The following is a 57,510-nucleotide window of genomic DNA, read 5'->3' on the forward strand; positions in this document are numbered from 1 at the left end:
CATCAGAGACGTTTATCTACCTTGCCATGATCCGGATCATGGTGAGGCGATTGGCATAAAATTTTACTCCTCAAAACTTTTCAAACACCCTCTAATGCTCAAACTCCGGTAGCTGAAATATCCAAGCTATCTCAAGAAGTTTCTGTGCTTCGGAAACAAGGCCCAAGCGGGTTACAAGTATTTCTCAAATCTCATGCTAATACCCTAAATATAAATTCTTCAAATGCAGTCATACCTTCCCCTACACTACGAATAGCTTTAGATGAACTCTGCCAGCAACGAGATTGTTATGCTTCTCGTCTGTACTGGTATACTGACATAGAACAAGCTAAAGCGGCTGCCAAGACCAGTGGTAAACCTATTTTATCTCTGCGGTTACTGGGTAGGTTAGATCAAGATTTGAGTTGCGCTAATAGTAGGTTCTTTAGGGTAGCACTGTATCCAAATAGTCAAATTTCCAAGCTGCTTCAAGACCACTTCATTTTACACTGGCAATCAGTGCGTCCTGTACCCAAAGTAACTATTGATTTTGGCGACGGACGTAAGTTGGAGCGGACAATTACAGGCAATAGTATTCACTATATATTAGATGCGTCGGGTCGTCCAATCGATGCAATTCCAGGGTTATATAGTCCCAAGGAATTTTTGCGTCAGCTACAGCAGGCTGAAGTCGCGGTAAAAGATTATAGTAAACTGGCCCCAAGCGATCGCGAGGCTTTTTTAAAAAAATACCACAGCGATCGCCTAAATTCTATCCAAGCCCAATGGGTTGCAGATTTATCCCGCCTGGGTATCCAGTCTCCCCCTAAGTTAGTGAAAATTCCCAGCAATCCCAGTCAGCCACCGACAGCAGCAATAGCAAGTTCTCTTGCAGTTTCTAAGATGAGAGTTGAAACGCCAATGCTGAGTGCTTTGCAGTCTGATGCTGAACGGAATCAGAATGCCTTGGCTAAAATTACCGATCGGGAAGTTTGGAACAAAATCGCTCAACTCTATGCCACCGATGTCAAGCTAGACCAAAACAGCATCTCTTTAATCAGAGCTAAAAAGTCTCAGTCTGCCAACACTGAAGAAGATAATTTGCCGATAATAGTGAAAAATTTTGAAACCACAATGGCTTTAGATACAGTCAGAAATGAATATATGCTACACACCCAAATTCATCAATGGTTTATTCAAGATAAGCAAACAAGGAGTGTGGAAGCGCTAAATGAGCAAGTATATACCCAACTATTTTTAACTCCTAGTTCTGACCCTTGGCTAGGGCTTTTTCCCAGCGACAGCTACAGCGCTATTGATAATGATGGCATCCGTTAGTTGAGATGCAATTTAAGCGCAACACTATGTAAACAGGGAATTCAAAATGTACACAAAGTAATGTATATGTGATTTAATGCGGATTGCTAAAATAGGAATGCCTGCGGCGGGCTACGCCTACGCGGTATGTCAAAACACTTATGCACAGCAACACAACTCTATCGTCGGGCTACATCTTAGCGCTGGACTTAGGTACAACAGGCAACCGCGCCTTTGTGTTTAACGCAGACGGCAAGATTGTCGGGCAGGCATATAAAGAATTAACTCAGTATTATCCTCAGCCCGGATGGTTAGAACACGATGCTCAACAAATCTGGGAAGATACGTGTTGGGCGATGCAAACGGCAATTGAGAATGCCCAGATTGTTCCATCTGCGATCGCAGCTTTGGGATTAACTGTACAGCGCGAAACCTGTTTGATTTGGGACAAAACCACTGGTAAACCACTCCACAAAGCGATCGTCTGGCAAGATCGCCGGACTGCTCCCCTTTGTCACCAGTTGCAAGAGCAAGGCTATGCTGATGAAATTTACGATCGCACCGGATTAATTATTGATGCTTATTTTTCTGCTACTAAGCTCCGGTGGCTATTAGACAAGGTTACAGATATTGACCTGAACAATGTCTTAGCAGGTACTATTGATACCTGGATACTGTGGAATCTCACAGGTGGAAAAGTCCATGCTACTGACCACAGCAACGCCAGCCGGACAATGTTGATGAATCTTAAAACCTGTGAGTGGGATGAGAATTTACTTGAACTATTTCAAATTCCGGCTCATATTTTGCCCCAAATTCAGCCTAGTTTAGGAATGTTTGGAGTTACTGATGCTACCTTGTTGGGCGCTGAAATTCCCATTACTGCTATCTTGGGGGATCAACAAGCTGCTTTATTTGGTCACGGCTGCGATCGCCCCGGTTTGATGAAATGTACTTACGGAACTGGTAGTTTTTTGGTAGCTCACACAGGTAATGAAATTGTGCGATCTCATCATCAACTTATTTCCACAGTGGCATGGACACAAGCAAATGCAAGTGGAGCATTGAATGTAGGCTATGCCCTTGAAGGTAGTATGTTTACCAGTGGAGCTTGTATTCAATGGTTGCGCGATCGCCTGAAGCTGATTAAAACTGCTGCTGAAAGTGAAACGATGGCCAATCAGGTAAAAGATAATGGCGGAGTCTACTTTGTCCCTGCATTTAGTGGGCTGGGCGCACCCTACTGGGATATGAGTGCTAGGGGAGCCTTTTTTGGCATTACCGCCAGTGTACAACCAGAGCATCTAGTACGCGCCGTGTTGGAAGCGATCGCTTACCAAGTTCTGGAGGTGGTGCAAGCGATTAATGCAAGCAGTACTCCCGTTAGACGATTAACCGTAGATGGTGGTGCTTGCGCGAATGATTTTTTGATGCAATTCCAAGCTGATGTATTAGGTATTCCAGTTGAACGGCCGATAATGCGCGATACAACCGTTCAGGGTGCAGCATTTGCAGCAGGTTTAGCTGTAGGATTTTGGGAGAGCTATGAAGCATTGGTGCAGCAACGGCAAATTGAGCGTGTGTTTGAGCCGGAGAGCGATCGCCCATTATCCAACTTTGCTACTTGGCAAAAAGCAGTTAAACGCACTTTAGCTTGGACAGAGTAAAGACAAGCAATAACAAACTTTGCTATTTTCGACACATGATTAAACCTAAGATTTTTATTGATGGCGAATCGGGAACCACAGGCTTACAAATTTACTCACGTCTCAATCAACGGGATGATATTGAGTTAGTTAGCATTGAAGAATCTAAACGTAAGGATGCAACTGAACGAGCCAAACTAATTAATGCCGTCGATGTTGTTATTCTCTGCCTACCTGATGATGCAGCCCGCGAAGCTGTTAGCTTAGTAAGTAGTAATACGGTTAAAATCCTTGATGCTAGTAGTGCCTATCGCACAGCTAATGGCTGGGTATATGGCTTCCCGGAACTCAATCCAGGACAGAGAGAAAAAATCGCTAACGCCCAGTTTGTCAGCAATCCAGGCTGTTATCCCACAGGATTTTTAGCCTGTATCCGTCCCTTGATTGCTAAGGGAATTTTAAAAAGTAATTTTCCTATCACCATTAATGCAGTATCGGGTTACTCTGGTGGCGGAAAGAATCTCATCAATCAATACCATACCTTCCACGAACAGCAAGCCGGAGGCGAGTCGCTATATCCATACAGCATCTACGGTTTGCAGTTTGGGCATAAGCACGTCAAGGAAATGCATTATTATTCAGGGTTAGCATCGCCGCCACTGTTTGTACCGTCAGTAGGGGATTTTGAGCAAGGGATGCTAGTTCAAGTGCCTTTGCCACTAGGAATTTTGGATAATCCACCATCTGGTGAGGTAATCTATGAAGCGATCGCTAATTACTACCAAGGTGAAAAATTTGTGCAGGTTGCTCCATACCAAGATTCTACTCTGCTGCGAGATGGAATATTTTTGGATGTGATGTCTACGACGGGCTACACCTACGCAATTAAAGGTACTAATATTGTTCAGGTTTTTGTATTCGCCAATGATACTACCAAAGAAGCATTGCTAGTTGCTCGTCTCGACAACTTAGGCAAAGGCGCATCAGGAGCCGCAATCCAAAACCTAAACATTATGTTGGGCTTTCCAGAAGAATTGGGATTGTTATGAAAAAGCATTAGGGAATTGGGAATTGGGAAGAAGCACTTTTACTCCATGCCCCATGACCAATTCTCCATTCCCAATGCCCAATGCCCAATGCCCAATCCCCAATGCCCAATTCCCATTATTTTGATTCTTTTTTTAGTTCCTCAAGCAATTGAATTACATGATGCTCAAAGCCTCTATTTCGATCTTGAACTGATTCAAGCAAAGGTTTATCAAAAATATTAATGACGTTCTTACCTAATTGAATACCTAAAGGTTTTAAATGTCCACCCTCTAAAGTTGCCAGAAATTCTTGAGGTGGTTTTTTCAGAATTTTAGTAAACCATTCACAGGTTGATTTAGCAATTTTATCAGACCGAAAACAGACTAAACCCATAATATTAAATAGTCCACTATCCTTAATTAAATTCTTGGTTTCTTTAGGGGTTGGTTTCACACCCCAACCAAGATTATCGATGATATCCGCTAAAAATTGAGGACGAATTGCACTAGCTGTATCGCTAATATCAGGTGCTAAGAGGATAGAAACTTGCCCTCTAATAAACACACTATTAATTGTAACTTTACGACCTACGTAAGTGTAAATTAGTTTCTGATCTTCTACAATTTTTCGTTTAAGCTCCTCAACGAGAATATTAATATCTGCAATAACACTTTTTATCTGTGACTCATTGGAAGTAGAAGATAGCAGATTCCGAATAAACTTTTCTCTATCTTGAGGCTCTGGAGGTAAAGCAGTAAATCCTTCTAACAGTGAGATATATTTACAGCCAAGGCTATGTCCAATCCAAGAAAAGTTTTTATCATTTAGATAAGCTTCATAATCATATCCTTCCACACTTGCCATCCTCACAAGCTCTGGCAGAATTTCATACTGCTCTCTCATGAGAAAACCCGCTTCTACATAATGGTCAAATGTAAAATTAAACGGTAGAAGAATAATGGTATATCCCTGCTCAAATAGAGATTGAAGCAAATGGCGATAAAAAAGCATGGGTGCAAATGTACCAAAGAAAGCCCCTGCAACAAATTGAATTACTCCTTTAGGCTGTGGATGCAAAGCAACCCAACTGTGAGAAACGGGTTTAAATCTCAGTTTTAAATTTGTATTAACCATGACGTTAGCAATGAGTCTATCTGATTTGGGTAGGTGTATACTTAATCTCCAAACTGATGTTGCTGCTTTTCGGATTCTTTAGGAGATATTTTTCCAAAACTGAGATGCTCGGTTTAATAACATAGTAAACATCTGTAGCTCTCAAAGCATTTATGAAGAGAGATATTTCGATTATCAAATAAAGTTTGCTTATAGCATTTCCCGATCAAATCAGGTACATCATAGCCCCCTCTCGAAGAACCTACTGTGTATACACAAGTCGTATTACCCCCCTTAATCCCCTTATAAAGGGGGGTAATAATAAATATTGTTCCCTCCCCTTTATAAGGGGAGGGTTAGGGTGGGGTAAGATTTACGCCTAAACCCAAGCGAGTAAACTATTTCAGACTTGTGTGGCAGGCATCTAAATCTATTCTGGTATGAAAAAATTAGTATTCCAGTTAACACGTAATAAAGCTTGATACATGGTTAAATTAAATACTAAAGCCCGGAAAAGCCAGAAATATCTATATTTGGAGATGTAGGCGGATGGTTTTACTTAAGATATATAAGACTTTTCTGATAATAACTACTGTTACGCTCATTACAGTATTGGCAGTTTCAGGGTTTGCTAAGACAAAACCTCAACACAATGTAATAATTTTTATTACAGATGGATTGCGACCTAGTAAAGTTAATGCTCAGGAGACTCCTAATCTTTATAAAATTCGCCAACAGGGTGTAAGTTTTGTCAATAGCCATTCGCTGTTTCCTACTTTTACTACCGCTAATGCTTCTGCGATCGCAACTGGACATTATCTCGGTGATACTGGTGATTTCAGCAATACAATTAATGTTGGCTTTCCTGTCAAAAGTGCCAGTAATAGCCCCGTACCTTTCTTAGAGAATAATGCTGTTTTGGGAGAAATTAGCCAACACTTTGATGGTAATTACTTAAACGAAGAAAGCCTATTAGATGCCGCACGTGAGGCGGGATTTAGTACCGCCGCCGTTGGAAAGGTTGGGCCAGTATTAATTCAAGATGTTACTCAACGAACGGGTAAATCTACAATCATAATTGATGATGCCACGGGTTCTGAAACGGGAATTCCTTTGAGTTCTGAAATAGCTGAACTGTTAACAAAAAATGATATTGCCTTAAAATCTCCAACGCGAGGAGATAATGGTAAATCTGGCAACAGTAAAGCACCAGGCACGAAAGTCGCTAATATATTTCAACAACAATACTTTGCCGATATAACTACAAAAGTGCTATTGCCTCTATTCAAACAACGGCAAAAACCTTTTGTTTTAATTTATTGGTCACGCGATCCAGATGGAACTCAGCATAACCAAGGTGATAGTCTAAACACTCTTACTCCAGGGATTAATGGCCCTACTTCACTTGCAGCCCGTCAAAATGTTGATAACAATCTCGGTCAAATCCGCGCCGTTATCAAACAGCTAAATTTAGAAGCTTCTACAGATATTTTTGTGACAGCAGATCACGGTTTTTCTACAATCAGCAAGGAGAGCAAAACCAGCTACTCAAAGACACTTGATTATCCAGATGTTATGAAAGGATTTTTGCCATCTGGTTTTCTAGCTATTGATATTGCTCATGGTTTAGGATTGCCTTTATTCGATCCAGATAAGCAAAATATTGCTGTCGATCCAACTCAGGGTCAGTTTTCTAAAAATGGTTTGATTGGTAAAGATCCGAATAAACCTGATGTATTAGTGGCTGCTAATGGTGGTTCAGATTTGATTTATTTACCTAATAGTGCAAATAACAAAACACTTGCTAAACAAGTTGTAGATATTCTATTGAAAGAAGATTATGTTAGTGGTTTATTTGTAAATGATACATTAGGCTCGATTCCAGGGACTTTACCCTTGAGCGCGATCGCGCTTAATGGTAAATCTCACCTTCCTACCCCTGCGATCGCAGTAAACTTTCGGACATTCGATACTGGCTGCGGCGACCCAACTGCTTGCGGTGTGGAAGTTGCAGACACTTCTTTGCAGCAAGGACAGGGAATGCATGGCTCTTTTAGCCGTGCTGATACTTACAATTATATGGCTGCGATCGGCCCTGACTTTAAGAAAGCTTTTGTAGACCGAGTACCAGTGAGTAATGCTGATGTACCAATTACCTTGGCTAAGATTTTAAATTTGAAGACTCCCCATCAAGGAAAACTTATAGGTCGTGTTTTAAATGAATCTTTGGTCAAAGGAGCCAAAAAAGTTTCTTTTAAATCTAATACTTTGACATCTCAACCAAGTACTAATGGATTAAAAACAATCTTGAAGTATCAAACTGTTGGCTCAACTCGATATTTTGACGTTGCTGGTTTTGCTGGTCGTACACTCGGTTTAGCAAAATAGTACGCCATTGGTATATTTAAATCTTTGAAACTCTCAAGATTATTTCATTGCTATAAACTAAATAAAATGTAGCAATAAACATCAGTAAGTTTCTTCTTGAGAGTTTCTCAACAACTCCAACTTTCCCTTACATTTGATTCTTCAAAGCTAGTTACAATGTGATTTGAGGTGATTAGCATCACCATTTTTTTGTTCGTACTCTTGACATAGTTGATGACCAAAGGTTATAAAACTTTAAGAAAAATAAATCAGTCTGCCTAATCCACTACATTCCCAACAAAGTTTTCTAAAGGGTAAACCGGAGCGGAGGAACCAAACCTGGGGCGTATTTTGAAGAAAGTTAAGAGTTAATAGTGAGGAGTGAGGAATTAATAGTTAGTAAATTCATAACTCAATAACTCATAACTTTCTTAAAAAGGACATCTCTCAGTCCTAGCCCGTCAGCTAACTTCGTCGGCATTGGGAGGAGATTGAACGAGCAGCATTCTTAATAAGTAATGTCTTGTTCTCGTCAGTGTCCTTTGGCTGGTAGCTTTGCGGTTCGTTGTGCCTGCCCTCGGCCTTGAGAGAGGATAATAATATCTTGATTTCTGGCGTTTGAGGCAGGATTGTTTACCTTGAGGTGAAAATCAGCTATGTTCCAGAATAAGAAACATCGCATTGCCCTAATTTCTGTTGATGGCGACCCTGCGGTTGAAATTGGTCAAGAAGAAGCTGGTGGTCAAAATGTTTATGTGCGTCAAGTGGGTTATGCTTTAGCCCAGCAAGGTTGGCAAGTGGATATGTTCGCTCGTCGTAGTAATCCTGAACAAGCTGCGATCGCTCAACATAGTCCAAACTGTCGTACTATTCGCTTAAAAGCTGGCCCGTCTGAGTTTATCGGGCGAGATAATTTATTCCAGCATCTACCTGAATTTATCGAAGAATTCCAGCAATTCCAGCAGCGCCAACAGTTTCATTACTCCCTCATTCATACCAACTACTGGTTATCATCTTGGGTTGGTATGGAATTGAAAAAGCAGCAACCCCTGATTCAGGTACATACCTATCATTCTTTAGGAGCCGTTAAATACAGAAGTATTGGTGATGTTCCTGTAATTGCAGCCCAGCGATTAGCTGTAGAAAAAGCCTGTTTAGAAACTATAGATTGTGTAGTTGCAACCAGTCCACAAGAACAGCAACACATGCGGGTACTAGTTTCCAGCAAAGGGAACATTGAAATGATTCCCTGTGGCACCGATACTGACAAATTTGGAGGAATTCAGCGAAGTGCAGCGCGAGAAAAGTTGGGAATTGCACCAGATGCGAAAATAGTTCTCTATGTTGGTCGGTTTGACCGCCGTAAAGGAATTGAAACCTTAGTTAGAGCCGTTGGCAAATCTAGATTCAGGAGTGAAGCTAACCTCCAGCTAGTAATTGGTGGTGGTAGCCGTCCAGGTCAGAGTGATGGAATAGAACGCGATCGCATTGCTAGCATCGTTACTGAACTCGGATTGGAAAATTGTACAACCTTTACCGGTCGCCTAGATGAAACTGTTCTGCCCTTCTACTACGCCGCCGCCGATGTCTGCGTAGTTCCCAGCCACTATGAACCTTTTGGTTTAGTTGCTATTGAGGCAATGGCTAGTAAGACACCAGTTGTAGCTAGCGATGTTGGCGGATTGCAGTTCACTGTTGTACCAGAAGTCACAGGATTACTTGCGCCTCCTAAAGATGAAGTAGCTTTTGCTGCTGCTATAGATCGTATTCTTGCCAACCCAGCTTGGCGAAACGAGTTAGGTGAAGCGGCAAGGCAACGGACAGAAATCGCCTTTAGTTGGTACAGTGTAGGGTTCCGACTGACTCAACTTTACACTCGTTTGTTGGCTCCAACTGCACCCAATACGCGAACCCGGATTGCAGCTTAATTTTTATAGTTATTAGAGCAGAAAGCCAATCAGTAGCAAGGTTCCTGAGTCACCTTGCTACGTCCTTACTTCTGTGCTATTTAAGTTGAGGGATCTGGAATGTGAACAAATTCTTCCCATCTTTCAATTTCTTCATCTTCTTCATCCTGAAGGTATTCATAACAAGTTGAAGCATTACTGATGTTGAAAAGTTGAGCAAAACCAGAAAACTGTCCTACTCCTTGGAACACTTCATCATAAGGCAACTTGCTAATATCAACATCGTTTTTACGTGCTTGTAAGCGTTGCAATAATTCTAGGTTTTTTTGATAGATTTTTTCACGTTCCTCTTTAGAGAGAACTGTCAAAACTTTAGCAATGTCTTCAATAGTTGTTTGATTATTTGGTAGTTCAGTTAGCAAATCGGCAAATACTTCAGGTTTTCCCCGTAATCTTTCTTTCTCTTCTCTAGATACAGTTTCAAAATAGTCTGGATCTGAACTATATTCATCAACCAGTTTATGCTCTAAATAATAGATGTAATCGAAAAGATTGTCATCATAAAGAGTAAGATAGAGCAAATGTCCAGGAAATTGCTGGGCGATCGCAGCAGCAATATTAGAATCATACCCTAGTCCTGAAGGATAGACGCTAATCCAACCGTTAATACATGGAGAAATCAAAAACTTCTGTTTTTCTTGTGCAGCAAGGCTTTTTACAATTTCTGCCATTTGCTCAGTGTCGGTTGAGCGAATGTGAATAGAACCGTAAGAAGTGCCCATAGAAATTTTGAAGGATATGTGACTATTTGAGTTTACCCATCATTTGCTTTAAAAGACTCAAACCCTGCTACTGCTTGCGCTACGTAACTGTGGACAAACACAATAGATTAGGATTAGTGAATAGCCTATTATTTGCTGCTTTCCAGTCAAATCACTTCTTGTCTACTTTGTCAATATGTAAATCCTAACACTGTCAGTTTCATTGGCAGCATTTTGAAGATATTGGCACAAGTTCAGCGAACTTTTTCCGCTTCAGTTTACCTAAAAACTTTTTTGTCACATCAACTTTATCAGTAAATCAGACTAGTTAGGCATTGCAAGCAGCGATTTGTGCGTAATAAAGCTTGTACAATTATCAAGGCGGTTTTTACTGCCAGAATACTTCTCAGGTGTAAAATTTATCGACAGCAAAATTTTTATAAGGAAAATGCTGAAAACCCCTGAGAAATAGCAACGCAGTTGCGTCCAAAGTACTTCAGGCAGGAGATGAAAGCTAATTGAGTCCTTCTCCCAAAGGGAGACGCTGCGCGAACAGGACTCCGTGAAGTTTTGTTCTGACTTGATTGTTGGTTTATGTAAATCATAGTAACATAAGACTGTGGTTAATTGGTCGATGCCATGATTGTCTACGAGTTCAAAGTTAAGGGTAAGGAAAAGCAGTATTGCGCTATTGATGACGCTATACGTACCAGCCAGTTCATTCAAAACAAGTGCTTACGCTATTGGATGGATAACAAAAATATTGGCAGATATGACCTCAATAAATATTGCGCGGTATTAGCTGCTGAGTTTCCCTTTGCCGATGAACTTAATTCAATGGCTAGACAATCTGCTGCTGAACGTTCTTGGAGTGCAATTGCTCGGTTTTACGACAACTGCAAGAAGAAGGTTAAAGGTAAAAAGGGGTTCCCTAAGTTTAAAAAACATTGTCGCTCAGTTGAATATAAGACTAGTGGGTTTAAACTTTCCACCAATCGTAAAGCGATTACTTTCTCTGACAAGAAAGGTATTGGAACTTTGAAACTAAAGGGAACCTACGACCTTAATTTCTATAACATCAAGCAAATCAAGCGCATCCGGTTAGTACGTCGTGCTGATGGGTACTACGCTCAATTTGCTGTCGATGTTAATTTAGAAATTGAAAATCAACCTACCTTACAAGTAGTTGGTATTGACTTGGGATTGAAGTACTTCATTGCCGATAGTTTTGGCAATGTTGAACCATCTCCCCAGTTCTACCGGAAATCTGAGAAAGCTTTAAATCGTGCTAATCGCAAAAAATCCAAGAAGTTCAGCAAGGAAAGAAAAAAAGCCAAACAACGACAATCTAACAATTACCACAAAGCTAGAAATAGGTATGCTCGTAAGCATTTAAGAGTAAGTAGGCAACGAAAAGAGTATTGCAAAAAATTAGCATATTCCGTCATCCAATCTAACGATTTGGTAGCCTATGAAGACTTGAATGTGAAAGGGCTGGTTCGTAACCGACATCTAGCTAAATCAATATCTGATGCTGGTTGGTACACTTTCCGACTGTGGTTAGAATATTTTGGGCATAAATATGGGAAAGTCACTGTTGCCGTGCCTCCCCATAATACAAGTCAGAATTGTTCTAATTGTGGCGAGAAAGTGAAAAAATCTCTGTCTACAAGAACCCATGTTTGCCCTCATTGTGGCTATGTGGCAGATAGAGATTTAAACGCTAGCATCAATATCTTGAGATTAGGACTGAGTACGGTAGGGCATACCGGAATTTACGCTACAGGAGATTTGCCCTCTTGGGCGGTTGGCGCAAGCCTGTCGTCTAACGGCGAGTCTGTGAATGTAGAATCTCCGAGGCTTTAGCCCGGAGAGTGTCAAACTTTGTATTTTTCCATCCTTTACTTGGGCAAAAATGCTCCAAGTTAGGCACTGATATATTACCCGATGTGCGACTTATTGTTAAAACCACACTTCCATTCCTCTCCCCGAAAGGTCGAGAGGCTTTGATTCCTGCTCCCCTTCCCTCGTAGGGAAGGGGTTGGGGGTTAGGTCTGAGAGTAAAGTTGCACACGACGTTATATTGCAATAGATAACTTTTACCCTTATGACTGGAGAGCAAAATCTTGGGAATAGAATTACGCAGTTTCGTATTTCTCGACAGCCTGCAACCTCAACATGCAGCATATATGGGAACAGTAGCCCAAGGCTTCTTACCATTACCAGGGGATACATCACTGTGGATTGAAATCTCTCCTGGTATCGAAATTAATAAAATTACAGATGTAGCCCTGAAAGCGGCCTCTGTCCGTCCGGGAGTCCAGATAGTCGAACGACTCTACGGACTATTGGAAGTTCATTCTAGCTCCCAAGGTGAAACGCGGGCTGCTGGTCAAGCCATTTTAGCGGCATTGGGAGTCCGAAAAGAGGAATGTCTGAAACCGCGTGTTGTTTCTAGCCAGATTATCCGCAACATCGATGCTTACCAAACACAACTTATTAATCGCACGCGACGGGGACAGCTACTACTAGCAGGACAAACGCTGTATGTATTAGAAGTGGAACCTGCTGCTTACGCCGCACTCGCTGCCAATGAAGCTGAGAAAGCAGCATCGATTAATATCCTTGAGGTTCAAGCTGTAGGAAGTTTTGGACGGCTTTACTTAGGTGGACATGAGCGAGATATTCTAGCAGGTGCGGCGGGAGCGTTAACAGCCATTGAAAATGTAGCTGGTCGGGCAAATCCTCTAGGTGGTCGTCAGGAGTAAAGGAGAAAAAATGGCAAATCGAGAGCATCTAGCTTTACTGAAAGCAGGTGCAGTTACATGGATTGAGTGGAGAAAGAGAAATCCTCAGATTCAACCAGACCTCAGCGCCGCAAATCTGCAAGGGGATAACTTCAGAGGCGCAAACCTCCAGGGGGTAAATCTGAGAAAGGTAGATTTAGGTAATGCTTTACTCGTCCGAGCAAACCTCAGTGGTGCCGACCTTAGTAGTGCCAACCTTCACAAAGCCTTGCTTGTTGAAGCTAACCTGAGTGATGCTAACTTGAGTGTTGCTAACTTGAGTGGTGCTATACTTACGCAGGCAGATTTGAGTCATGCTAATTTGATTGGAGCCGACTTGAGTGAGGCAAATTTGAGAGGCGCTGCGATCGCTCATGCTAATCTAATTGGAACTGACCTAAGAAGCGCTAACTTGAGAGATGCCGATTTAGGGACAGCGAAACTAATCCGCGCTAATCTCTCTTTTGCCAACCTGATTGAAGCTAACTTGATTGAAGCTGACCTCAGCGAGGCAACTTTATATGAGGCGGAAGTATTGGGGGCTTATCTTTATAAAACTGACTTTTACAAAGCTAATTTAAGTAAGGCTCGCTTCAGTGGTGCTTACCTATTGCGGGCTAACTTAACTGAAACTGACTTGAGCCAAGCTGACTTGAGTTGGACTAACCTAAGAGACGCAAATTTAGCAGGAGCAAACTTAGCAGGAGCAAATCTTAGAGGAGCCGACCTGAGAGGAGCTAACCTCATCGGTGCAAATCTTCAGAAGGCAATTATGCCTGACGCTTCAAGGCACGATTAATTAACAACAAAGAGCAATTAACGTTGTACTTATTGATATAGAGACGCGAAAGCATTGCAGCAATTTCGCTTCATAACCCCTACTAGTCTGTCAAGCTAGTAATGAAAAGTTTGTAGTAAGCACTTTAGTGCTTAGAAAATAAGGACTGAAGTCCTTACTACGAACTTTCTTATTCATCAATTTAAATTTGACAGACTACTACCGAAAAACAGCAAGGGTTGGAGGTGGTTAATGCTCAATTAAGGACGTAAGATTATAGCCAAGCTCGATCGTATTGAACAGGCCAGAGTTTATCGTGTCCTAACTGTTTGGCTGCTAGATGCGGCCAGTAAGGATTGCGGAGTAGTTCACGTCCCAACAGTACTATATCAGCTACTTCTGTGCGAATAATTTCGTCAGCCTGTTCAGGGGTTGTAATTAAACCTACGGCTCCTGTATGGATATTGGCTTCGCGGCGAATGCGTTCGGCAAACTGTGTCTGATAACCAGGTTTAATTGGTATATTGATACCTGGTATAATGCCACCCGAAGAACTATCAATTAGATCAACTCCTAGAGACTTAAGTTTGTCACTTAAAGCGATACTTTGCTCGATATCCCAACCTTTATCTGCCCAATCGGTGACAGAAAGACGTACCCAAAGTGGATGGGTTTCTGGCCAAACCTCTCGGACTGCTTGAACAACTTCTCTAAGTAAACGAGTGCGGTTTTCAAAGCTACCACCATAATCATCTTGCCGTTGGTTAGCAAGGGGTGAGAGAAACTGGTGTAATAAGTAACCGTGAGCAGCATGAATTTCAACTAGCTTGAAACCAGCTTGCAGAGAACGTTTAGCAGCCTGGACAAAAGCATCAATAACTTCCTGAATTCCATCAAGACTGAGGGCTTCTGGAACTGGGCTATCTTTACTAAATGCGATCGCACTACTCGAAATCAAAGGCCGCCAACCTTCCTGAGATTCATCCAGCGCTTTCCCGCCTTTACTCGGTTTGGCAGTACTGGCTTTTCTACCTGCATGAGCAAGTTGAATACCCGCAACAGCGCCAAAATTATGAATCAATGCCACAGTTTTAGCTAAAGTTTCTATGTGTGCATCTGACCAGATTCCCAAATCTTGGGGGCTAATGCGTCCGCGAGGTTCTACAGCTGCTGCTTCTGTTAAGACTATACCTGCACCACCAACTGCGCGAGAAGCAAGATGAATAACGTGCCAATCATTAGCATATCCATTAGTACTGGAATATTGACACATAGGTGAAACGGCGATACGGTTGCGAAAGGTAACTTCACGAATCTTGAATACTTCAAACAGGTGTGCCATTAGTATTTATTCCTTCTCTTTGCCTACTAACCCAAGTAATTATGGCTGCGCTACGCTACGCGAATAGGAATCAAACCGCAGTCCTATAGTAAGTACCGAGCAAAGAGCCAAGTGCGCCGCCAGTATAGAATAGTTAATTAAATACTTGTTGAATGACCATCTATAGGACGCGCAAGGAAGGCGGAATTCCGATGCTGGAAGCCTTTCATTCATCTGGAATGGTTGGTTTATTTTTGTCGTGACTTACTAGAAGCCTGATTAGGACTTGAATGAATCGGCTTATTATCTGGTTCTTGGTTTTCCAATTCCCAAATATCGCATTTTACTTCTTCTCGATCAACTAATAACTGTAAATGATCTGGTAATTTAGTTTTTTGCGAAATTGACCAAATTTCTCCGTAGAAACATTCTCTTTCAATTTGTCCGAGAAACATAGCTTTATTCTCCACTAATATTACAGTCTGACAGTTTATTCAGGTTTGTATAAGTCTTATCTAATACACCCTCCATTCAAGGACGCTCTCAGATGAAACCCTCTAAAGCTTCCCGTTGTATGGATCGGGTGGAACATACCAAACACCAGTACCAAAAGATACTATTGCTTCACGCATACTGCACTAGATATTATCTACGGTAACTTGACCAATTTACAGTAATATATATTTATGAGATTCACATAGATTGTCCTAAAAAACAAGAGGCTATTAAAATTTATTGATATTACTTTGTAAAAAGTTGAGTCTGTGGCGAAAACCTTCTCAAAAAAATTATGACTTACACCAAACTACACGGTGCAAGTACGATTGCTTACGTAATTACTAAAATTAAAGACAGTAATTATACTTGGCAGCAAGTGAGTGGGCGTGAATAATTAAAGGTTTGTAGTAAGGGCTGAAGCTCTTACTACAAACTAATTTAACTAATTTTATATTATGTAACATAGTTTTATTTATTGTTGTCCACTTACTTAATAATTAAAACAACAGATTCGGAATTGAATGCATTAGATGAAATTAATTTTCTATAATTGTAGGTGCGTATCCTGAATATCGTTATCTATTCGTTAGGTATTTTTCCAAAATTTTACCCATTACCATTGTGAAAAAGGGTGCTTTACTAAATTGCTGTTGAAATATCTGGAGTCATCAGAAACTTCTTGTCCAATCCAGCTTGGTAGTTCAATGTGTTGATTTTCATCATTAAGTTCTACTTCTGCTAATATTAATCCTTTATTAACACCATCAAACTCATCGATTTCCCAAATCAAACCACCCGACTCGATTTTATATCTGATTTTTTCTATAAATGGACGTTCACATAATGTCTCAAGTATTTCTTGAGCATCTTCTACAGGAATAGGATATTCAAACTCTAATCTTGAATATTTTATATTGGGGCCTTTAATGGTCAAATAACTTTTTTCCCCTACTACACGTATACGTACAGTTGCTTTGTTTTGTGTGGCAATGTATCCTTGACGATATACACTACCTTCAGCTAAGGCTCTCCAGCTATCTCCGATAACTAAATATTTTCTCTCTATTTCTTTCGCCATTTTTACAAAACCTTTATTCAAAAAAAAGATTAGAAATAAATAGGGTTCATAGCAGAAGTATTGAATGTTAAGGAAAAACCGATAAAAATAGACTAAAATATGTTAAATTCTTGGCGTAAGATTAAAGTATATCTATTTATTTGATAGCGCTCGTAAATTCATTTACCAAGATTGTCAAAGGTATCTTGAGAGGACTGCCAAAAAACAATTATCCAGTATTTAACAGATTTGTTGTTAGGATAAAAGGCAACCAGGAATTACAATACAAAAAAGAATAAGGCTTTTAGGCTAATTTATTTTTTAGATAGCTTTGTTTATTTGAACCATATTTTCTGTATGGGCACAGTAATTTTGTGCCCATAGTATGTAGTCATTTACTTGAAAATAGCCGTAAGTTCTTCTCTCGCCAAAGCTAATCCTTGATGAGCATTTTTAAACTTTGTTTCATCTGTAAATTTATGACTAAAACATTTTAAATAAGCTTCCAAATACCTAATACGTAAGTGAGGATCGGACGGACTCAGAAGAAAAGGTAGATCGCCTTCAACCATAAACCGAATAGCTAACAAGGGGATAGGGCTACGAAGTGGACGAAAGTTTGGGTTATGCAGACCAGGACTTTGATTAAGTTTATGAAACTCTCCTATCATTAGTCCTGATTCAACAAATAAAGGTTTAAGTTTTTTCTGGACACTATCTATTATTTGATAACCTTCTTCATCAATGTCAGGAAAAATAAGTAAAAAAGCCTTATTAATTGCTAATTCTTGCTCTTTAACTTCCATCTCAAGAAATAGATTTCGGTAGCGTCCAACAATTTCTTCTAATTGATCTGAATACAAATCTTTGGTACGAATAGCTGCTAGACGAATACTGTTTGACCTGAGAGAGTGAGGTACAAAGGGGCAAACTGGGCCGGGTCTTCCTAAATCAGGATGAGGCTTCCCTAAAAAACTTTTCACCCAATGCATAATTTCAAGTAAGTAAGGAAGGTCTTCACCTTGCTTGATTTGTTCGATTTCAATAGTTGTATAAAGTTGCATAACTTTGAGTAAAACTGAATAAGCTTCAAGTCAAAAATCGAAAATGTTTGTCTAAGATTATGTACTTAAGAACAACAATTAGTTAATCCAAAAAAACATGTAGGATTTTTGTGATTTATTCTTCAGCAATTGCTTATAAAAAACCCTATAAAAGACAGAAATTTATATAAATTTTTTGTCTTTTATAATTTTATGGCAATTAATACACAAACATATTTCCGCAACAAACAACTTTTGCTCATTGATTTTTGAGGGTTTAGCTATAGGACTAATGTTTGATTTCTGAAAAGATACGTAGGGGAGCCAGTCGTGTGGGCGGGTTTCCCTACTTGAGAGAACTGGCGTTGTGTTAGTGACAGCGTAACGCACCAAATCCTTACAAATGGTGCGTTACCTAAGCTGTAACACACCCTACACATACTTAGGTTTTTTCAAAAATCAAATCGTATTGCTATAAAATATACATGTATTAACCAGCCAATACTCTTACTTTTTTCTACTCTCAAGTTTCTATTATTTTTAACGAGTATTTGTAAAGTTTATATCTAGATAGTTATTTATACTGTAAATTTTTAGTGTTGATTTAATAAGAGCGTCAGTTTACTATCAAGCTAGTTAAGTTTTGCTTAAGTAAAATATCAAAAGTTAAGTTTAATTTGATAGGGTTCATTTAAGGATAATTGTAAATATATCTGAATATCTGTAGCAAAATTACTGTAGGAGCATCAGTGAGAGGTTGAGGTAATTGCACATTTGTCAAGAGGGTGCAGGAAAAGGCGATAAATCCAGCTTGAAGATTGGCTTTCTGAGATATTTAACCACGCCGAAGTCATGATTTTCTGGGGCAGCAAAGTACTTAATGAGGTCTTCGGCATTACCTTTATCGTAAGCGACATTAAAAGAAGGGGAGGAGGCGAGCCACATTCGCCTCCTCCCCCTCTCCCGACACTCGATTATCATTTTTATCACCAAATCAAGGGTTTAAGACCCCTATATCTATACGTAGTATTCTTACAAAGTTGGGCGCACGGAAACCGTGACGCACCGCGAAATGCGCCACGGGGATACTCCCCGGTGGTCACTTTCGCCACTTTGCGCTCAGTTGAGTTGGCGTTTAAATCCCCGACTCCAACTGTCTAAAATGTTTGAAGTAATGAGTAATAAGTAATGGGTATTTACTCATTACTCATTATTCATTTAATAGGAATGTTTTGAGTATTTTAACTGATTGACAAAAAGCGGATATTTTTTTTACTTGGCAGTCCCTTATTTATCAATAAATTCTTTGACCACTGTCATAGCATCAGCAGGAATCTGCGTAATTAGGCGAAATGGAAATGCTGTAGTCGAAGCAAACTGGGCATAATCTGATGTCAGAAAGATAGCGTAGTTTTTAGCTTCTGGAGTCATCTGTGCAGCAAAAGCCAAAGTTATCGCTTTAAGGTACTTGCGAACATCTGCTGCTTGTTCACCTACAACTTCACCGCCACTAATGGGTGTATTTGGTTTTCCTATTTGATCTAAAGTAGTACTGGGGTCTTTTACACTTAGATGAGTACCTCCAACTATACCAACTAGCCATTTTGGGGATGGGATTTTGTCAAATCCCACAATCTGTTCAGTTAAAGCTGGGGCAGTTTTATCTGCGGAACCTGCTAATACTAGAGTAGGAATTTGCACCTTAGTTAATCCAGTTTCGCCAAACATGAGAGAAGTTGTAGGATTGAGAGCGATCGCCTGTTTGATTCTAGTATCCCGTAGTTGGTAGGTATTTTCTGGTAATTCTTGAGCAATGCATTGCATAGCTTCTCCCAGACTCAAGATAGTCAAATTCTTTTTGCAGCGCTGCTTGAGCCGTTCTAATTGTAATTCTGCTCCAGCAAGTGCTAAAGCTGTACCACCACCAAAGGAATAGCCAAGAACCATCGCGTTGGTGGTTGCAAGTTTCCCTTGCAAAGGATGATTAGGTGTTTGGTTAAGTTTTTCTAATTCATCGAGAACAAAACTAATATCTCGAGGGCGATTTAAAAACTCTTGAGGCTGCACAACTCTGGTTTTGCCTTGTAATGCTAAGTCAGTATTTGCCGCATTACTACCAGGATGTTCTAAAGCTACCACTACATAACCGTGGGATGCTAAATGTTCTGCTAAGTAACGCAAGTCTGTGCGGACTGACGCGAAACCATGAGAAAAGACAATTACGGGTTTATTGGGGGTTGCAGCAGTTGACCAATAAATATCAACTGGAATTTTGCGATCGCGCTTTTGGTCATTCAGGCTTAAGTTGAGTATTTTTACTTGAGCATTTCCTGATTGGCTAGGATCAAAAGGAAATGCAATCTTCGGTGTTCTAGGATTGAGTTGGGGAGCAATAGTTAGCATAAATTGCTGAGTACGCCAAAAGGCTGTATTCAAATTTCTTCCAACCATAAAAGCCTGTGGCAAATTAATTTCTAAACGCTTACTCGGATAAGCAGCGATAAAACTTAGTATAGAAAGACCCTGCGGTGCAGTAGAGCCTAATACCAATCCTGCCCTGAGTGCTTGTACGCCAGCTTTATCCTTTCTGGCTAAGGCAGTAGCGAAGTCATTGAGAATAGTTGTACCAATCTGAGTATTAATTAACTTATTAATGGTGACAACATTCATCGGTATATTCATGCCCAGCGCTCCTAAGAAGAAGCGGCGTTGTTGTTCAGATAATCCTTTAGCATAAGGCTGCAAACTTTCTGGCAATTCCCCAGTTTTTGCAGCGTTTTGCAACTCAGCCAGAGAAATGGATTCTGTAAATAAGCCTAAACGCATAAGAACAGTGTCAGCCGCGATCGCCGAACTATTTGCTCCGAACTGTGTAAGTGCGATGCCTACGGCAAGGCTTTTACCCAACGCCCCCAAGGAACCTGCAACTGTCTTAAGGCTTCCCCAACTTCTTAGCATAAATATTGATACCAATCATTACTTAGGGGAATATAACTAATATTCGTGTATTTGACTACCCCATTCATTGTCGAGAAATAAAAGTATATTTTTTCCTATACTTCAGAGCGATCGCTCTGTTCTACCAATATCGTTTTTATTGGAACATCCTGTTATAAACGTTAGGTAAAACTACAGTCAGTAGGGGCAATTCATGAATTATTCCTACCTAAAATCATAGTTTTGGCTATTGTTTATGGAAGTCACAGAAAGGCTCTATTGACAGGAATAAATATAATCAAAAAATGAAAAAGCAACAAATTGTAGAATTAATTACAGCAAAGAAATTGCCCATAAATCAGTGTTAATAGCCACAAAATCCCGATTAGTTCTCAGGTAGATTTAATACGGTAACAAAGCTCTAAAACAAAATAAGCGATCGCATAGACAATCTACATTTTTTTAGGTTGATACTTTGACTGTAATTTTCCGATAAAAATTTAATCGCCTGATTAATGTTTTGTCTTTGCCATTTAGGACGTGTTGCAGGTGAATAGTTTTACTGCTGTAGCTTCACTATCATTACTCATCAAATTTGCCCAACCGCATCAACAATTTTTCTTGGCTTTATGCGTCGCAGACTTTACTATATTTTAATTTTGCTATTCTCTGTGATTATTACTACAGTGTGGTGGCCTGTGAATGATTCTGATTGTAATTCTGAAGCTTTTTTAGCATCAAAAACTACAAAATTTCAAGTACATGCGACTAAGGTTATGATTCAGCCGTGGCGTGGTCGTCACCATGTATATGGAATCTTTATGATTCCTGATGAATACAAACAAGCTGAATTTTTTGTGTTAACAGTCCAAGGTGCTGGTAGTTACTGTTCAAAACAATTTGGTTATCAAAAAAACTTTAATGATATCTTTGCTGAACCAGGAACTTATCTGCTGAGAAAGTTTATTAGAACTCGAACTGCTCTCAGGCTTATTTTCCAAGGTTTGTACTTTGAAATCAATGATAATAACAATTGGACGTTGACTTTGCCTGAACTAAAAACTAGTCAAAACAAAGGGTAGAGGTAAAGATATTGAACATTAAATATAAGATAAAACCTCACCCTCAATCCCTCTCCTTATTAAGGAGAGGGAAGCCGGAGACAGGGTGAGGTTTTATATTTAATTTGACCCATTTACTTAATCAAAAATTAACGCATTCTGACAGCAGTGCCTGTGGCAGTAATCAGCAAAAGGACTCCTGACTGGTCAAGATTGATTGTACCAGTATCAATTTCAATCCCAATGACTGCATTCGCTCCTAAACGTTGCGCTCGCTGTTCTAATTCTTCTAGTGCCTTGCGTTGACCTTGCTCAAATAGACGCTCATAGCTACCAGTGCGTCCACCAATAATATCTCGAATACCAGCCAAAAAATCCCGCAAGAAATTGCTACCATAGACCACTTCTGCTGTCACAATGCCTAAATATGACTCAATCACGGCTCCTTGAATCACATCAGTGGTAGTTATTATCATAAATTAGTCTCCTAGATGGCATATTAGGTTAGGATTTAATATTTATTTTGATAATAAATATTAAAAATTAGTGTGTATTGATACAGATTTTATCAACATACTCGCACATACTTTTAGATTGCGATCGCTTCCAGAGAGCGCACAGCGCAATCGCAAATGCACTCTTATTTATACTATGTATTCTGACTAAAATCTAGGATTTTAATGAACATTTTCTTAGTAAAGTTATCTTACCGCGTAATGACCAAAAAAGGATGTAAACTTCTGGATGGCAGCTTCCTAAAAGATAGTATTGATGACTCCAAATCTGAGAAAAATTGAATGCAGAACCAGCAAACTATTAAATGAAATAACAAATAAGAATAAATGTTAAAGCCTCTGATATTGGCGGATCACCTCTTTAGGATTAAGTTAGATATCTGTAGCCTTTCTCTAAAATGCAAGTATAACTACTGAATTAAAAAGTTTCATTTTGTTATTCTACTGATTTATATGTAGGGTAACTTCATCTGAACTTGATATCTTACACTTCATTATTCAGTAAAAACTCTGTAATGTGGTGCTGATTGTAAAGGAAAGATGAGATGAACTATTCACATCTTAATCAATACGAAGAAATACAGTTTTCAAAAGTCCAGATTTTTGTTTTAATGTACAAGAAAAAAGTCCTCTAAAATTTCAGGAAATTTACTGTGTACAAGTCTACATCATTTGTGTTTGGCGTGGTGTTACTAGGATGTTTTGCCTTTACTATACCTTCAGTAGCTCAGGCTCAGGTATTAGTGGCGCAAGCTAAAAACCCACAATTGAAGGAACTACTAGAAGAAGGACGGAGGTTAGTGGATGGTGGCGATTATGGTGGTGCGATCGCAGTTTATAAGCAAGCAGCTAGCCTAGATCCCAAAAATGCTAAAATTCATTCAGGTATTGGCTACTTATACGCTCAACAGGGAAATTACCAAGCAGCACTAACTTCTTATCGTCGTGCGATCGGTATCAGCCCTAACAATAGTGATTTTTACTACGCTGTGGGTTACATCAAAGCGAATTTGGGAGACACATCTGGGGCAAAAGAAGGCTACCGTCGAGCAATACAGCTGAACCGTAACAACGTTAACGCCTACTTAGGATTGGCTGTAACGCAGTCTCGCATGGGAGATTATACTGCTGCTACCTGGGCATACCAACAAGCAATCGACTTAGATAAGAACAATGCCCAAACTTATGAGTTGATGGGTTCAATGTATAAACAGCGACGACAAGCGAAACTTGCCAACAGCTTGCTTCAAAAAGCCCGTGACTTGTACAAGCGTCGCAACGACTCCCAAGGAGTGGACAGAGTAGATGCCATGCTGCGACAGTTAGGAGGATGAGGTTAACCTAACTTGCGTCCCGTTAATTCTACAAAAATATCTTCCAGGTTAGAGGGACGCACCATCATTCCGGTTTTATCAGACTGTTCATTCAAGTAGATATTCGCGGATTCTAATGATGGGAAAAACAAATATTCCCAACTACGCGCACTCTCTTTTCCCACTTCAGACAAACCCAATTGCTTCATCACCAAACCTTCACCGTGAACAGAACGGAGTTCTTGTAAAGTTCCCAAAGAAATCAGCCTACCGCCATCCATAATACCGATGCGTCCTGGCTTGGTAGAGCCAAAAGCATCGCACAAAAATTCGACCTCATCCATATAATGGGTCGTCAGTAGCATCGTCATCCCTTGTTTATTTAAATCCCGAATAATTTCCCAGATTCTTCGCCTGGTTTGGGGGTCTAGTCCTACGGTTGGTTCATCCAAAAACAGAATTTGTGGTTGATGCAATAAAGCTCTCGCAATCTGCAACCGTCGTTTCATACCCCCAGATAGGGTTTTTACCAAATCATCACGTTTTTCTGCTAGCTCAACATATTCTAGCCATTGATTAATCAGTTTTTGTCGCTGTGGATTACTAATGTGATGTAGTCTCCCATGCAATTCCATATTTTCCCAAACGCTTAAATCGTTATCTACACTGGTTTGCTGCAAAACTACACCAATACTTTGTTTTGCTAGCATTGCTTCTCTTATCACATCATATCCACCTACTTCTATCCGTCCTTGGGACGGTTTCGTGAGTGTAGTCAGCATCCGAATTGTGGTTGATTTACCTGCACCGTTCGGGCCAAGTAGAGCAAATATCTCCCCCGCTTCAATTTTGAATGACAGATCATTGACTACAGGTACATTGTTATAAAACTTGTAGACGTTTTCTAAAAAGACAGCAGCAGTCATGGTAACTTTACTCCAATTAAAAATTTAAAATTACTTTATAGCGGTTCCCATTCAGATGGAGTAGAGGATCATATCGCAAGGTGTGAGGATATGGCAGTGCCCATTGGTGTCAACTTAACGTGAAACCCTTGTGAAGAAACGATCTTGAGTTCACTCACTTCCTATGACGATCCGCTTTACCCCACCCTAACCCTCCCCTTATAAAGGGGAGGGAACCGGATTTCCTGTTTCCCCCCTTTATAAGGGGGGATGAAGGGGGGTAAAACGGCTATGGGACAAAGCTTTGAGCTTAAGTTGACACCTATGGGCAGTGCCGTGCCCCTACGACAGATGTGGTTCAAGTACATGAAAATTGCTCTAAAGCAGATTTTTGCAATGATTTATTTAGTTTGAAAGATATTTTGTACCATTTTTTTATCTGTATTCGCAGCTGCCCTATCCAACTCTGCAACTTCACTGACGTTTAATTGCCAACCTAACGCACCAATATTTTCTCTAGCCTGTTCAACACTTTTGGCTCCAGGGATGGGAATGGTTCCTTTACAGATGCACCAATTAATCGCTACCTGTGACATAGTTTTGTTTCTGAACTGTGCCACCTCTTGCAAACATAGTAAAAGCGATTTGCTAGCAGAAGGCGCTTCGTGCTTACGCATTCCTGCTAATATCTGCCTAAATAACAAACCTCGGATTCCTTTGGGCAAAGGCCCTTGCTCAGAATATTTTCCTGTCAGTATTCCTAAAGCTAGAGGGCTGTAGGCAATCAGTTTAATTCCTAACTCATCACAAAGGTCTTTAAGCCCCAATTGGGTGACAGGATATGTAGACAATAAAGAGTATTGAACTTGCAGAGTAGTAATAGGAATACCTCGTTCAGCAAACTTTTTCTGCACTTGTTTAAGCCGTTTAGACCCATAGTTAGATAGCCCCACTCCCTTGACTAGTCCTTGCTCATACAAATCGGCAAGACCATCTAACAGCCCTCTCTCTTGCCAAGGAGCATAATTTGCTGTTGACCAGTGCATTTGTACCAAATCTACGTTTTTTCCCAGGCGTTGGGCAGATGACTCGCAAGCCTTTGCCATTGAGTTGCGTGTCCATCTCCACGGGTAAGCGGCAAGCTTAGTTGCAATACAAATATTTTCTTTGTTTGAACCTACATATTCTTGGTTAAATCGTCCTAGCAGTAACTCACTTCGACCATTCAATCTCCCAGTTCCGTAAGAATCACCCGTATCAAATAAAGTCACACCTTTGTTTACACAGAGGTTAAACACCGCTTGCAACTGGTCATCCATACTTTCGTGATATCCCCAAAGCAGTTGGTTGCCCCAGGCCCAAGTTCCACAGCCCATACTTGGGAGTGAGAGTTGTTGGAGAGTCTGCATCTTTGCTCTCTGTAGATTGCCTTATTAATTATCAGGTATATATAGCAGTCCGCTTTAATTTTTGAATTGATTTGTGTAGGCAAAAGGTAATAGAATTCCAAAAATTAAAATTAAATAAGAGTCGTATCACTTATTGACGCGCGATTAGCATAAACAGTTACGATCGCTAGCATAATACCAGCACCAAAGTTAGATAAATCAAATCAGTGCGATCGCTTGTAACGTAAAATTAATTCCCATCCGGCATTTGCTAACACCTTGACACCCATGCTTTGCGACTACCTCATTCAAATCTTGACTGCCCGTGTATATGATGTTGCCCAGGAAACACCACTGGAGTATGCACCAAATTTATCTGCGCGGCTGAACAATCAACTCTTGTTGAAACGTGAGGATATGCAGTCAGTATTTTCCTTTAAACTGCGGGGTGCTTATAACAAGATGGTGCAATTGCCACCAGATGTATTAGCCCAGGGTGTAATCGCAGCGTCTGCGGGCAATCATGCTCAAGGAGTCGCCCTTGCAGCTAATCGCTTGGGAACCAAAGCGATTATCGTCATGCCAGTAACCACACCTCAAGTCAAGGTGGACGCAGTTAGAATGAGAGGCGGGGCAGTCGTATTACATGGAAATACCTACGATGATGCTTATAGCTATGCTCGTGAATTAGAAGTAGAAAAAGGTTTGACCTTTATTCATCCCTTCGACGATCCTCATGTAATTGCCGGACAGGGAACCATCGGGATGGAAATTTTACGACAATATCAGCAACCCATTCATGCAATTTTTGTCGCAATTGGAGGGGGTGGATTGATTTCTGGGATTGGGGCTTATGTGAAACGGTTGCGTCCTGAAATTAAGATTATTGGCGTTGAACCAGTAGATGCTGATGCGATGTCTCAATCACTCAAAGCTGGACATCGGGTGCGCTTGTCTCAAGTGGGGTTATTTGCTGATGGTGTGGCGGTGCGAGAAGTTGGTGAAGAAACCTTCCGTTTGTGTCAGCAATATGTAGATGAAATTATTCTGGTGGATACAGATGATACATGTGCTGCGATTAAAGATGTGTTTGAAGATACGCGATCTATTTTAGAACCAGCTGGTGCATTAGCGATCGCAGCTGCCAAAGCCTACGCAGAACGAGAACAAATTGAGGGACAAACCTTAATTGCTGTAGCCTGTGGTGCAAACATGAATTTCGATCGTCTCCGCTTTGTGGCAGAACGGGCACAGATAGGCGAACGCCGAGAAGCAATCTTTGCAGTCACAATACCTGAAGAACGGGGAAGTATTCGCCAGTTTTGTGAATGTATCGGCAACCGTAATCTGACTGAGTTTAATTATCGGATTGCTGATGAAAAAACAGCCCATATTTTTGTCGGCGTGCAAATTCAAAACCGTGCTGATGCTGCAAAGATGGTTGAAACCTTTGAAACTCAAGGATTTGAAACTCTTGATTTAACAGACGACGAATTAACTAAATTACATCTGCGGCACATGGTGGGTGGGCACTCTCCCCTAGCTCATAATGAATTACTCTACCGTTTTGAGTTTCCCGAACGTCCTGGCGCATTGATGAAATTTGTGACTTCCATGAGTCCCGACTGGAATATCAGTCTTTTTCACTACCGCAACAATGGCGCAGACTACGGGCGAATCGTTGTTGGTATCCAGGTTCCCCCCCATGAGATGGAAGAGTGGCAAGCTTTTCTTGATAATCTGGGTTATCGCTATTGGGATGAAAACAAGAATCCAGCATACAAGCTGTTTTTGGGATAGGGGAGTGGGGAGATGAGGGAGATGAGGGAGAAATAACTAATGCCTAATGCCCAATGCCCCATGCCCAATGCCCCATGCCCAATGCCCCATGCCCAATGCCCAATTCCCAATGCCCAATTTAACGAAAACTACCTTTCAATATCAGATTGGAGTCCAAAGTATAGAAGCCGATTTCGTTAGGAACCCTAGAAAATCTGCCTGTGCGATAGCCTCTAGATAATTCATTCAGCACCTTATTTTTAATCTCTCTAGTTTGGTGAGGATCTAGTTCTCCATATATTCCGGCGATGACTTCAGCAACGCTGAAAACTTTACCTGGATTTTCTTCAAAGAGAGATGTGAGGGCATCAATTAAGAATTGACCTTCAAAAGCTTTGAGCATCGGTACTGTTTTTGTCGGGGGTACGAAAGGCTTCTTATTTTTGTTTCTAGAAGCACCATTGCGCTTACTTGGGGCTACCAAACTTAAATCCAGAGTATAACAACCTGGCTCATCGGGAATAGTTACCCAGTAATTCCTTTCTCTACCTTGGGTTAGGGAAGATTGAACTCTACCTTTAACTACTTTGAATAGATTGGAATCTAACTCTCCATAGAGCGATCGCACAATAAAATCAATATGACAGACAGTACCTATTTGCTCTTGCAATAGCTGTTTGATGGCTTCCATTCGGGAGATCGCGTGATTATACTGGGGTAGCATGGGGATTTCTGCTACCTTCGTTGAACTATCGTTGTTCTCTGGAGCGATCTTTGCATCTGGCGATGTAGTTAGAGGTTTTCTGTCTTTTGTATCAACAGCAGCAGAAAAGGAATTATCGATCTTAACCTGATCTGAGTCTGTGAGTTCTGATTGTAGAGACTCTACCAATTTGATTTCGTCGATGTCATCAAGAGGTGATAAAAACCGCAGAGAGCCTTCTTGGGAAATATTTGAGGTTTCGTCAGCCGCAGTCAGTCTTGATATCTGCTTCTTGGGATCGGAATAAGACCAGTTAGACAACAACGCTTCTACATGATCGAGTTGCGATCGCGCCTGCACAAAGAGGCGTTCATACTCTTCTGTGAGACGAGCATAATAGTCTCGTAATTCCAACAATGGGGAGAGAAAGTTTCCTGGAGGCGGTTCTAATTGTCCATTTTGAGTCATAAGGCTAAGGCTTCAATCAATTTAAATCAATATCACTTTTGTAAGACATTGCTCTGGGTTTTGCTTTCTGAGATGTCGGCTGGGATTTCTTTGGTGCTTGGGGAGGGCGACATCTCTCACAATATAAGGGTCGAGGCCCGAATGTCTCGCGTTTTGTCAGATCGTTACATTCTTTACAGACAAACTGGAAAACACGAGTATGAATCTGCCTTTTGTGCGCCCTGACAGTGTATTCCCTAACATCAATGAATTTACTTGCCATAATTAGGATTGTGAATTGCCTTCGGATCAATGTCCTATCAATATAGCTATTCAAGCAAATCAAACTGCATCAGTGTGTGTTTATGTAGAAGTTTTAATGAACTACCTCTAGCTGGCAACGCCATCGCTAGAGGTTTCTACATCCTCTAGCTTGTTTATAGCAAAGTTGCTTTGAGATTTTTGACGCTTCTTTTCCCCCAGATGCCTGATACTTCCTGCTGTTTTGCGGGTGCGTGAGGTAGAGCTAGTAAGATCAGCGTCTGCGAGACTGGTTCCCAATCCCGGTAGAATTCCTTTTGCCCAATAAAGCATAACTTCGGCAGCAGCAATATCTCTGTCTTGCAGATATCCACAAACGCCACACTCGTGAACTCTAACATCAAGAGTCTTTTTGTGTTTATTTCCACATTTAGGACAGGTTTGAGAAGGTTTTACTTGACGGGTTGGAACCTCTACGAACACACCACCAATTTGCTCTATTTTGTATTTAATAGTGCTGCGTAACATTCCAAAGCCAACGTCAAGAATAGACTTATTTAGCCCAGCCTTCTGTTTTTTGCGTTTACCTTCTTGACGCAGTTGAACACGAGTGGAAACCCCCAAGACCACAGTCGCTTTTTTAGCTTTAGCGGTCATGTTTTTGACTTCTAGCTTTTCGGTTGCGATGAAGCTACTACAGCTAACTATTTCTACCGCAACTTGGTGTACCCAGTTCTGGCGTTGATTACCGACTTTTCGAGTCAGCTTACCAACCGATGCTTGGGCTTTTTTAAACCGCCTAGAAGCTAAAATCTTCTTTTTTTTATTTGGCGCACGTTTGCGTCGTTTCTCCTTAGACACTTTTTTGATTAGATGTTCTGCATTTCTCAAAAATTTTGGGGCATCAATTTGTTGATGATTCTCGCCATCAGTAATTGATAATGCAGATTTGCATCCTAAATCAATACCAACAGCACCAATAGGTAAAATATCTGGTTTCAGAACTTGATCTAAAATCTTAACCGTGATTGAGGCATACCATTTACCATTGCGATAAAGAATAGTGCAAGTAGTGGGTTGACCCCAATACTTAGCCTGTCCACGCATTTGGATACGCCCAACTTTAGACAGATTGAGATACCCATTCTCTCCATCAGATTGTACTTTGAAGCCTGCACAATCTGGATAAGTCCATCCTGAATAATGCCTAATTGATTTAAATCTAGGGCGTTTACCTAAACCCTTGAACCAACGCTCAAAAGCAAAGTCAACACGCTTGAGAGTGGCTTGCAGCGCATGACTGGGAAGCCGTTTGTACTCTATCCAAACTTCTTTGAACGCAGGTAAACAGTTTTGCTGCTCAAAGTAATCAACTTTGTGATTATATGTTTTGTACTGAGTAAATCTATTATTGACTGCGGCGTTATACAAGTCCTTGTGTAACTTTCGGTGATACCGCAAAATTGATTTAGTTTTCTCGTTTGGGTATAGCCGAAAAGTCATTCGCCTTGTTGCCACAGTACGTTTTTATTTCCTCCCTTCTTACAATTCGTTCCAATAACCCGCTCCGATCCCTACCCTACTAAGAGTCGAGGGTAGGGACTGCCGCGATACGTTCAAGTTGAGCAGGTTCGGTTTTATGGCAATAACCGTACCTCTACAAACATAATTTACAAGCCAGGAGCCTTATGTATTCTAACTCCTGACTTACTTTGAATTATTGCTCTACTGCTGACTAGGAGTAGTAGACGGTGCGACAGGTTGCGATTGAGGTTGTTGACGTAAACCACGCAAAGATTCCCGCAATTTATTCTGGCTAGTGTTATCTCTTCGCCGCCGCCGATTTGCGGTTGGTTGTGGCTGTTGTGATGAATCGGTAGCCGCTCGCTCACGCCGGATGCGTCGTAGAGACTCTGTTGCACTTCCTTGAGTGCGAGTTGTCCTAGCTCCAGACGATGAGTTTGTAGCAGAATTTTCCCCTCTTTGAGGTTCCAAGCGTCTACTAAATCCAGATATTGCTGGTTTTGTAGCTCTAGCTTCGGCTGGTTTTGTAGCTACAGCTTCATTAGATGAAGATGTCAACTCTCTGCGCCTACGTCTTGGATTTTCTGGTGTGGAATTGGCAGCCGTTGTCTGTTGGCTTCTCTCTTCTGCTTGTCTTTGTGCTTGTCGTTCTTGAACTTGGCGCGATCGACTTGAACCTTTTATCGCAAATTCAGTCGCTATAGATACCCCTTGTCTACCACCTTCTGCGGGTTTTAATTTCCAGTCACGCGCTTGTTTCATGGTTTCCTCATCTAAGTCGCGGTTTCCACTAGAACGAGCAACCCGCACATTTGTCACGTTGCCATTTGCATCAGTATCAACAGCTACTTCTACTCTGCCTTCAACTCCTCGCCGTCTTGCTGCCTCTGGATATTTGGCATTACATTCGCGGCAGGCTGCACGACCATTACCATCACCTGAACTGTTAATTTTTGGAGGTGTTGGCGCTGTTGCTACTGTCGGAGGGTTTTCTACTCTATTGCCTATACCAGTCCCAGAGCCTGAACCAATTCCTGAACCTATACCACTGCCAGAGCCTGAACCAATTCCTGAGCCTTTACCACTGCCAGAGCCTGAACCAATTCCTGAGCCTGTACCAGTCCCAGAGCCTGAGCCAATTCCTGAGCCTGTACCACTGCCAGAGCCTGAACTTAAAGCAATGCCAGAGCCGGAACTGCCAGAGTTACCTGTCAAGACTGAACTACCACCGCCACCACCACCGCCACCGCCACTGCTTTGAGGAGCAACAGTTGTCACAGGGACTAATGGCTTAGGAGTAATTTCCCTATTTGTTGGTTGTAGGTTTTGAGTAGTTTGTTTTGGTTGTTGTTCAACTGGCTGAATTTTTGGTCTTTCAATAAATTCTTGTACTGGTTTTTGTACTGGCGGAGTTTCTATAGACTGTTTTTGAATAACTTCCGGTTCTTTTTTCGGTTCTTCTAGAATTTTTTCAACTGGTTTTTCTGGTTCCGCAGTCGGAGAATCCACGATCGCCACTTCTATTGGTTCTTCTTCTGCTGTGGGCAATCTCGTAAAATAATTACCTATACCTGAAGACAGTACGCCAATATGCAGCGCCAGTGAACCTATCAGACTGTAAGTCAGAAAAGACTTGAGAGCCTCAACTTCTTTGGAACGTTGCTCGACAGTAGTGCCGGAAAAACTCATAGCTATTGCTACCTATTCTCACTAATCTAGATATCTTAGAATGGGTGGTTGCAAATATCAAGTAAAAAATTAAAATTGTTTCGAGCAGCGTTCAAGGAACAGCATGATTAATAATAAAAATATCCTTGAAAAATACAGTTGATTATGATGATTTTTAGATAAGATTAATTTTCGTGTCATGTATTGATTACATTAATTTATGTAAAACAAAAAAAGATTAAATAAAAATAATGATGATGAGATTTGAAAAAATTATCATTATATCTTAGACTCTATTGAGAAAAAGTTTCATTTTTTAGCTTGATTCTGCTAGTCTGATTTTGTATTGTTGATGACGTTTAGAGGCACTACATGGGAATTCAGAATTTGTTTGAAGCAGGTGGTATAGTCATGGTGCCACTGCTGGCGTTTTCGGTATTGGCAGGGGCACTAATGATTGAGCGGGCGAAGTTTTGGCTACAGATTGGTAAGCGTCAAAACCGTGTAGTGCGAGAGGTTTTAAATCTTTATCGACTCGATAATCTCGTTGGTGCTGTTGATAAGCTGCAAAAAAATGTAGATTTACCCATAGCACGCATTTTTCTGGCTGGACTACAGCTAGAAAGACCGACTCCAGAAAAATTTCGTTTGGCTTTGAAAAGCGAAGCGCAAGCAGAAATCCCTATACTCAAGCGGTTTCAAGCTGTATTTGACACCATTATCGGTTTAGCGCCTCTATTGGGACTTCTCGGCACAATTTTAGGATTAATTCGCTCATTTGCCGGACTGAATATTGGTGATGTCGGAGGTACTAAAACAGGTGCAGTTACTAGTGGTATTAGTGAAGCTTTAGTTGCTACCGCATCAGGATTGGTTGTGGCTATCTTTGTACTTTTAGGAGCCAGCATCTTTAGGGGACTATACCAGAGGCAGATAGCAATGATTCAAGAGTACGGCGGACAGCTAGAAATACTGTTCCTTGACCGCTATGAACAACTTGAAAACTACGAAAAACCGGAGAAATCTTATGGATCTAGATGAGAATGAACCAGATTTACCACCATTTATAAATGTAGTACCTCTGATTGATGTAATGTTTGCCCTTTTGACATTTTTTATTATGTCAACGCTGTTTTTGACACGCTCAGAAGGGTTGCCAGTAAATCTACCGAAAGCAGCTACCGCGCAGCAACAGCAAATTCCTACTAAAATTACCATCACGGTAAATGAAAAAGGTGATGTTAGCCTAAATCGCAACCCAATAGCAGTTAATGAATTAGCCCCGCAAGTGCGAACTTTAGTAGGTTCTAAGCCAGAAGCTTTGGTGATTATTAATGCCGATCAAAAAGTCTTGCACGGTGAGATAGTGGCGATCATGGATCAGGTACGTCAGGTAAAGGGGGCAAGGTTAGCGATCGCTACCCAAAAATAAAATTAGAAATATCGTACATCAGAAGTTCAAAGAGTCAGGAAAATTCTATATTCTGACTCCTAACTCCTACTGAGTCTAATGACTATCTGCAATTCTTGAGATATAAGCTCATAGCTATTGCTATCTATTCTCACTAATTTCTTTACATTAAAATGTATGCTTACGAATATGAAGTAAATAATTAAAATTTATTGAGATAGCCTTACGGAACCCCGCACTAGCAAAAACATCTTTTAAAATCAGCAATATCATGGTTTTTGGACAAAATTAATTTTTGTTTCAATTAATTTAATTATATGTAAAACAAATAAGTAAATAAAAACCATAATCATTATATTTGATATTCTATTGAGAATAACTTTCAGCTTTGAGCTAGATTCTGGTAGTCTGAGTTTTGTATTGTTAATGACGTTTAGAGGCACTACATGGGAATTCAGAAGTTGTTTGCAGCAGGCGGTATCGTCATGTGGCCCCTGTTTCTATTTTCGGTATTGGGTGTGGCACTGATCATCGAGCGGATAAGATTTTGGGTAAGGATCAATAAGCGTCAAAGCCGCGTGGTGCGAGATGTTTTGAATCTTTACCGTCTCGATAATGTTGTCGGTGCAATGGATAAACTTCAGAAAAATGCAGATTTGCCACTCGCCCGGATTTTTCTGGCGGCTTTAGAATTAGAGGAGCCAAATCCAGAGGAATTTCGTTTGGCATTAGAAAGCGAATCACAGGCTGAGATCCCTGTATTAAAACGTTTTCAAAACCTTTTCGAGACAATTATTAGTCTAGCGCCACTGTTGGGTCTTCTCGGCACTGTGTTAGGACTGATTGCCTCCTTTGCCTCCCTAAACCTTGGCGATGTGGGAGGTAGTAAAACAACTGGTGTTACATCTGGGATTAGTGAAGCTTTGGTATCAACCGCATCAGGATTGATCGTTGCTATATTCATACTCATGTTTGCCAATACCTTTAGGGGACTGTACCAACGGCAAATTGCATTAATTCAAGAGTATGGGGGACAGCTAGAATTACTCTACCGCCGTCGTTATGAACGAGGAGAAAAAACTTATGCGTCTACAAGATGAGCCAGAACTTCCACTCCAGATCAACATAGTGCCGATGATTGATGTGATTTTTGCAATTTTGACATTTTTTATCATGTCAACTCTGTTTTTAACTCGTTCAGAAGGGTTGCCAGTAAATTTACCGAAGGCAAGCACAGCAAAACAACAGCAAGTTCCTACTAAAATTACCATTACGGTAGATGAAAAAGAACAGGTAAGTCTGAACCGTAAACCAATTGCAGTTGATGATTTGACAGAGCAACTACGTGCTTTAGTTGGTTCTAAACCAGAAGTGTTGGTGATTATTAATGCTGATGAGAAAGTTGATTATGGGCGGGTAGTAGCGGTAATGGATCGGGTTCGTAAAGTTGAAGGGGCAAAATTAGCGATCGCTACCCAAAAATAAAAAGTAGAAATATTGTACATCAGAAGTTCAGAGAGTCAGGAAAATTCTATATTCTGGCTCCTAACTCCTTCTTATTTAATCACCACTACCAGCTACGCTTAGACATCTGCAATTCTTTAGATATAAGTTTAAATAATAATTCTTGGTGTGAATGGATAAAAAAGTGATCGCCGTTGAATTCATGTAATGAGAAAGCAGCGATTGTTTGTTCTCGCCATGCTTGCAAAGCTTCATGACTAACTTCTGTGTCTTGCAAAGCACCAAAAACAGTAATAGGACACTCCATTGGCTGTTTTTGAGTGTAAATATAAGTTTCTAGAACGGCAAAATCTGCCCGCAAAACGGGGAGAAACATCTGCATCAGTTCTGGATTTTCTAGCACTGCTTTGGGTGTACCATTGAGGCTGCGTAGCTCTGACTGCAAATCAGCGTCTGATAGGATGTGCAGGGGTGGTTTTGTGGGCTGGATTTGCGGGGCGCGACGAGCAGATATGAAGAGGTGAAAGGGAGTAAGACTATACTGAGAGCGAAGTAGACGGCTCAACTCAAAGCTAACTAATCCGCCCATGCTGTGACCGAAAAAGGCGAATGGTTTGTCTAAGTATGGCATGAGAACTGGAGCGATCGCTTCCACAAGAGGTTCTAATCGCTTCACAGGTGCTGACTTCATCTGCCTTCCCCGCCCCGGATATTCCACAGCACAGACTTCGATATTACTAGGTAGATTATTAGGCCAAGTGCGAAAAATTGCCGCGCTACCACCAGCGTAGGGGAAGCAGAATAAACGCAAGTTTGCTTGAGGATTTGGTTGGGGACAGATAACCCAGGAATTTAAGCTTGGTGTAATTGTCATATATAAACCCTGAATTAGCTGCCTTTTGTAGTTCTGCTTCATATCCTACCAAATGACAGCACAGGGGCAAGTATTTACTACTTTGAAAACTGTAAAAAACGTAATATTTTATTCTTGAGGCAGACATGTTGCTTAATTGGTTTTCTTCAGAGGCATCTTTCAATTCTGATTGCTATAGTTTTGCTAGAAAGTAAAATGGTGCGTTATGGATAAAGCCATAACGCACCATATTTAAGGTAAGGTTTATGAAAACTAATCTTACGTATTAGTAAGTACCACTTTCTCGATTCAGTTGTTCATCATGCTTGGCAATAACCCAAATTGCATGAATACTACCGGGTAGCCAACCTAGAACCGTGAGCAAAATGTTAATAAACAATGTTGGGCCCACTCCAACTGTCAGGAAAACGCCTAAAGGAGGCACTAACAAACCTAGAAGAAAACGAACTATTTTCATGATTTTACAACTTTGTAATTTTGTTTAGTTAGATTCTTTTGAAGATGCCGAATTAGGAAATCCACCTTCGGATATGTTCGTTGGAGTAGATAATTGATAAAAATACTCTTTCTACTCCTTTTAATATTTATCTAGAAGGTAATTCACCTTGGGTTTTGACAACACCACTGCCAGCTAAAAGATTTTTTTCAACAAAGTAGTTGGTAATGAAAGTGTTAGCAAAAGTTAGAATCACTGGCCCAAGTAGGAAACCGATAATTCCGCGAACTCCGAACCCAGGAACTACCACTGCTGCTAACCAAAAACACAAACCGTTGACGACGAGTGAAAATGCTCCAAATGATAGAAAGTTAAGCGGTAATGAAAGAGTAGATAGAACTGGTTTAACTGAACCGTTAATTAGACCAATTACTAAAGCGGCGATTATAGCTGCGGGGAAATTAGCAATATTAACGCCTGGAACAACTAAATCAACAATCAACAGGCTCAAAGCTGTAGCTAGGGCGGTTAATAATGGTGTCAACATTTTTCTGACCTAATCTTTTTTGTTTGTAACTTCTTATCTCATCTTTAACTATGTGCCAGACTTTCACCTCTCTTGCAAGATAGAATTTGCTTCTACCATTAGGTCTATTATTGAGAAAATTATAGGATTTACGCAAAACTACACGGGGTAGGGGCAATTCATGAATTGCCCTAAGAAGAAAATCTTTCTTTTTAGCTAAAACTTTACGCAAGTCCTATAATTTAATCAGATTTTCCAGAATCAGGCTGATAGTAAAGGGCTGACTTATATAAGACTTGTTCTTGATGGGTTTCTAAAGTGCAATTAGATAAGGGGTAAGTTACACAAGTAACAACATAACCAGCCTGTATTTCACTTGGACGGAGAAATTTTTGCTCACCTTGATTAACTTCACCGCTAATGAGTTTGGCGACACAAGCAGAACATTCGCCTTGTTTGCACCCAGATGGTAGACGGATACTAGCTTCTTCTGCTATATCCAGAATATATTGATCGTCTGGTACTTGGATGGTGCGATCTAACCCAAGTGTAGAATTGATGAATCGAACTTGATAAACTACCATCTGCTATTTCTAATTATTGTTTAACTGCTTTCATCGATAAACTAATCCGCTTTAGTTTCTCGTTTATTTCTAGCACCTGGACTTTAACTACTTGTCCGACTTTGACAACTTTGTTGGCATCGTCTACAAATCTATCAGCAAGTTGGGATATATGCACTAAGCCATCTTGATGTACGCCTATATCAACAAATGCGCCGAAGTTGGGGACATTCGTCACGATTCCTTCTAGTTCCATCCCCACCTTTAAGTCCCTAATTTCTTTAATTCCTTCTCTGAAGGTGGCATACTTAAACTCAGCCCGTGGATCTCTACCAGGTTTTTCTAGTTCGCTGAGGATGTCGCGCAGTGTGGGTTCCCCGACGCTATCGGTAACGTATTTCTTCAGGTTGGTCTTTTTGAGTTTTTCGGCAATTTCTGTCACCTGATTTAATGGCACATTTAGATCAGATGCGATCGCTTCTACTACAGAATAACTCTCTGGATGCACTGCTGTATTATCCAATGGATTGTCACCGCCGCGAATCCGTAGGAAACCCGCCGCTTGTTCAAAAGCCTTCGGCCCCAGCTTCGGAACTTTTAAAAGTTGGCGGCGATTTTTAAAGGCTCCATTTTGGTTACGATAGGTGACAATGTTATTGGCAACTGTTGCCGTAATCCCAGAGACGGATGTCAGAAGTTCTTTGGAGGCGGTGTTTAAATCCACGCCGACATAGTTCACACAGCTTTCTACAGTGTCATCCAATTTCTTTTTCAATAACTTCTGATCGACATCGTGCTGATATTGTCCCACGCCAATGGATTTGGGATCAATTTTCACCAGTTCGGCCAAAGGGTCTTGCAAACGGCGGCCGATGCTAATAGCACCGCGCACGGTAATATCTAAATCGGGAAACTCTTCTAGCGCTACAGTACTCGCAGAATATATAGATGCACCGGACTCATTCACCATCACCTTGACTGGTTTGCTTTCTATTGTTTGCAATACTTGCGTCACAAACTCCTCTGTCTCACGGGATGCTGTACCGTTACCAATGGCGATTAACTCAATCTTATATTTCTCAATCAGATTTTTGACAGTTTGTGCAGCTTTTGCGCGTTGTTCAGCCGCTTGGTGGGGAAAAACCGCTTGGTATTCCAAAAATTTTCCTGTTTGGTCGAGGACAGCAACTTTACACCCAGTTCTAAATCCAGGATCTATCGCCAGCGTTGGTTTCATTCCCGCCGGTGCAGACAGCAGCAATTCTCGCAAATTAGTTTCAAATGTCTTGATTGACTCTATATCTGCATATATTTTATTCTCAGAAATGACCTCTCCCATTAGAGAGACTTTCATTAAACGGTTAAATGCATCCTTCAACATCGCCTGATAAAAATCCCGAATTGGCCGAACATTGGTTTTAATTTCTTTCGACTCCAGATAGTAAAGTACCGTATCCTCATCGAAAGCGATTTCAAAGCTTAAGATTTTTTCAGTTTCACCCCGACACAACGCCAGCATATTATGCGGTGCAATATTTTTTACCCTAATTTTATAGTTACGGTACATCTCAAATTTGGTTGTCCCTTCGGGATAATCATCTTTGATGCGGGAGACGAATACTCCTTCTTCTAAAAGATAGTCGCGGATATATGCGCGTAATTCAGCTTTTTCGGCCACTTCTTCTGCTAAAATATCGGCCGCACCTTTAAGGGCTTCTTCTGCGGTTTTGACTCCCGTGGTTTCAGAAATATACTTAGCTGCTTCTTCCTCCAGGGATGCAGTTGCAGGATTTTTGATATTTAGTAACTTGATGAATTCCGCCAGTGCCTCAAGTCCTTTTTCTCTGGCGATAGTAGCGCGGGTACGTCGCTTTGGGCGATAGGGTAGATATAAATCCTCAAGTTCGGTTTTTTGTAAGCAGGATGAGATTTTAGCTTTGAGTTCATCTGTGAGTTTACCTTGCTGTGCGATCGCACTTAAGATCGCAGATTTTCGTTCTTCCAGTTCTGTTAAATAAGTATATCGATCAGCCAGTTCACGTAGTTGCACTTCATTCATCTCATCGGTGCGCTCTTTGCGGTAACGTGCAATAAAGGGAATTGTTGCACCCTCCGCCAAAAGTTCCAGCGCGTTTTGCACCTGATGGGGTTTGAGGTTTATTTCAGTTGCCAGTAGTTGAGGAATGTTCAGCATTAGGAGTCTAAAAGGAAAAAATGAAAATGCTACTTATAAAGGTAATATGCTAGACCCTTATCTTGGCGCAAGGATAAAATTTACAGCTAATTTACCAGATGATTTCTCACAAGAGTGCAATTAGCGACATAGACAAAATCCATCTACCCAAGTTTTAAACCCTATCAATCCACATAGGTAAAGTAAACTTGTATAATCTACTACGTATCAATCCTCGGTTGGGAGAGCGAAAAAACAACCACCTCAGAATCAATCATCTAATTTTATACTTAATTTAGCTACCTCTAAACTCTCTTCACTAACTCTAAACCTTGCTGGACGCAGCGCCATTAGAAAAGAGTTATTCGCCAAGCTTTTGCTGCTTCATCTATCGCAAGAATTATTCCAATTAGTGAAATCTACAAGGTTGTGTAGTTTTAATTTTCTATAATATTTATTTCGATCGACTGTTGTGCATAAAACCTTATTGGATGTAGAATTAAGCACGCTTACAAAAACAATCAATTTTGATTTGTTTTATAAATAAAACAACTTTTAACTCAGAGGTTAGGAATATGCCTTTGTTTTTCTTGATCCCACTATGTACTGCTTTAGCCACTGGCTACCTATTTAAAAAGAGTAGTGATGAAATTGCATATCTTGCAGGTGTATTCGCAGCTATTAGCTTGATATTAAGTTTAGTATTAGCACCCTGGCAAATTCAATTTGGATTGTTAATTATTGTCTTGATGATCACCAATAGGCTGTTGCGGGAGAATGAGCCTGAATAAACTGAAACTAGAGGGCAACAACCTAGATAAATTAAATAATACCAATCACCACCAATTAATTTATTCTCAACATTAAACTGCTAGAAATTATCAGACAGCTAGCACAATAATGTATTTAAAGACGGAAGTTGGTATTTTATTTATGGTAAATTATTCTCTGTGAGTCAGGGTTTAGGGACTTTATACTCATTTTTTAAATGAATATTTTCTAATGAAGGTAAGCATTTTTTTAAGTTTAGTCCATAAATGTGATGCTTAGAGGATGTTTGAAAAGTCATGATTGATGTATCAAATATTTTTACCCCACCCTAACCCTCCCCTTATAAAGGGGAGGGAACCGGATTTTCTTATTTCCCCCCTTTATAAGGGGGGACTAAGGGGGGTAATAATTCGATAAAAATTACAACATACCACTTTTCAAACAACCTCTTAGGTATTATTGAGCTTTTCTATCTATAAGGCAACGCCAACTTTGAAAAATATATTGATAATCAATCATAAGATTAAATAAAATATTTCAACTTATTTGGTGCTGTAATTAATCATCTAAGTTGTGTTTGAGATATCTGAGATTTAAAGATTTTTGTCGATAAATGCAAAACGATTCAGACTTTCAGACTCTCGGTTTTAATGTCTAAATTTATGGTTCTTCAGTACCTGTTATGCCAAATTATTAGTTAAACATCAAAACTTGGCTTCAAAATCAAGATTAAAACCCTAAATCACCCCCAAAGCTCTAAAATGTTAGTAAATAATGTTCATTCTTATTGCATAGCAATAGTTTCAGGGTATTTACAAGGTGATTTAGCATAATATGTAATGAAGAGCCAAATTTATTCCCGTAGGTAAGCAACATCAAAGAAGGCTCTTTGAGTTGTACTGAAATTTTTTAATCATATATAAGTCATATATAGGACTAATATTTGATTTCTAAAAAAATACGTAGGGTGCGTTAGCGACAGCGTAACGCACCAAACCCTGGATAATGGTGCGTTACGAACTTCGTTCTAACACACCCTACATAAGCTGAAAATACTTTAATTTGCATCCTCAAAAAAATAAATCTCTTGTGGGGTGGGCATCTTGCCCGCCCTAGCTGTGCAAATTAAATGCACGACAGCTTACTACATACCTAATTTTGTTCAAAAATCAAGTATGATTGCTATAGATTGTTGGCTATTTTTAATGTATGTCTGTATTATGCTATACTTTTTTATTGCCTGCACTGTTATTCGAGTTGAAACTCTGGTTTTTCTAACTCTTAGCTTGGGACTTTTAGAGCCTAATGCCAAATCGCTACTTCTACGAGTTTACTAGCTAGAAAGTTTTCATAAATCTACAAATTATTAAGAACAAAAATTTATAATATCCAGTATGGAAAATTTGCGACTTTGTAAAGTTTTTGTTTAAGTAGATTTTCAGTAAATAAATTTTTGATGAAGTCTTGCCATAAATATGCAACACGCTTTTATCGTGGTATTCTAGTTGGTAATTAATTATATGTAGTAATAAATTTTGAGGTAAAACTCTAATAAAAATTACGTCTGATTAAGAGAAACATTAAGAGAGGGTAATACTACAATAACGAAAAGACATTTCAAATCCGTTTAAATCAACGTAACCTGCGACTTGTTTACCAAACATTAGTTTACATTAGCTATTAGTCTCCTCAAATACTCCATTTGGACATTGAGTAAAACTAGAAACTTGTAAGCCTCGGTACTTTAGATTGAATTTATCTGTCTAGAATTTCCGTAGACAAGTATACTTCTGTTATTCATTGTGTTCCCATGTCTAAAAAGGGTATGTATGCATACTATTTTGGAGTAAAAATTTTATTAATCGGCTTAGTTTTCAGCCAAGGTTACAAATAGGTATGTGAGCCTAGATAAATTCTATGGTATCTCATAAAATTAATAAACTTTATTTGGAGAAAAGGAAGAACATTTATCAATCCAGTTAAGTTAATTGCTTGAGAGGTTCAGTAGTGTATTCAACAAGATTTTTTTTAGCAGGGTATAACTGATGAAAGTTAATTAATGGATTAATAAAAAATTATGGCAATCCACTTTTATTAGTTTAGCTATACCTGTTCAAAACGCAAGTCGAACCCAATTTTGAGTTGAGCAATGTCTACGATGCGCTACGCCTACGCACACTACTAAAACTTGTCCCGAGTGAATTTATATTTAGAATAGAATCATTAAACTTGCCTAGATATGCATCCACTATGACTTAGAAGAGTATAATCCAGTAAACCAATATAGCTTAATCTACTCCGATAATATAGTCAGTAGATAGAATACAGCAACCCTCCTACAATCTGCATAGTTTTGACTTGTCAACTCTCGGATATTAAATTTAATAGTTATTTTTATATCAGTCACATCAACATAGCCTTCATAGTTTTATTCTCTATTTAATGATGTGGAAGTTTGATTTTACGGCAGGTGTGGACGATATCTGAAAAATTCTAAACCCGATACTTTTGCTGTCAGGTTCATACCTACTATCTCGATTGAGGCAAATGCAATATGAAATATATAGGGCAAATTTCAAACTTTAAAATAATTCCCTACATTATCTTATTTATAAGTATATTATTGAGTATTTCTGGGCAATTGCTGATGAAATATACCATGAGTCATGCAGATGAGGGACTGTTTACTTGGGAATTTCTGCAAAAATTAGCATTAGCTGTTAGTGTTTATTGTTTGGGAATAGTAAATTGGATACTGGCTCTAAGAACGGTAAAATTGAGTATTGCTTATCCACTGACTAGTTTAAATTATGTCGGTATATTTTTCGGTTCATACTACTTTTTTCATGAGGTGATTACACCTACTCGGATTGTAGGAGTTATCACTATTTTTATGGGTATTATTTTAGTGGTTATTCCACTAAAAAAGTCTGTCTAAATTTATTTATAGTAAATCTACCAAACATCTTGAAAAATGAATATTATTACCTGGCTACTTTTAATGATTGTAGTTTTATTCGGAACCACAGCTAACGTATCACTAAAATATGGACTTCACATTTCTAGCTCTGTAGAGGGAGCAAACTCATCTATTTTAAATCTATTATTATCTCGTTATTTTATGATTTGGTTTATCTGCTATACATTGATGACTATATTGTGGCTTTATGTATTGCGGACAATTCCTCTAAGTCAAGCATTTCCAGTTCTAGGATTAATGTATGCATTAATCCCTATTGCTTCACACTATCTTTTAAAAGAGCAGGTTATGTTTAGCCAGTGGTTAGGAATTTCCATCATTATAACTGGTGTAATTCTGGTAGTAAACTAATAGCTAAACTGACAATTATTGAGGTTATTAATATTAAAAACCTCCGAATATAAATTTCAAAGCCATCCTTATAAAAATCTCAATTAAATTTATGAATATAGGTATCATTGGCGGAGGTATAACGGGGCTAGTATTAGCGCAACGTCTTGCACATCGAGGACATACCGTAACTGTATTCGATAGTAATAAACAGCTTGGTGGACTTACCACCTATCATGATTATGGGTTGTTTACTTGGGATCGTTTTTATCATGTTATCCTGCCTTCTGATACTCATTTAATCAATTTTCTTAGAGATATTGGTCTTGGAGATAAGCTACGTTGGCATCGAAGTCTAACAGGGTTTTATGACAATAAAAAGCTTTATTCTATTAGTAACACTATAGAATTTTTGCGCTTTCCTCTGTTTGGACTTATAGGCAAAATCAGATTAGCTTTTACTCTGCTATATGGTTCACGCCTTAATAACTGGCGGCGATTAGAGAAGATTTTAGTTGAAGATTGGCTATTAAAACTCGGTGGTAAAAACACATACGAAAAGCTTTGGAAACCCTTGCTTCTATCAAAATTAGGAGATAACTATAAGCGAATATCAGCAGTTTTTATTTGGGCTTATATTAAACGACTATTTTCAGCACGTGATTCTTCATTAAATAAAGAACAACTTGGTTATGTTTCAGGTGGTTATAAAACTGTTTTTGACCATATACAAAAATTAATTTACGCGGCTGGAGGTAATATTCGCACAGGGGTGACAGTAGAATATATCGCACCTCATCCAGGGGGTGGAATGTGGGTCGAATCTCAGGGTAAAAAGGAACATTTTGATAAAGTCATTTTCACTGGCCCAGTTAATATTTTGGAACAGGTTGCTGCTAAGGAACTAGTGAAAGTTTCAGACACCCATGAAACAGTAGAATACCTGGGTGTAATTTGCATGGTACTGATTACTCATAAGGCTTTAATTCCTTATTACGTAGTAAATATCGCCGATAAAAATATTCCTTTTACCGGTGTTATTGGTATGAGTAACTTAGTTTCTCTACAAGAGACAGCAGGATATCACATGACATTCCTACCAAAATATATCCTTTCCACTGACTCGTTGTTAAAACAGCCAGATGAGGAATTGCGTCAAATGTTTTTCCAGGGTATACGTTTGATGTTCCCGGAACTTAAATCAGATGACATTGTAGCAGCACACATAAATCGAGCTATTAAAGTGCAGCCACTACAAGTTTTAAATTATTCAAGCCTTGTTCCAAAAGTGAGTACTGAAAATGAAGATTTTTTCGTCGTCAATACCTCACAATTGGTCAATGATAGCGTCAACAACAACGCAGTTGTGCGACAGGTCGATGAATTTCTCAAGAAATCAACATTGTTGAATTCTTGAGATTTGAGTAATTGTATTTTATTTTAAAATCATACGAGGTCTTTATGAGTCTTTTTGTTCTTCTACCTGCATACAACGAGCAAGAATCAATTCGCCCCTTGTTCAAAAAATTTCAGACATTGCAGCAAATCTCTAATATGGAGATAAAACTAATTCTTGTTGATGATGGTAGTAGTGATGCAACTGCTCAGACTGCTTTAGAAGAAGCTCAATTCCGAGGAATATTACTTAAATTAGTCCAACATCCCAAGAATGCTGGTTTAGGGGAAGCAATTAAAACTGGTTTCACAACTTTCTTAGAAATTTCTAAAGAAGGCGATTTTTTAGCTGCAATGGATTGCGACAACACTCAACCACCAGAACTGTTAATCAAGATGTATGACACTATGATAGCTGGTAGCTATGATATTGCGATCGCATCTAGATACCGCAAAGGCTCTAAAGTCATAGGTTTATCAAAATTTAGAGAGATAATGAGTTACGGAGCTAGCTGGCTGTTTAGAATTGCCGCCCGTGTACCAGGTGTAAGAGACTATACTTGTGGTTATCGACTATATAACCGTACTTTCCTCAGTAAACTGGATATCTATTATGGGGACAATCTATTTACTGAAAGTGGATTTGCTTGCATGATAGATTTACTACTGAAAGCCAAAGTATTCAGACCAAAAATTGCAGAAATTCCAATGGTTTTGAGATATGACCAAAAGCCAAGCGCCAGCAAAATGAAAATTATGAAAACTATTGCTCAAACATTGAAGCTCCTGTATAAAAATCTATCATCTACAGCAAAAACTTCCAATTTAAGTCAGGCTTTCAATGAGCGACAAGCAGCAAGAATTCCGGTCAAAATGGCAAATCGCAAATAAACCTGAGAGTGATAGTTTAGATTAAATTAAGCGTTTCACCAAACAAGATTGTATATTTAGTAGGAGTTGGTTGATACTTAAGTAAGTAGGTCAAATTAAATATAAAACCTCACTCTGCCTCCAGCTTCCCTCTCCTTACTAACAAGAGGGATTGAGGGTGAAGTTTTATCTTATATTTAATTACGCCCATCGACTTAGACCATTTCCTAGCTCGTGACTCCCTTCATTGAGAAGAGTACTAATATTAGGCTCATCTAAATTTTCCACCGTCACCGTCAAGGGTGCGAACTTTCAAAACCTCAGCACGCCTTTGCGGGCTTTTTTATTGACAAGCTTTTTGAAAGAGGGTTAGGGAAATCCACACTACCTTTCTAGCGACTGTAGCTTTCACTGATTTGTTAGACTAAACACACCAGGATTTTTCAGTCAAATCTCTGAATTCCGCCAGCAGACGAGGCTACCCATGCTTACAAGTACGCTACTTCTCTCGAATCAACTTCCCACTTTACAATATTCCTCCACACCAGAGCGTTTCGATGAAACCTGGGAGGCCCCCCTGGCTACTCTCCTGGGATTAGGACGCGCCGCAGGTGCTGACTTTATCGAATTATTTTTAGAACGTCGCAACTATATTAGTTGTCTTGCAGAAGACGATTCCATCACCAGTATTTCACCAAGTCTGTCTACAGGTGCGGGAGTCAGAATATTTCGCGGCAAAGCCGATTGCTACGTCAGCACTAATGACCTTTCGTTTTCTGGTTTGAAAGCAGCTTTAGAAAAAGGTCTTTCTATCCTGGGATTGCAATTACCTACTGCTAAAGCTTTCATTCCAGAGATTAACCTGGAATTACTGAGAGATTACGCCACGAAAAGAGGTAAAGATGCATGGCTAGCAGTGTGTAGTTCCATCCGCGAAATGGGAGAAGTCCTTCTTGATGGAAATACTCACCTGAAGCAAAAAGCTAGCCACGTCCAATCGCGCCGTGCTAGCTATTTTCGGGATTGGCAAGAAGTTTTAATTGCCGCCAGTGACGGGACTTTTGCCCGTGATATTCGTCTCACCCAGTCGGTAGGATTTAACCTATTGTGTGCTGATGGTGCTAATCGTACCTCAATTGGCGATCGCGCGGGTAATACTAGCGATGCCAATTTCTTGAGAACTTGGGATTCTCAACAAGCTGCCGAAAAAATAGCAGAATCGGCTGGAAAAATGCTCTACGCCGATTACGTCGAATCAGGTACTTACCCGATTATTATGGCCAATCACTTTGGCGGTGTAATCTTCCATGAAGCCTGCGGACACCTGCTAGAAACAACTCAAATCGAACGCAATACTACTCCCTTTGCCGACAAAAAAGGCGAAAAAATTGCCCACGAAAGTTTAACCGCCTGGGATGAAGGGCGCTCTGAAAATGCTTTCGGGACAATTGATATGGATGACGAAGGTATGCCTGCTCAAAGAACCCTATTAATTGAAAAAGGCATTCTCAAAAACTTCTTAGCTGATAGAACAGGCTCTGCACGCACCGGACACCCTAGAACTGGAAGTGGCCGCCGCCAAAATTATACCTTTGCTGCTGCTAGTCGAATGCGTAATACTTATATTGATTCTGGCGAATATAGCACTGATGAATTATTTGCCTCTGTTGATAAAGGTATTTACTGTAAAAAAATGGGTGGTGGTAGTGTTGGTGCTACAGGCCAATTTAACTTTGGTGTTGATGAAGCTTATTTAATCGAAAATGGCAAAATCACCAAACCGCTAAAGGGAGCAATTTTGATTGGTGAAGCTAAGGAAATTATGAACAAAATTTCTATGTGTTCCCAAGATTTGGAAATTGCACCAGGTTTTTGTGGCTCTGTAAGTGGAAGTATTTACACCACTGTCGGACAACCCCACATCAAAGTTGATTCTATTACCGTAGGTGGACGATAAGAATTTTAGATTTTGGATTTTGGGTTTTGAATATTACAATCCAAAATCCAAAATGCTCAACCTCTCGGATTGTTTCGTGGGTTCAATCTCAGAATCTAAAATGTGTTGAACTATTTTCTCAGTCGAGAGAAATATAAGTAATAACATCCAAAATCTAATCTTCAAAAGAGAATCGCTTCCAATCCAAAATCTAAAATCCAAAATTGACTATGCCAAATATCAATGAGATTGCAAATTCTGCCAAGGATAATGCTAATAAACTTGGCATTAAAAAATTCGACATTTATGGCTCAACAATAGATGATACAAGCGTACAGGTAGACCAAGGTGAGCCAAAACAAGTTAAAGCATCAAATCGCTCTGGCGTTACTGTTCGTGTGTGGAATGAAGAAAATACAATGGGTGTCACCAGCACCACAGATGTAGACCCCAAGGGATTAGAATTAGCTTTGAAAACTGCTTACGAAGCCAGTTTTTTTGGTGTTAAAGAAAATGTTCCTGATTTTAGTCCCGAAGCGACTGTTTCCATTGTAAACAAACCTCAAGATAAGACACCCCAAGCACCTGTTGCTGAACTCATAGAAAAATTGTTGGTAGCTGAAAAAGAATTACTAGCAGCCCATCCAGCAATTAAAGGTGTACCTTATAATGGGTTATCGCAAAGAGATATTGACAGATTCTATCTCAATAGTGACGGTGCTGTGAGAACTGAATCTCACTCCTTAGCATCAGTTTATCTTTACAGTAAAACTGAAGAAGATGGAAAAAAACCGCGCAGTGCAGGTGCTTTTAGAATCAACCAAAGTTTAAATAATCTAGACATCAATGGTTGCATCAAAGAAACTGCCGATAAAACTATCAGCCACTTGAATTATGAAAAAATCAAGACTGGTAAATATCGAGTTGTTTTCTCAGCAGAAGCTTTCTTAAGTTTGTTGGGCGCTTTTTCTAATTTGTTTAACGCCCAAAGTATTTTGGATAATCAAAGCCTATCTACTCCTGATGATTTAGGTAAACAGATTGCTTCCTCTCTGCTTTCAGTTTATGACGATGCACTGCATCCAGCTAACGTAGGAGCAGAAACTTTTGATGGCGAGGGCACACCAACTCGTCAGATTTCGTTGATTGAAAATGGTGTTTTAAAAAGCTTTCTGCATAGTGCAGGGACTGCTAAAAGGTTGAATGCCCAACCTACAGGTAATGCTAGTATTGGTGCAAAAGTCAGCGTTAGTCCAAATTTTTATCACGTTTTCACAACAGCAACTTCTGAAGAAGAGTTGAGTTTAGAAACTGCGGAAAATGTGATTTTTATCGATGATTTACAAGCTCTCCATGCTGGAGTTAAATCCTTGCAAGGTTCCTTTTCTCTGCCGTTTGATGGTTGGCTAGTTAATAAGGGTGTCAGGACGAGTATTGAGTCAGCAACTGTTGCTGGCGATTTCTTGGAACTCTTAAAGTCAATTATTTATGTGGAAAAAGAAGCGGAGTTAACGCCAGGGGGAGTTTGCCCGAAAATCTGGGTTAATGAACTGTCAATTACTGGTGAATAAAGCTTGAAAAGCATCAGGTACAACCGTAAGGGCACGGCAGTGCTGTGCCCCTACACCAGGTGGTATTATAATGTCGTATGGCATTATCGCTATAAACGAACCGCAAAGAACGCAAAGAGCGCAAAGGTAAGAGAGTTATAAAGAGTTTGTGCGCCAGTCACATAAGTTTTTGGAAAATTGAAATGCTCCCACTGTTTTTACAATCCTGTTATTAAGCCTTGCCGCTACCTAACAAATACAGTAGAGCCATGCGAACGGCGATACCGCTAGTAACTTGCGATTGGATAAGACTAAATTCTGGATCATCCATCAATTCAGAACTAATTTCAACACCTCGATTAACTGGGCCTGGATGCAGAACTTTAACGTTAGGTTTACAAAGTCGCAATTTTGTGCGTGTAATGCCAAACAACTGATGATATTCTCGCAAACTTGGCAGCAAATGAGCCGTCATACGTTCTTTTTGTAGGCGTAGAGTCATTACAAAATCGGCATCTTGTAAAGCTGGTTCTAGCTGCCAGTGGAGAAAAAGTTGGGGAGTAGGTGAATAACTTCTGACTCCTAACTCTTCAGAGATATATTCAGCAAATAATTTGGGTAAGAGGGTGGGTGGGGCTGCAAGATGCACTTCGGCACCACTGGCAATTAAACTCCAAATATTCGATCGCGCCACACGAGAATGGAGAATATCTCCAACAATGGCAATCTTTTTTCCTTTTAAAAGTTCCAGTCGGGGGCTAGCGGGATCAATTAGAGTACAAATCGTAAATAAATCTAATAGTGCTTGAGAAGGATGTTCATGTTGACCATCACCAGCATTGAGGACACTGACTCGTACACCTAAACGATCCATTTCAGATGCGATCGCATTTGGTACTCCTGCCTCACGATGGCGGACTACCATAATATCAGTTCCCATTGCCAAATAAGTCTTCGCTGTGTCGAGAATTGTCTCTCCCTTCGTCATAGAAGATGTGGCTGCGGCGAAGTTGAGCGTATCTGCACTTAAGCGTTTCGCCGCGAGTTCAAAACTGCTGCGGGTGCGGGTAGAAGATTCAAAAAATAAATTCGCTACAACCTGTCCCTGCAAAGTTGGCACTTTCTTCGTCCGCCGCGATAGCACCTCTTGAAAAGAAGCCGCAGTTTGCAAAACGGTATCGTATTCAGTGGTAGTGAAGTCAGCTAGGGAAAGAATGTGATGACGATTCCAGGTGTTAGTAGGCATGTTTGGGGAGTGGGGAGGGGGGACTAGGGATTGGGGACTGGGGACTGGGGACTTGGAGGAGTGAGGGAGAAATAATCAATGCCCTATGCCCTATGCCCTATGCCCCATGCCCCATGCCCCATGCCCAATCCTTTCAAGTTGGTAAATGGAAAACTTTTAAAGCTAGAGAAATGAGGCTGAGGAACGTTAGAAATCCAATTGTATCTAGCATTGTAGTCACTAATGGGCCACTAACTAAAGCAGGATCGAGTTTCAAGCGTTTCAAACCCATTGGCAGTAACGTGCCGAGTGTAACAGCCACAATTGTATTAGTAGCCATGACCATGCCGGCAATTAAAGCCACCCATCGCTCTTGGGGACGCGCCCAAATTAAGGAAAGCAGGATCATTGTTGTGGCTAAAACTAGGGCTGTGGCTAAACCTGCTAAAAGTTCTTTGCGGAGAATTTTCAAGGTATCTTTGGGTGTTACCTCTCCTACTCCCAAGCTGCGAATTGTCACCGTTAATGATTGAATACCGACAGTACCACCAGTGTTAGAAAAAATCGGCATGATGACTGCTAAAACTGGCACTGCGGAGATTACAGATTGAAAAGGCGCGATCGCACTAGCAGCACCAATATACAATGCCATGATGCCTAACAACCAAGGCAAACGGTTGCGGATGGTGAGTAAGGGAGAGGATAAAGCGGCTTCATCACCACTCACACCCGCCAGTTTTTGAATATCTTCTGTGGCTTCCTCTTCTAAAATATCCATGACATCATCAATGGTGACAATGCCAACTAATCGATCTTCCCGATCGACGACGGGGATAGCAATTAAGTCGTAGCGCTGCATGATTCGCGCCACTTCTTCTTGAGGAGTTTCAGTTCTAACTTTGATGACGCGATCGCTAGAGATATCTTTGATGAAAACATCGGGAAAGGTAAACAGCAACTGACGCAGTGAAACTACTCTCACCAGCGTCCGGTTGTCGTCTGTAACGTAGGCGTAGTAAATCGACTCCTTGTCTTCATCCTGACGACGGATTTTACTTAGGGCTTCACCTACAGTCAAACCTTGTCGCAACCGGACATATTCGGTTGTCATCACCCGCCCAGCCGTGCCTTCTGGATAGCCGAGAATCGTTGCTGTTGCTTGCCTTTGTTCTGGACTCAGTTCTTGTAATAGCCGTTTGATTACCCCCGCAGGTAGTTCATCAAACAATTCTGCCCGTTCGTCGGGACTCATTGCTTCTACAAGTTGCACTACTTGAACATCATGCAGAGAATTAATTAGTTCTTCTTGCACCTCTGTTGGCAGATATTCAAATACATCTATTGCCTGATCTTTGTTGAGTAAACGGAATGCGATCGCGCGTTGTTTCTCAGGTAATTGTGTAATGTAATCTCCCACATCCACAGGTTGCAAGCGATTTAAATCCCATTTCAACTGGTTTAAATCGGTAGTATCAGTCAGCAAATCCCGAATATCTTGTGTGAGCATGATATATATCTCCTAAGTCTCCCCCGCGCTGGGAGACTTCCTCGCCAGTTCAGAGGAGGTTGATACTGCCATCTGGTGGACTATTGCCCATAAAATTTCAACAATTCAATATCGATATCTAAAATCAAGGAATCGCTAGTCATCATCCTAACCCGGAATAGTACTCTCCGGTAGATACTGAGAGTTTTGATCCCTTGGACATGGTGGTAAACCAAACTGTTCATTACCTCGTTTAATAATTGAATTTACCTAACAATACTGTTTGCTCACCTTTGAGGCAGCAAAAGCAAAAATTCTCCGAAATATTGAGATCCCAAGCTGTAAATAACTTTATCCTTTTAAACAAGGATATGTTAAGAGAATACGAGATAATTGCACTACCAGGTTATGCCCATAGATTTACGGGAATTTTATCAGGCTAGCGATCCCAGCAGAACTCTGTTTGTCAATAATAGCTCTGATGGCAAGTATTACATCGATTTTTCCTCGGTACGAGGTGGTGATATTCTTGGCAAGCTGAAGCAGAAGATTACTTTTTTTAAGCCCGATGAACCCACTTGCACTTTATTTACTGGGCATATTGGTTGTGGTAAATCGACAGAACTATTACGGTTACAGGCGGAACTGGAAAAGTTAGGCTTCCATGTCGTCTATTTTGAGTCCAGTGAAGACCTGGAAATGACTGATGTCGATATTGCTGATGTGCTGTTAGCGATCGCTCGTCGTGTGAGTCAAAGTCTGGATAAAATTACACTGGAGACACCCAACAAATTTAATGAGTTGCTCCAAGGTGCTTGGAAAATCTTAAACTCCGAGGTGACGGGGGTAAAAGTTAAGGTTCCCAATGTCGGCGATTTTGGTGTCACCTCTGAAAAAGAAAAGCTTTCTCTGTCTGTGGGTATTGGTGAAATCACCACCAAGATGAAAAATGACCCGACGCTGCGAGAAAAACTCAATCAATATTTAGCACCGCAAAAAACTAAACTGCTAGAAGCGATTAATCAAGAATTATTGGAACCTGCGATCGCTAAACTCAAACAGCAAGGTAAAAATGGTCTAGTGGTAATTGTCGATAATCTTGACCGCATAGATAATCGTGTCAAACCTTGGGGTCGTCCGCAGCAAGAATATTTATTTGTCGATCAAGGTGAGTTTTTGACCAAGCTTAATTGTCATCTCATCTATACCATGCCCTTGTCATTGAAGTTTTCCAACGATTACGGAATGCTGACTCAGCGTTTCCCAGAAGATCCCAAAGTGTTACCAATGGTACCTGTACAAAGAACTGATGGCAGTGTTCATACACAGGGAATGTCGCTCATGCAGCAGATGGTACTAGCAAGGGCTTTTCCTGACATCACACCAGAGGAGCGTTTAAATAAAATTACCGAGATTTTTGATAGTGCTGCTAGCCTAGAGCGGTTATGTAAAATGAGCGGTGGTCATGTGCGGGACGTGCTGAGGCTGCTAAATACCTGGATTATGGAAGAAATGAGTCTTCCCCTAACGGGTGATACCTTAGAGCAAGTTATTCGTTCTCGGCGGAATGAAATAATGTTGCCGATTTCTGATGATGAGTGGCAATTATTACGTCATGTCAAGGAAAAGAAAAAGGTAAGTGATGACCAAGGATATCAAAAACTGATCCGCAGTCGCTTTGTGTTTGAATATCGGGATGGTGGCGAGTCTTGGTTTGATGTTAATCCGATTTTGGCAGAAGCCAGGGAATTGCAATGAGGAATCAGGTAGTGTACAGACAAGTTGAATTACCCCCCTTAATCCCCCCTTGGAAAGGGGGGAAACCGGAAAATCTAGTTCCCTCCCCTTTACAAGGGGAGGGTTAGGGAGGGGTAATTCAATGACTGGTAGTGATTTCATCCTCTGCCTCCTACACTCTAGATTTACGTGAGCTTATCACTTATGACAGACTCGCAACCACCAGAAGATGACCATGTAAACAGCGATGTCTACGACGGGCTACACCTACGCTCTTTGGCACAATTAGCTTGGGCGATTGAATCCTCCGTGGGGCAGTTTAAGCTGATTTTGGCACGGTGTAATTATGCTAGCTTGCGCGATCGCCTTATTTCCAGATTGCAAGAAATTTGTCAAGTCGAAATTTGTGTTTTGGCGGTGCAGCAATCTAACAGGACTCTTTATACTGCCATTCAGGAAGAATTCGGCGAAGAGATACCAGCCTGTGTAATGGTTGTGGGTTTGGAGTCAGTGCAGAATTTGTCTGTGATGTTAACTTCGGCTAATCAGGTGCGGGAAGAGTTTCGCAAGAATTTTGCTTTTCCCTTAGTGTTGTGGATTGACGATGAAATCTATAAACAACTAATACAGCTTGCACCAGATTTGGAAAGTTGGGCAACTACGAGAAATTTTGATATATCAACACAAGAATTAGTAGATTTTGTCACCGAAACGGCTAATTCTTGGTTTGGGAATAACTTAAAACTTAGCGTAGATGTATATGTCAAACTGGAAAATGAGTTAGAAGCGGCGCAAAGATATTTACTCAATCAGCCAGATGTTTATAATTTAGAAATTCAAGCTAATTTAGAATCTTTATTAGGTTTTGTCAAACAGATAAACAATCAAAAAGATTCGGCGCTACAGCATTATCACAAAGCTTTAGGTATTTGGCAGCAAAAGAATAATTTAGAACGACAGATAAAAATCCTCGGTGAGATTGGCTTTTGCTGTTATCTCAAAGCTTTTAAACGTCAAGATATTAATCATCCAGATTGGCAAGCGACTTGGCATTATGTTCAAGAGTATATAAATTTTATTAGCCAGTTTCAAAGTCCAGATTTGATTGCTAATGCAGTAGTTAAATTCGGTGATATATTGCGAGAATTGCAAAAATGGGAACCGTTGCAGAGTCTTACAGAACAAGCTTTAGTAGTACATCAAACTAACAACCAGCTAAGAGAGTTAGCCAAGGATTACGGTTTTTTAGCTGAGGTGGCTTTGGCTAAAAGAAACTGGGTTGAAGCAAATCAGCTTGTTCAGCAAGCTTTGGAAGTTTTTGCTGCAATTCCCAATGTGGAATCAGCGAATATATCAGGGGTTTTAGCTGATATTCCCGAAAGAGTTTTAAAATCAAGAGATTTGAGCTTATATCAGTTTATCTTAGGTCGTTCTCAATACTGTTTAGGTCAAACTCAACAGGCAACTCTCAGCTTAGAAACTGCTAGAGATTTGGGTAATCCTCTAGAAGATGTCAGACTTTACTTGGAAATTTTGAGATTTTTACAGCAGCTTTACTTTGAGCGGAAAGAATATCTTAAAGCATACAAAATCAAACATAAACAGCGTTCTATTGAACAGCAATTCGGTTTGCGGGCTTTTATCGGTGCGGGTAGGTTAGAAGCTACAAAACAGGCGCTTGTAGAGACATTGCGCTCAAACTCTCCCCAAGGAAATATTGCTCCAGAAATTGCTGCATCTGGTCGCCTATTGGATGTGGAACGTTTAATTGAACGCATGGGTCGCCCTGATTATAAGTTGATAGTAATTCATGGGCAATCGGGTGTCGGCAAAAGTTCCCTGGTGAATGCGGGATTGGTGCCAGCTTTAAAGGATAAAGCGATCGGTGTTCAAGATTATTTGCCGATGGTAATGCGGGTTTACACTAACTGGGTGGAAGAATTGGGGAAGCTTTTGGAAAATGGGAGAGATGAGGGAGAGTTAGAATTTCAATTTTCACTCTCAGAAGCTCAACGTTCATCCTCCGAAGGTCAACTTCCACCCTCAGAAGCTCAACATTCATCCTCCGAAGGTCAACTTCCACCCTCAGAAGCTCAACGTTCACCCTCAGAAGCTCAACTTCCACCCTCAGAAGCTCAACTTCCACCTTCAGAAGCTCAACTTCCACCCTCAGAAGGTCAACTTTCACCCTCAGAAGGTCAACTTTCACCCTCAGAAGGTCAAACTACGCAATATTTAATATCCAAACTTAAAGAAAACGAACAGCACAACCTCCGCACAGTGTTAATTTTTGATCAATTTGAGGAATTTTTCTTTGTTTACACCGAACCTGCACAACGGAAGCAATTCTTTGAGTTTCTGGGAGAGTGTCTGAATGTTCTATCGGTGAAAGTTATCTTATCGCTGCGGGTAGATTACATCCATTACTTGCTGGAGTGCAATGATTTGTCCAGTCTCAAGATTATTGGCAATGACATTCTTAGTAATAATGTGCTTTACAAGTTGGGGAATTTCTCACCTGCTGATGCGAAGTCAATTATTCAGCGTTTAACTGAAAATACTAGTTTTCGCTTAGAGGATGCTTTAGTTGAACAACTGGTGCAAGATTTAGCCGGGGAATTGGGCGAAGTTCGTCCCATTGAGTTGCAGGTTGTGGGGGCGCAACTGCAAACGGAGAATATTACAACTCTGGCAGAATATCAGCAGCGTGGTACTAAAGACGAATTGGTTAAGCGTTATTTGGATGAAGTTGTTAATGATTGCGGGGTTGAGAATCAGCAAGCAGCAGAAATATTACTGTATTTGCTGACGGATGATAAAGGAACTCGCCCGTTAAAGACTCGCGCTGAGTTGGAACGCGATTTGATGCCGTATTTCTCGGAGATCCCCCCAACCCCCCTTAAAAAAGGGGGCTTAATTTCTTCTACCCCCTTTTTAAGGGGGTCAACCCAGGCGGGGGGATCAGAGGCTAGGGAAGATAAAGCTTTTGACATCAGCAAATTAGATTTGATTGTAGAAATTTTTGTCCAATCGGGCTTGGTGGTTTTGCTACCAGAGAACCCGGCTGACCGTTATCAACTGGTACATGACTACATCGCCGCCTTTATCCGCCAGCAGCAGGAACCGAAGTTAAAGCAGGTGATGGCGGAACTAGAAAAGGAACGAGAACAAAGAAAACTGAGTGACACGAAACTGAATAACTTTCTCAAACGCGCCCTTTTTGGTTCCGTCGCCGCAGGATTAGTATTAGCTGGGTTGGCAGGGTTATCATGGCGATCGGCAAAAGAGGCAAATGAGCAAAGAAAACAAGCCGATATTAATGAAATTAACGCCCTGAATAATTCTTCAGAAGCGTTTTTGGCATCTGGACAACATCCAGATGCCTTAATCGCAGCCTTAAAAGCAAGTAACAAACTCAAACTTACACCTTCGGCACTAGAAAGAAGCGATACCCGAATGCAAACTGTAGCAACTTTACGGCAAGCAGTTTACTTAAAGCCCAACGAGAAGAAAGAAAATCGTGCCATAGAAGTGAATACTTTAGAAGGTCATAGCAGTGTGGTCATTAGCGTCACCTACAGCCTCAATGGACAACAGTTAGCTTCTGCTAGTGACGACAAGACCATCAAAATCTGGGATGTCAGCAGTAGTAAACTCCTTAAAACCCTTACTGGTCATAG

At 40.4% G+C, this 57,510-nt stretch carries 47 protein-coding genes and 1 riboswitch; of the genes, 25 read left to right on the forward strand and 22 right to left on the reverse strand.

What is annotated here, in order from left to right; genetic code table 11:
• The first annotated feature begins 60 nt into the window (after positions 1–60).
• The 3 genes from V7K98_RS06510 (at position 61) to argC (ending at position 3,991) form a co-directional block, all read left to right on the forward strand.
• Positions 61–1,317: a hypothetical protein gene (locus tag V7K98_RS06510; protein ID WP_335020088.1), complete on the forward strand. Its 1,257-nt coding sequence runs from the start codon at positions 61–63 to the stop codon at positions 1,315–1,317.
• A gap of 140 nt (positions 1,318–1,457) precedes the next feature.
• Positions 1,458–2,963, forward strand: a complete 1,506-nt coding sequence (gene glpK / locus V7K98_RS06515) for a glycerol kinase GlpK (protein ID WP_335020006.1) — start codon at positions 1,458–1,460, stop codon at positions 2,961–2,963.
• 35 nt (positions 2,964–2,998) lie between these two features.
• A complete protein-coding gene (gene argC, locus V7K98_RS06520) occupies positions 2,999–3,991 on the forward strand; it encodes an N-acetyl-gamma-glutamyl-phosphate reductase (RefSeq protein ID WP_335020008.1) in 993 nt (330 codons plus the stop codon).
• A 115-nt stretch (positions 3,992–4,106) separates the two neighbouring features.
• Here argC and V7K98_RS06525 read toward each other — a convergent pair whose 3' ends face one another.
• Complete coding sequence (locus V7K98_RS06525) at positions 4,107–5,105, reverse strand: DUF1350 family protein (protein ID WP_335020009.1); 999 nt, start codon at positions 5,103–5,105, stop codon at positions 4,107–4,109.
• Between the two features lie 528 nt (positions 5,106–5,633).
• On the opposite strand from V7K98_RS06525, the gene V7K98_RS06530 reads away from it, so the two are divergent.
• Together V7K98_RS06530 and V7K98_RS06535 are read left to right on the forward strand one after the other, a co-directional pair.
• A complete protein-coding gene (locus V7K98_RS06530) occupies positions 5,634–7,472 on the forward strand; it encodes an alkaline phosphatase family protein (RefSeq protein WP_335020011.1) in 1,839 nt (612 codons plus the stop codon).
• Positions 7,473–7,746: 274 nt separating this feature from the next.
• Positions 7,747–7,946, forward strand: a riboswitch (cyclic di-AMP (ydaO/yuaA leader).
• Positions 7,947–8,107: 161 nt separating this feature from the next.
• Positions 8,108–9,379, forward strand: coding sequence for a glycosyltransferase (locus V7K98_RS06535; RefSeq protein ID WP_335020013.1), 1,272 nt, complete (start codon positions 8,108–8,110; stop codon positions 9,377–9,379).
• Positions 9,380–9,459: 80 nt separating this feature from the next.
• Here the strand turns inward: V7K98_RS06535 and V7K98_RS06540 are convergent, their stop codons facing one another.
• Complete coding sequence (locus V7K98_RS06540) at positions 9,460–10,140, reverse strand: hypothetical protein (protein ID WP_335020015.1); 681 nt, start codon at positions 10,138–10,140, stop codon at positions 9,460–9,462.
• A gap of 618 nt (positions 10,141–10,758) precedes the next feature.
• Here V7K98_RS06540 and V7K98_RS06545 point away from each other — a divergent pair.
• The 3 genes from V7K98_RS06545 to V7K98_RS06555 all read left to right on the forward strand — a co-directional run bounded on the left by V7K98_RS06545 (position 10,759) and on the right by V7K98_RS06555 (position 13,704).
• The gene (locus V7K98_RS06545; RefSeq protein ID WP_335020017.1) at positions 10,759–11,985 is read left to right on the forward strand and encodes an RNA-guided endonuclease InsQ/TnpB family protein; all 1,227 of its coding nucleotides are present in this window, start codon (positions 10,759–10,761) and stop codon (positions 11,983–11,985) included.
• A gap of 260 nt (positions 11,986–12,245) precedes the next feature.
• Entirely contained in the window at positions 12,246–12,887 is a 642-nt protein-coding gene (locus tag V7K98_RS06550; protein ID WP_334862924.1) for a hypothetical protein, read from the forward strand.
• Positions 12,888–12,897: 10 nt separating this feature from the next.
• Positions 12,898–13,704, forward strand: a complete 807-nt coding sequence (locus V7K98_RS06555) for a pentapeptide repeat-containing protein (RefSeq protein WP_335020019.1) — start codon at positions 12,898–12,900, stop codon at positions 13,702–13,704.
• 253 nt (positions 13,705–13,957) lie between these two features.
• Here the strand turns inward: V7K98_RS06555 and V7K98_RS06560 are convergent, their stop codons facing one another.
• The 6 genes from V7K98_RS06560 to V7K98_RS06585 form a co-directional block, all read right to left on the reverse strand.
• A complete protein-coding gene (locus tag V7K98_RS06560; RefSeq protein ID WP_335020021.1) occupies positions 13,958–15,025 on the reverse strand; it encodes an NADH:flavin oxidoreductase/NADH oxidase in 1,068 nt (355 codons plus the stop codon).
• A 227-nt stretch (positions 15,026–15,252) separates the two neighbouring features.
• Positions 15,253–15,459 (reverse strand): hypothetical protein, encoded by a 207-nt coding sequence (locus V7K98_RS06565; RefSeq protein ID WP_335020023.1) that lies wholly within the window; start codon positions 15,457–15,459, stop codon positions 15,253–15,255.
• A 656-nt stretch (positions 15,460–16,115) separates the two neighbouring features.
• Complete coding sequence (locus V7K98_RS06570) at positions 16,116–16,580, reverse strand: CYTH domain-containing protein (protein ID WP_335020025.1); 465 nt, start codon at positions 16,578–16,580, stop codon at positions 16,116–16,118.
• Positions 16,581–16,954: 374 nt separating this feature from the next.
• Positions 16,955–17,623 (reverse strand): DUF6875 domain-containing protein, encoded by a 669-nt coding sequence (locus V7K98_RS06575; RefSeq protein WP_335020027.1) that lies wholly within the window; start codon positions 17,621–17,623, stop codon positions 16,955–16,957.
• A gap of 756 nt (positions 17,624–18,379) precedes the next feature.
• Positions 18,380–18,547, reverse strand: a complete 168-nt coding sequence (locus V7K98_RS06580) for a hypothetical protein (RefSeq protein WP_335020029.1) — start codon at positions 18,545–18,547, stop codon at positions 18,380–18,382.
• Between the two features lie 342 nt (positions 18,548–18,889).
• On the reverse strand, positions 18,890–20,560 hold the full coding sequence (locus V7K98_RS06585) for an alpha/beta hydrolase (RefSeq protein WP_335020031.1): 1,671 nt from the start codon (positions 20,558–20,560) through the stop codon (positions 18,890–18,892).
• A gap of 608 nt (positions 20,561–21,168) precedes the next feature.
• On the opposite strand from V7K98_RS06585, the gene V7K98_RS06590 reads away from it, so the two are divergent.
• Entirely contained in the window at positions 21,169–21,621 is a 453-nt protein-coding gene (locus tag V7K98_RS06590; RefSeq protein WP_335020033.1) for a hypothetical protein, read from the forward strand.
• A gap of 128 nt (positions 21,622–21,749) precedes the next feature.
• Here the strand turns inward: V7K98_RS06590 and V7K98_RS06595 are convergent, their stop codons facing one another.
• Positions 21,750–22,076, reverse strand: coding sequence for a YbjQ family protein (locus V7K98_RS06595; RefSeq protein WP_100900674.1), 327 nt, complete (start codon positions 22,074–22,076; stop codon positions 21,750–21,752).
• 692 nt (positions 22,077–22,768) lie between these two features.
• Here V7K98_RS06595 and V7K98_RS06600 point away from each other — a divergent pair.
• Positions 22,769–23,449 carry a tetratricopeptide repeat protein gene (locus V7K98_RS06600; protein WP_335020035.1) on the forward strand — a complete coding sequence of 227 codons (681 nt, stop codon included), beginning with the start codon at positions 22,769–22,771 and terminating at the stop codon, positions 23,447–23,449.
• 2 nt (positions 23,450–23,451) lie between these two features.
• Here V7K98_RS06600 and V7K98_RS06605 read toward each other — a convergent pair whose 3' ends face one another.
• Positions 23,452–24,354, reverse strand: a complete 903-nt coding sequence (locus V7K98_RS06605) for an ABC transporter ATP-binding protein (RefSeq protein ID WP_335020037.1) — start codon at positions 24,352–24,354, stop codon at positions 23,452–23,454.
• A 380-nt stretch (positions 24,355–24,734) separates the two neighbouring features.
• A complete protein-coding gene (locus V7K98_RS06610; protein ID WP_335020039.1) occupies positions 24,735–25,742 on the reverse strand; it encodes an aldo/keto reductase in 1,008 nt (335 codons plus the stop codon).
• Positions 25,743–26,009: 267 nt separating this feature from the next.
• On the opposite strand from V7K98_RS06610, the gene ilvA reads away from it, so the two are divergent.
• Together ilvA and V7K98_RS06620 are read left to right on the forward strand one after the other, a co-directional pair.
• Positions 26,010–27,521, forward strand: coding sequence for a threonine ammonia-lyase, biosynthetic (gene ilvA, locus V7K98_RS06615; RefSeq protein WP_335020041.1), 1,512 nt, complete (start codon positions 26,010–26,012; stop codon positions 27,519–27,521).
• 39 nt (positions 27,522–27,560) lie between these two features.
• Positions 27,561–27,701, forward strand: coding sequence for a hypothetical protein (locus V7K98_RS06620; RefSeq protein ID WP_335020043.1), 141 nt, complete (start codon positions 27,561–27,563; stop codon positions 27,699–27,701).
• Here V7K98_RS06620 and V7K98_RS06625 read toward each other — a convergent pair.
• From V7K98_RS06625 to V7K98_RS06640, 4 genes are all read right to left on the reverse strand, one after another.
• A complete protein-coding gene (locus V7K98_RS06625; protein ID WP_335020045.1) occupies positions 27,640–28,671 on the reverse strand; it encodes a hypothetical protein in 1,032 nt (343 codons plus the stop codon). The genes V7K98_RS06620 and V7K98_RS06625 overlap by 62 nt on opposite strands.
• A gap of 16 nt (positions 28,672–28,687) precedes the next feature.
• A complete protein-coding gene (locus V7K98_RS06630; protein ID WP_084227393.1) occupies positions 28,688–28,933 on the reverse strand; it encodes a hypothetical protein in 246 nt (81 codons plus the stop codon).
• A 107-nt stretch (positions 28,934–29,040) separates the two neighbouring features.
• On the reverse strand, positions 29,041–30,414 hold the full coding sequence (locus V7K98_RS06635; protein ID WP_335020047.1) for an RNA-guided endonuclease InsQ/TnpB family protein: 1,374 nt from the start codon (positions 30,412–30,414) through the stop codon (positions 29,041–29,043).
• A gap of 222 nt (positions 30,415–30,636) precedes the next feature.
• A complete protein-coding gene (locus V7K98_RS06640) occupies positions 30,637–32,124 on the reverse strand; it encodes a TonB family protein (protein ID WP_335020049.1) in 1,488 nt (495 codons plus the stop codon).
• Between the two features lie 351 nt (positions 32,125–32,475).
• On the opposite strand from V7K98_RS06640, the gene V7K98_RS06645 reads away from it, so the two are divergent.
• The 4 genes from V7K98_RS06645 (at position 32,476) to V7K98_RS06660 (ending at position 34,999) form a co-directional block, all read left to right on the forward strand.
• Complete coding sequence (locus V7K98_RS06645) at positions 32,476–33,144, forward strand: MotA/TolQ/ExbB proton channel family protein (protein WP_335020051.1); 669 nt, start codon at positions 32,476–32,478, stop codon at positions 33,142–33,144.
• Positions 33,131–33,535, forward strand: a complete 405-nt coding sequence (locus V7K98_RS06650; RefSeq protein ID WP_335020053.1) for an ExbD/TolR family protein — start codon at positions 33,131–33,133, stop codon at positions 33,533–33,535. The genes V7K98_RS06645 and V7K98_RS06650 overlap by 14 nt, the downstream gene beginning before the upstream one ends.
• Before the next feature lie 425 nt (positions 33,536–33,960).
• Positions 33,961–34,614: a MotA/TolQ/ExbB proton channel family protein gene (locus tag V7K98_RS06655; RefSeq protein WP_335020055.1), complete on the forward strand. Its 654-nt coding sequence runs from the start codon at positions 33,961–33,963 to the stop codon at positions 34,612–34,614.
• Positions 34,598–34,999 carry an ExbD/TolR family protein gene (locus V7K98_RS06660; protein ID WP_335020057.1) on the forward strand — a complete coding sequence of 134 codons (402 nt, stop codon included), beginning with the start codon at positions 34,598–34,600 and terminating at the stop codon, positions 34,997–34,999. Before V7K98_RS06655 ends, V7K98_RS06660 begins: the two co-directional genes overlap by 17 nt.
• An 85-nt stretch (positions 35,000–35,084) precedes the next feature.
• On the opposite strand, the gene V7K98_RS06665 is transcribed toward V7K98_RS06660, so the two are convergent.
• The 5 genes from V7K98_RS06665 to V7K98_RS06685 all read right to left on the reverse strand — a co-directional run bounded on the left by V7K98_RS06665 (position 35,085) and on the right by V7K98_RS06685 (position 39,571).
• Positions 35,085–35,852 (reverse strand): thioesterase II family protein, encoded by a 768-nt coding sequence (locus V7K98_RS06665; RefSeq protein ID WP_335020059.1) that lies wholly within the window; start codon positions 35,850–35,852, stop codon positions 35,085–35,087.
• A 265-nt stretch (positions 35,853–36,117) separates the two neighbouring features.
• The gene (locus tag V7K98_RS06670) at positions 36,118–36,309 is read right to left on the reverse strand and encodes a YqaE/Pmp3 family membrane protein (protein ID WP_335020061.1); all 192 of its coding nucleotides are present in this window, start codon (positions 36,307–36,309) and stop codon (positions 36,118–36,120) included.
• Between the two features lie 127 nt (positions 36,310–36,436).
• Positions 36,437–36,835, reverse strand: coding sequence for a phage holin family protein (locus V7K98_RS06675; protein WP_335020063.1), 399 nt, complete (start codon positions 36,833–36,835; stop codon positions 36,437–36,439).
• A 221-nt stretch (positions 36,836–37,056) separates the two neighbouring features.
• On the reverse strand, positions 37,057–37,398 hold the full coding sequence (locus tag V7K98_RS06680; protein WP_335020065.1) for a 2Fe-2S iron-sulfur cluster-binding protein: 342 nt from the start codon (positions 37,396–37,398) through the stop codon (positions 37,057–37,059).
• Positions 37,399–37,411: 13 nt separating this feature from the next.
• Positions 37,412–39,571 (reverse strand): Tex family protein, encoded by a 2,160-nt coding sequence (locus tag V7K98_RS06685; protein ID WP_335020067.1) that lies wholly within the window; start codon positions 39,569–39,571, stop codon positions 37,412–37,414.
• A gap of 554 nt (positions 39,572–40,125) precedes the next feature.
• Here V7K98_RS06685 and V7K98_RS06690 point away from each other — a divergent pair.
• From V7K98_RS06690 to V7K98_RS06720, 7 genes are all read left to right on the forward strand, one after another.
• Positions 40,126–40,341, forward strand: coding sequence for a hypothetical protein (locus tag V7K98_RS06690; RefSeq protein ID WP_335020068.1), 216 nt, complete (start codon positions 40,126–40,128; stop codon positions 40,339–40,341).
• 2,534 nt (positions 40,342–42,875) lie between these two features.
• Positions 42,876–43,259 (forward strand): small multidrug resistance protein, encoded by a 384-nt coding sequence (locus tag V7K98_RS06695; RefSeq protein ID WP_335020070.1) that lies wholly within the window; start codon positions 42,876–42,878, stop codon positions 43,257–43,259.
• Positions 43,260–43,295: 36 nt separating this feature from the next.
• Positions 43,296–43,652: an EamA family transporter gene (locus V7K98_RS06700; protein WP_335020072.1), complete on the forward strand. Its 357-nt coding sequence runs from the start codon at positions 43,296–43,298 to the stop codon at positions 43,650–43,652.
• A 91-nt stretch (positions 43,653–43,743) separates the two neighbouring features.
• Positions 43,744–45,048 (forward strand): NAD(P)/FAD-dependent oxidoreductase, encoded by a 1,305-nt coding sequence (locus V7K98_RS06705; RefSeq protein ID WP_335020074.1) that lies wholly within the window; start codon positions 43,744–43,746, stop codon positions 45,046–45,048.
• A 44-nt stretch (positions 45,049–45,092) separates the two neighbouring features.
• On the forward strand, positions 45,093–45,917 hold the full coding sequence (locus tag V7K98_RS06710) for a glycosyltransferase family 2 protein (RefSeq protein WP_335020076.1): 825 nt from the start codon (positions 45,093–45,095) through the stop codon (positions 45,915–45,917).
• Positions 45,918–46,380: 463 nt separating this feature from the next.
• A complete protein-coding gene (locus V7K98_RS06715; RefSeq protein WP_335020078.1) occupies positions 46,381–47,853 on the forward strand; it encodes a TldD/PmbA family protein in 1,473 nt (490 codons plus the stop codon).
• 209 nt (positions 47,854–48,062) lie between these two features.
• Positions 48,063–49,403 carry a TldD/PmbA family protein gene (locus V7K98_RS06720; protein WP_335020080.1) on the forward strand — a complete coding sequence of 447 codons (1,341 nt, stop codon included), beginning with the start codon at positions 48,063–48,065 and terminating at the stop codon, positions 49,401–49,403.
• Between the two features lie 211 nt (positions 49,404–49,614).
• On the opposite strand, the gene V7K98_RS06725 is transcribed toward V7K98_RS06720, so the two are convergent.
• Together V7K98_RS06725 and mgtE are read right to left on the reverse strand one after the other, a co-directional pair.
• Entirely contained in the window at positions 49,615–50,628 is a 1,014-nt protein-coding gene (locus tag V7K98_RS06725; RefSeq protein WP_335020082.1) for an aspartate carbamoyltransferase catalytic subunit, read from the reverse strand.
• A gap of 133 nt (positions 50,629–50,761) precedes the next feature.
• Positions 50,762–52,114, reverse strand: coding sequence for a magnesium transporter (gene mgtE / locus V7K98_RS06730; protein WP_335020084.1), 1,353 nt, complete (start codon positions 52,112–52,114; stop codon positions 50,762–50,764).
• A 387-nt stretch (positions 52,115–52,501) separates the two neighbouring features.
• Here mgtE and V7K98_RS06735 point away from each other — a divergent pair, with 387 nt between their 5' ends.
• Together V7K98_RS06735 and V7K98_RS06740 are read left to right on the forward strand one after the other, a co-directional pair.
• Positions 52,502–53,851: an ATP-binding protein gene (locus V7K98_RS06735; RefSeq protein WP_335020086.1), complete on the forward strand. Its 1,350-nt coding sequence runs from the start codon at positions 52,502–52,504 to the stop codon at positions 53,849–53,851.
• Positions 53,852–54,034: 183 nt separating this feature from the next.
• Positions 54,035–57,510, forward strand: a 3,476-nt coding sequence (locus V7K98_RS06740; protein ID WP_442940400.1) for an nSTAND1 domain-containing NTPase, incomplete at its 3' end; no start/stop codon positions are given.

Origin of the sequence: Nostoc sp., from assembly GCF_036917435.1 — a bacterium.
Taxonomy (GTDB): Bacteria; Cyanobacteriota; Cyanobacteriia; order Cyanobacteriales; family Nostocaceae; genus Nostoc.

Coding starts and splice junctions, on each gene's coding strand:
- V7K98_RS06655 (WP_335020055.1), top strand. CDS start 33,961: ATGGGAATTCAGAAGTTGTTTGCAGCAGGCGGTATCGTCATGTGGCCC.
- V7K98_RS06685 (WP_335020067.1), bottom strand. CDS start 39,571: ATGCTGAACATTCCTCAACTACTGGCAACTGAAATAAACCTCAAACCC.
- V7K98_RS06635 (WP_335020047.1), bottom strand. CDS start 30,414: ATGACTTTTCGGCTATACCCAAACGAGAAAACTAAATCAATTTTGCGG.
- V7K98_RS06715 (WP_335020078.1), top strand. CDS start 46,381: ATGCTTACAAGTACGCTACTTCTCTCGAATCAACTTCCCACTTTACAA.
- V7K98_RS06630 (WP_084227393.1), bottom strand. CDS start 28,933: ATGGCAAGTAAATTCATTGATGTTAGGGAATACACTGTCAGGGCGCAC.
- V7K98_RS06580 (WP_335020029.1), bottom strand. CDS start 18,547: ATGTGGCTCGCCTCCTCCCCTTCTTTTAATGTCGCTTACGATAAAGGT.
- V7K98_RS06590 (WP_335020033.1), top strand. CDS start 21,169: ATGCGTCGCAGACTTTACTATATTTTAATTTTGCTATTCTCTGTGATT.
- V7K98_RS06710 (WP_335020076.1), top strand. CDS start 45,093: ATGAGTCTTTTTGTTCTTCTACCTGCATACAACGAGCAAGAATCAATT.
- V7K98_RS06555 (WP_335020019.1), top strand. CDS start 12,898: ATGGCAAATCGAGAGCATCTAGCTTTACTGAAAGCAGGTGCAGTTACA.
- V7K98_RS06565 (WP_335020023.1), bottom strand. CDS start 15,459: ATGTTTCTCGGACAAATTGAAAGAGAATGTTTCTACGGAGAAATTTGG.
- V7K98_RS06530 (WP_335020011.1), top strand. CDS start 5,634: ATGGTTTTACTTAAGATATATAAGACTTTTCTGATAATAACTACTGTT.
- V7K98_RS06560 (WP_335020021.1), bottom strand. CDS start 15,025: ATGGCACACCTGTTTGAAGTATTCAAGATTCGTGAAGTTACCTTTCGC.
- V7K98_RS06695 (WP_335020070.1), top strand. CDS start 42,876: ATGAAATATATAGGGCAAATTTCAAACTTTAAAATAATTCCCTACATT.
- V7K98_RS06540 (WP_335020015.1), bottom strand. CDS start 10,140: ATGGGCACTTCTTACGGTTCTATTCACATTCGCTCAACCGACACTGAG.
- V7K98_RS06665 (WP_335020059.1), bottom strand. CDS start 35,852: ATGACAATTACACCAAGCTTAAATTCCTGGGTTATCTGTCCCCAACCA.
- V7K98_RS06640 (WP_335020049.1), bottom strand. CDS start 32,124: ATGAGTTTTTCCGGCACTACTGTCGAGCAACGTTCCAAAGAAGTTGAG.
- V7K98_RS06545 (WP_335020017.1), top strand. CDS start 10,759: ATGATTGTCTACGAGTTCAAAGTTAAGGGTAAGGAAAAGCAGTATTGC.
- V7K98_RS06620 (WP_335020043.1), top strand. CDS start 27,561: ATGCCTAATGCCCAATGCCCCATGCCCAATGCCCCATGCCCAATGCCC.
- V7K98_RS06585 (WP_335020031.1), bottom strand. CDS start 20,560: ATGCTAAGAAGTTGGGGAAGCCTTAAGACAGTTGCAGGTTCCTTGGGG.
- V7K98_RS06570 (WP_335020025.1), bottom strand. CDS start 16,580: ATGGCGAAAGAAATAGAGAGAAAATATTTAGTTATCGGAGATAGCTGG.
- V7K98_RS06680 (WP_335020065.1), bottom strand. CDS start 37,398: ATGGTAGTTTATCAAGTTCGATTCATCAATTCTACACTTGGGTTAGAT.
- V7K98_RS06535 (WP_335020013.1), top strand. CDS start 8,108: ATGTTCCAGAATAAGAAACATCGCATTGCCCTAATTTCTGTTGATGGC.
- V7K98_RS06705 (WP_335020074.1), top strand. CDS start 43,744: ATGAATATAGGTATCATTGGCGGAGGTATAACGGGGCTAGTATTAGCG.
- V7K98_RS06725 (WP_335020082.1), bottom strand. CDS start 50,628: ATGCCTACTAACACCTGGAATCGTCATCACATTCTTTCCCTAGCTGAC.
- V7K98_RS06690 (WP_335020068.1), top strand. CDS start 40,126: ATGCCTTTGTTTTTCTTGATCCCACTATGTACTGCTTTAGCCACTGGC.
- ilvA (WP_335020041.1), top strand. CDS start 26,010: ATGCTTTGCGACTACCTCATTCAAATCTTGACTGCCCGTGTATATGAT.
- V7K98_RS06625 (WP_335020045.1), bottom strand. CDS start 28,671: ATGACTCAAAATGGACAATTAGAACCGCCTCCAGGAAACTTTCTCTCC.
- mgtE (WP_335020084.1), bottom strand. CDS start 52,114: ATGCTCACACAAGATATTCGGGATTTGCTGACTGATACTACCGATTTA.
- glpK (WP_335020006.1), top strand. CDS start 1,458: ATGCACAGCAACACAACTCTATCGTCGGGCTACATCTTAGCGCTGGAC.
- V7K98_RS06610 (WP_335020039.1), bottom strand. CDS start 25,742: ATGCAGACTCTCCAACAACTCTCACTCCCAAGTATGGGCTGTGGAACT.
- V7K98_RS06575 (WP_335020027.1), bottom strand. CDS start 17,623: ATGCAACTTTATACAACTATTGAAATCGAACAAATCAAGCAAGGTGAA.
- V7K98_RS06660 (WP_335020057.1), top strand. CDS start 34,598: ATGCGTCTACAAGATGAGCCAGAACTTCCACTCCAGATCAACATAGTG.
- V7K98_RS06675 (WP_335020063.1), bottom strand. CDS start 36,835: ATGTTGACACCATTATTAACCGCCCTAGCTACAGCTTTGAGCCTGTTG.
- V7K98_RS06525 (WP_335020009.1), bottom strand. CDS start 5,105: ATGGTTAATACAAATTTAAAACTGAGATTTAAACCCGTTTCTCACAGT.
- V7K98_RS06650 (WP_335020053.1), top strand. CDS start 33,131: ATGGATCTAGATGAGAATGAACCAGATTTACCACCATTTATAAATGTA.
- V7K98_RS06595 (WP_100900674.1), bottom strand. CDS start 22,076: ATGATAATAACTACCACTGATGTGATTCAAGGAGCCGTGATTGAGTCA.
- V7K98_RS06720 (WP_335020080.1), top strand. CDS start 48,063: ATGCCAAATATCAATGAGATTGCAAATTCTGCCAAGGATAATGCTAAT.
- V7K98_RS06645 (WP_335020051.1), top strand. CDS start 32,476: ATGGGAATTCAGAATTTGTTTGAAGCAGGTGGTATAGTCATGGTGCCA.
- V7K98_RS06670 (WP_335020061.1), bottom strand. CDS start 36,309: ATGAAAATAGTTCGTTTTCTTCTAGGTTTGTTAGTGCCTCCTTTAGGC.
- V7K98_RS06735 (WP_335020086.1), top strand. CDS start 52,502: ATGCCCATAGATTTACGGGAATTTTATCAGGCTAGCGATCCCAGCAGA.
- V7K98_RS06700 (WP_335020072.1), top strand. CDS start 43,296: ATGAATATTATTACCTGGCTACTTTTAATGATTGTAGTTTTATTCGGA.
- V7K98_RS06605 (WP_335020037.1), bottom strand. CDS start 24,354: ATGACTGCTGCTGTCTTTTTAGAAAACGTCTACAAGTTTTATAACAAT.
- argC (WP_335020008.1), top strand. CDS start 2,999: ATGATTAAACCTAAGATTTTTATTGATGGCGAATCGGGAACCACAGGC.